Origin of the sequence: Actinoplanes sp. NPDC026670, from assembly GCF_040638175.1 — a bacterium.
Classification (GTDB): domain Bacteria; phylum Actinomycetota; class Actinomycetes; order Mycobacteriales; family Micromonosporaceae; genus Actinoplanes.
On the sequence record NZ_JBEZXU010000058.1, the window covers coordinates 1 to 57,332 of the forward strand.

Genomic DNA, 57,332 nt, shown 5'->3' on the forward strand with positions numbered 1-57,332 from the left:
CCTGGCCCGGCCTCCAACCCCCGCCGCCCCCGCCCGCCCCGCGGCGGGGGGCGTGCCACGCGACGCTGGCCCGGCGTCACGCGGTGCCCCCCGCCCCCCCCCCCCGCCGGGTGGGGCAGAGGGGGTCAGATCTTTCCGGTGCCGGCGCCGGCCGTGACGGTGGCCTTCACCGAGCTGTTGGCCTCCGGGGTGTACGAGTAGGGGATCGCCGCGACGCTGGCGCCGTTGCGGACCTGCTCCGTACCCGAGTTGACCTTGTAGTTGTTGAGGACCTTCAGGTTGCCGGAGTCCGAGTCGCCGGTCTGGGTGACCGTCGGGGTGGCGACGTTCTCGAAGTAGTTGCGCTCGACGTAGACGCCGGCGTTCTCGGTCGAGGCGACGCCGTACGACCCGATGTTGCTGTAGTAGTTGTTCAGCACGTGCACCGGGTTCGCGAACCGGACCCGCGGGTGACGCTGCCCGGTGCCCTCGAACCAGTTGTGCACGTAGGTCACCCGCAGGTGGCCGGTGTCCTCGGACGCGTTGTCGTCGCTGTGGCCCAGCAGCATCGACTTGTCGTGGTTGTGCAGCCGGTTCCACGACACGGTGATGAAGTCCGAGCCGCGCTTGATGTCGATCAGGCCGTCGTAGCCGCTGGCCAGGTCGTTGTGGTCGATCCACACGTTGGTGGTGGAAGACTGGACGTTGATCGAGTCGTCACTGGCGTTGCGGAACACCATGTTGCGGATGATCACGTTGCGTACGCCGGACAGGTTGAGCCCGCCGCCGGTGATGCCGGAGCCGGAGCCGACGCCGATGACCGTCTTGTTCGAGGCGACGCTGTACATGCCGGAGATCGTGATCAGGCCGGAGACCCGGACGGTCTGTGACGTGCTGGAGCTCAGCGCCGACTTGAGGGCCGACGCGGTGGTCACGGTGACCACGGTGGACGACGAGCCGCCACTGGTTCCGCCGTTCATGCTGGCGAACCCGACCGGACTGGACTCGGCGGCCCACACCGGCGCCTGGGTGGCGACGGCGAGTCCGCCGGCGGCGAGGACGCCGGCGGACAGGGCGGAGAGGACGGTTCTCCGTGTGGACATGGGGGATCCTCCGTTGGGGGACGGATGCCGCCCGGGGTGGCGGCAATGGGGGTGGACGGCGCCGACCCTCGCCCTGGGGAATGGCGACCGGCGCGCGGCCAGATCGGTGGGTCTGGCCGTACGCTGCGGGTAAGCGCTTTCCTCGGGTGACGGTAAGCGCTGCAATCGAGCTCTGTCAATGAGTGTTGGGAACGTTCCCGGTCCCGAATTTCGCCGGGCTGTTTCCTGCGCCCACCTGCGCGGTTGATCGTCCGGACGGCGTATCCGCATCGTCCGTGCTGAATGCCCGGGTGCCGCCGCCGACCGCTTCCGGTCAAGATCGATCGGCAGGGCGCCGTCGGGGAACGGTTCAGTTCCGCCCGCGCCGGCCGATGAAGTCCCCACCAAGAGCCGGTCTGGCCGGAGAGAGGAGCCGTCGTGACATTCGGTCATTCCCGGGCCGCGTTCGGAATCCTCGCGTCCGCGGCTCTGGCGGTCGTTCTGGCGGGCGCGCCGGCACCGGCGGCTCCCCGGTCCGTGACCGGAAACGACACGGCCACCGCGGCTTTCCAGGACCGTCTCGACACCTCGCTGCAGGGGATGCTGGACACGCTTGTCGGCCCCGGCCGGGCCGTCGTGACCACCACCGCCGAACTGGACTTCAGCCGGGTCGAGTCGGTCAGCACCACCTACACCCGGGATCCGTCCGTCGGCGCCAAGTCGGAACGCCTCACCAACCGCATCTACACCAGCGGCGGCACCCGCTACGAGAGCAGCAGCACGGAACGCGCCAACGCGCTGAACTCGGTGCGGGAGTCCCGCCGCAACGCCCCCGGGACCGTCAAGAAGCTGAACATCGCCGTGCTGATCGACACCGCCGCCAGCCAGAACATCGATCTGGCGCAACTGCGGAACCTGGTGAGCACGGCGGCCGGCGCCGACCCTGGCCGCGGCGACATGGTCGCGGTGTCCGCCCTGCCGTTCCAGCCGGCCGAAGCGCCGGCCGCCATCGCCGACGGCGCGACGCCGCCCAGCCGCTACGCGTTGCCGATCGCCGGACTGAGTGGGCTGCTCCTGCTGATCCTGGCACTGGCGATCCGGCGGCGCCGCAGTCACCGCGCTCAGATGTCGTTGGCGAACGACCGCCTGCGGCAGGCGCGCGCCCAGTTGGAACGCCGGCCCCCGATCGCAGCCGAGGCCGTCGCCACCCCAGCCACGGAATCACGGCCGGACGCCCTCAACCGGCAGCACACCATCCAGCAGTTGACCAGCGCAGACCCGGACCGGGCCGCAGCAGTGCTCCGCGGCTGGACCGCCGGCCGTCGCTGAGCGGCGGAACGCGGACGGCAGAATGGCATCATGGCGAAAGCGATGACGACGGCCGAGGTCCGCGATTTTCTCTCGGCCGGCACCCGGACCGGAAAACTTGCGACGGTACGGGCGGACGGCTCCCCGCACGTCGTGCCGATCTGGTTCGTGCTCGACGGCGACGACCTGGTCTTCAACACCGGCGCGGACAGTGTGAAGGGCCGTGCCCTGGCCCGCGACGGCCGGGCCGTCCTGTGTGTCGACGAGGAGGCCGCGCCGTACGCCTATGTGACGGTCCGCGGCCCGGTGGCCATCACCACGGACCTGGACGACATGCGGATCTGGGCGACCCGGATCGCCGAGCGTTACATGGGCCCGGACCTGGCCGTCAGCTACGGCGCCCGCAACGCCGTCAAGGGTGAGCTGCTGGTGCGCCTGCGCCTGGAGAAGGTGAGCGGCTTCACCGGCGTGGCCGACTGAGAAGACCGGCTGCCGACCGCAGGGTGGGCGCCTCCGGGGCGTCCGGCCCGCTGAGGGTGCGGCGGCCCATCCGCTCCCAGAACCGGTCCGGGCAGCGGCCGCGCACGCTGCGGAAACCGGTGTACGGCACGGCGGTGATCTGCAACGACAGCCAGGCGTCGGCGGTGAGCACCCGATGCCATTCGGCCAGGGGCAGCCGCATGTGCTCGCGCGGGCCGTCCACCGGGTCGACCGGCAGCACGTACGCGCAATGCCGCTTGAGCTCCCACACCACGACCGGCCGGTCCTCCCGGTCGACCGTGGCGTTCCACACCTGGCCGGGCTGGGGTGGCCAGGTGGCGAGACCGGGTGGCCGCGGCCACGACGGCGGGCCGTGCCGCAGCCAGCGGATCAGGCGCCACAGCCCGGCCAGCAGCGCTGACACGCCTACTGCGGCGACCGCCCCGACCAGCAGCGTGGTGGCCGGGCCGCGCAGGTCGTACTGGCGCTGCCACCAGGCGCCGGCGCCCGCGACGACCAGCAGGAACGCCGCGTCACGGATCAGCAGCAGCGGCCAGTAGCCGGTGTCGGCCACCCGCCAGCAGGCCAGATATCCGGCGGTCACGATCAGCGACACGATCCAGATCCGGGCGGCCTGTTCGGTGGCCGGCACAGTTCGGCTGACCACCGTCAGCTCCACGCCCGCGACCAGGAACGACAGCAGCGCCGCCCGGCCCACGAGCCAGCCGTGCCAGCGTTTCCACCAGGGCGGGCTGACCCGGCGGGCCATCGCGTAGGCGGCGAACGGCGTGGCCACGGCCGGCGCCCACTGCCACGGCTGCGCTCCGGCCAGCAGCGGCACGATCGGCAGTGGCATCACCAGCGAACCGGCCAGCACCGCGAACGGCGCGCCGAATCCGGCCCACGGGTACCGCCGTCCGGCCCGGTTGGCGGGACCGGGCGTGACCAGCGCCACCAGCAGCACCGATCCCAGCACCGCGCTCAGCAGCAGCATGTGACTCCTCGCGATCAGCTGACCGTCGATGTTGCGAGCGTCGATCCGTTGCCTGTCGCACAGCAGGTCCGCCGGGTTGACCAACCCCCGGATCGGGGGACCCGGCCGGATGGGCGGCAGCCGGGCCCGCCCGCCGTCCGGTACCGGTAGAGGGGTGACCCGGATTCCCGCCCCGCGTACCGACGCCGTCCTGCCCGAACTACGCCCCAGCTGGTGGGAGACCGGCGTCCGGGCCCGTGCCGAATCCGGCATGCTGGGCCTGTTCACCGAGCTCCCGGGCCTGATCGCGAAGGCGGTCCGGGTGGCCTGGCGGGCCGATCCGGTCCGCACGCTGCTGGTCACGGTCTCCACGGCGGGCGCCGGCGCGATGGCGGCCTTCGGCCTGATCGCGACCCAGCGCGTCCTCATCGAACTGTTCGCCGGTGGTCCGACACCCGATCGGGTACGGGCCGCGATGCCGGCGCTTATCTGGCTGGCTGCCGCGGCGGCGGTCCGCGGTGGGCTGGGCATGCTCACCGGGTACGCGCTGAACGGCCTCACCCCGCGGGTGCACCTGCTGGTGGAACGTGAGTTGTTCGAGCACACCACGGCGGTGGACCTGAAGGCCTTCGACGACGACACGTTCGCTGAGGGGATGGAACGCGCCACCCGGGGCACCGAGGCGGCGATCGAACTCGTGCAGAACACCATGAACCTGTTCGCCGGCCTGGTCAGCCTGCTCGCCGTCACGGTCGCGGTGGTCACCGTGCATCCGATGCTGCTGCTGGCGCTGCTGGTGGCCACGGTGCCGACCGGATATGCGGCGCTGCGGGCGGGTCATGTCCGCTTCCAGAGCTATCTGGCCAGCTCGACCCGGCGGCGCCGGCAGTGGGTGCTCCAGCGGCTGATGGCGGAACGGGATGCGGCTGCGGAGCTTCGCACGTACGGCCTCAGGGGCTTTCTTCTCGGTCTCTACGACCGGGTGATGGGTGCGCAGATCGCGGCGGAACTGCGGGTCGCGCAGCGGGTCACCACCACGACCAGCATCGGCGCGGCGATCGGCGGCATCGCCCTGACCGGGGTGTACGTGCTGCTCGGCGCCCTGCTGCTGAACGGCCGGATCCCGCTCGCGGCCGCCGCGACGTGTGTGATCGCGGTGCAGGCGGCCCAGCGGTCGCTGGCGCAGGTGACGTTCCAGATCGACCGGGTGTACGCCAGCGGGCAGTTCTTCAACGAGTACGTCAGGTTCCTCGGTGCGGCGGCCGGGCACCTGCCGGCGGCCCGGATCGCGCCGTCACCAGAGGAGCTGCGGGTCCTGGAGGTCGACGGCGTGTCGCTGTCCTATCCGGACCGGGACCGGCCGGCGCTCGACGGGGTCACGCTCAGTATCCGGGCGGGGGAGACGATCGCGCTGGTCGGGGAGAACGGTTCGGGCAAGTCGACCCTCGCCGCCATCGTCGCCGGGCTGCGTGCTCCGAGCTCCGGGGTCGTTTCGTGGAACGGGCGGCCGTACGCCGAGTGGGACAGCGCGGGGCTGCTCGCGCACATCGCGGTCGCGCTTCAGGATCACAATCGGTGGCCGTTCAGTGCGGCGACCAACATTGCGATGGGTGACGTCGACGCGCCGGCCGATCCGGTGCGGATCGAGGCGGCCGCGTTGCGGGCCGCGGCCCATCAGATGATCGAAGACCTTCCCCATGGGTACGACACACTGCTCGACCGGACATTCAAAGACGGTCAAGACCTGTCGGGTGGGCAGTGGCAGCGGATCACCGCGGCTCGTGCCTTCCTCCGTGACGCGCCCCTGCTGATCATGGACGAGCCGTCGTCGGCGCTGGATCCGCGGGCCGAGGAGGCGCTGTTCCGGGCGTTGCGTGACCGCCAGGGCAAGCGCACCACGATCCTGATCACGCATCGGCTGGCCAACATCACCCACGCCGATCAGATCTTCGTGCTGGATCGTGGTGCGCTCGTGGAGGCCGGCACCCATCACGCCCTGATGGCGGCCGCCGGCCTCTACGCCCAGTTGTTCACCATGCAGGCAGCCGGCTACCAGGCCACCCACCCCTGACCGCGGGTCAGGCGTAGGCGCCGGCGGCCAGGTCCTCGAGCAGGGTGGGGCCGGCCGGGTGCCAGTCGAACGTCGAGCGGGTCACCGCGCTGGACGCGGACATGTCCAGGGCGAAGAACCGGCCGATGAACCCGAAGTGGTCGACCGCCTCGTCCGCGGCGATCGGCTTGACCGGCAGGTCCAGGTGGCGGCCGATGGCCTCGGCGATATCCCGGGCGGTCACCGCCTCCTCGGCCACCACGTGCAGGCGGGCGCCGGCCGGGGCCTTCTCCAGACCGAGCCGGACCAGCCGGGCCGCGTCGACGACGTGCACCGCCGACCACGCCGACGCGCCGTCGCCGACGTAGCCGGAGACGCCTGTCCGGCGGGCGGCCGCGACCAGCAGGGCGATGAAACCGTGGTCGCCGGTGCCGTGCACGGTGGGGGAGAAGCGCGCTGCGATGGCACGGACGCCGCGGTCCACGTACTCGAAAGCTCGATTCTCGGCGCCGCCCCGGGGTGCGTCCGGTCCGCTGAACGGTGAGGGATCATTTTCGGTCGACGGGCGGCCGAGCGCCAGCGAGGCGAGGCCGGAGGCGAAGACGAACGGCCGGTCCGATCCGGTGAGCGCCTCGGCGAGGGTCTCGACGGCGGCGCGCTCGGCCCGGTTGGACTCCGCCGGATTCGCCCAGTCGTGTTTGTTGGCGAGGTGGACGACCGCGTCGGCGTCCTCGGCGCCGCGGCGCAGCGCGGCCAGGTCGTCGAGGTCGCCGCGCAACGTCTGCGCGCCCTTGGCCTGCAGCGACGCCTCGCCGGAGTCGGTGCGGGCGAGGCCGAGGACCTGGTGGCCGGCGGCGAGCAACTCGTCGACGGTGTGCGAGCCGATCCAGCCGGTGGCTCCGGTGACGAACACGCGCATGGCGTGCCTCCTCAGAAAAGCAGGTGATGTCAGTGACTGACATGACGCTACACCGTGATGTCAGCTTCTGACATCACTATGATGGGCATCATGGGGAGATGGCAGGGCGGCGCCTCCGAGCGCCTCAGGGATGCGGCACTCGGCCTTTTCCTCACCCAGGGTTATGACGGGACGACAGTCGCCGAGATCGCGGCGGCCGCCGGACTCACCGAACGGACCTTCTTCCGCCACTTCGCCGACAAGCGTGAAGTGCTCTTCGTCGACCAGGACGAGTTCGAGCGGGTGTTCCTCAGCGCCCTGCCGGACGACACCGGCGAGCCGATGGCGATGATCGTCGGCGTCCTCGACGGCGCGGCCACGCTCTTCCCCGAGGAGCGCCGCCCCTGGTCCCGCGCCCGCCGGTCGGTGATCGCGGCGAACGTCGCTCTTCAGGAGCGCGAGCTGCTCAAGATGTCCTCGCTGGCGGTCGCGCTGACCCGCGCGCTGACCGCCCGCGGTGTCGACGCGGCGAGCGCCGCCCTGGCCGCCGAAGCAGGCGTGACCGTGTTCCGCACATCGTTCGCCCTGTGGGTGGCCGAGGGCGAGCGGCGAACCTTCAAGGAGATCCAGAACGCGGTGCTCGCCCGCCTGCAGGCCCTGCTCGTTCAGTGACTCGTGGCCGCGCGCCGCAACGCCGTCGCGCCGAGGACGTCGTCGTGCCGGGCTATCTCCGCACCGTCGCGGTAGACGGTCACACCGCCGATCCAGGCACAGTAGGTGACCTCCTCGTACCGGCTGATGCGATCGTCGTGGTGGCGGATCTCCAGCAGGTCCGCCCGTGTTGCGGCCATCCGACACTCCCTTCGAGGGTTCAGCTTCCAGAGGTCGCCGGGCACCCGGCTGATACGCACTGTCAGTGATCGGACGGCGACCCGGCCACCACCCAGCGGCCGCGGCCCTGCTTCTTCGCCTCGTACATGGCCAGGTCGGCGGTGCGCAGCACGTCACGGTCCGGTGCGTCCTCGGCGATGCCGACGCTCGCGCCGATGTCCAGCACCGTGCCGCGGAACTCGATCGGCCGGGCCACGTCGCCCAGCACACGTTCGGCCAGGTGGATGGCCTCGGCCTGCGGCAGGTCGGGGCAGAGCAGCACGAACTCGTCGCCGCCGAGACGGACGACCAGATCGGTGGTACGGACGGCCGCCGACAACCGGGTCGCCACGGTCGACAGCACCAGATCGCCCGCCTCGTGCCCGTAGGTGTCGTTGACCTCCTTGAACCCGTCCAGGTCCAGGTAGAGGACGGCGACCGGGCCGGGGCGCTCCAGCCGGTCGGTGAGCACGCTGCGGTTGGCGAGCCCGGTCAACGGGTCGTGCCGGGCCTGATGGGCGAGCTGCGCCTGGGCCCGCTCCTGCTCGCGGACCGCGATGGTGAACCTGGCCAGCACGAACGCCGTGCTCAGCGCCGTGGCGACCAGCGCGATCACCGCGTTGTGGTCGACACCCGACTTGACCACGCTCAGCGTCGGCGCGGTCAGGAACGCCAGCCCGAGGAAAAGCACCCGGGACGGATGCAGCACGTTCACCCGGCGGCCGGGGCTGGTCAGCTCGGCCCGCGCCGGGTGCAGCGACGCCGCGATGATCAGCGCATTGCCCAGCATGATCAGCGGGCCGATCCGCGCGACGATGCCGTAGTCGAGGAACAACGGCAGCACGTTGTAGGCGACGTCGATCGCCAGGTACAACCCGACCGCGCCGAGCAGCAGCCGGGTCGGCGTGCCCCGGCCGCCCGGTGACAGCGCGATGAACAGCACACCGGCGAGCAGCGCCACGTCGGCGATCGGATACAGCGGTGGCACGACCGACTCGGCCACGGTCAGCCCGGCGCCGAGCATCGGCGAGATCAGGAACTGCCAGCTCGCCAGCCCGGCGGCCACGGTCAGGGTGAGGCCGTCGAGCACCGCCCCGCGCAGGTGACCGGGCGCCCGGCGGCGGGCCATCATGATCAGGCCCACCGCCAGCAGCAGGTACCCGGACAGCCAGAACACGTCGGCCGGCCCCACCGGCGGGGCGCCCGCCGAGGACAGGTAGCTGTAGGCGAGCTCGATCGAGTCGCCGAGCAGCCACAGCGTCTGCGCGGTGGCGGCCAGCATCCACGGGCGGCGGTCCGGGCCGGCCTCGATGCGGGCGACGGCCATCCACGCCATCACACACATCGTCACGAAGGTGATGAGATACAGCACGTTGCCGAAAGTCGTGTTGTACGTCAGCACCAGGCCGGTGACGGCGGAGGTCGCCCCGCCGAGAAACACCCAGATCCTGCCGGTCGTCATGTGCACACAGTCGGCAGACCGGCGCGGGATCTGTGGACGACGATCAGTGAGCCCGGCCTCAGTCGCCCGTCGTGGCCGCCCGCTGCGCCTCGAAGTGCTCCCGCTGGGCCGGGAAGTACTCGCTGAAGTCCGGCAGCGGCCGGCCCTCCCGGGAGGCGACCAGCGTGTCCAGGTAATACTCCCAGCCCGGGCCGACCTCGCCGACGTTCTCAGTGCCGGTCAGGTGCTGGGTGAACCGCAGCTCGGTCACCCCGTCGGCCTCGGTCAGCTCCAGCTCCAGATGCCACGCTCCGTAGTCGTCGACGGCCGACAGGCCCAGCCTGCGTGGTGCCTCGCACGCGTCGATGGTCATGTCCATCCAGGGCGCGCCCTCCTCCAGCGCCATCTGCACCTGGATCGAGTTGCCCGGCGCGGCGTCACCCTTCCACGGGCCGAACCAGCGGGCGGTGCGCTCGGATTCGGTCACGCTAGCCCATACGTCGTCGATCGGGGCACGGAAGGTACGGGTCAGGACCAGGTCGTCACCGAACAGGCGTCCGGTCGGGGTCGGGCTCACGCGATCTCCTTGTCGGTATTTTCGGGCGCGGTGGTGCGCCGCTCCCGGCGGGTGCGGTGGACCTCGGTCTCCAGCGCGTCGAACCGCTGCTGCCAGCCGGACGGCCGGGTCAGCCGGCCCAGCCAGCCGGCCAGATCGTCGAGCGGCCCGGTGACCAGCGTGTACACGCGTCGGCGGCCGTCGGCGGCGTCGCGCACCACCCCGGCGTCGCGGAGCACCCGCAGGTGCCGGCTGACCGCGGGCCGGCTGATCGCGAACCGGGCGGCGATCTGCCCGGCCGACAGCGGCTCGTCACGCAGCATGAGCAGGATCTCCCGCCGCACCGGATCTGCGATCGCGCCCGCCACCTCGTCCACCCGGGAAGCGTAACCTATTGGTTACGCTTCCCGCGACGCTATCGTGTGGCATGCCTGTCGCCCGGCTCGTCCCCACATCGGAACCGGCCTGATGTCGCGGCGGCGCACGATCGCCGAGGTGGCCGGGCTGCTGGCCTGGTTCGTGGCGTTCACCTGGCTGCACAGCCTCGTCGGGCGTGACCACGTGACGGCGACCGCGAACGCGTCGACCCTTCAGTCGATCGAGCGGACCCTGCACCTCGACATCGTGCTGCCGGTCAACCAGTGGCTGGCCGGGCATGTCGGGTTCGCCCATGCGGCGGCCTGGTTCTACCGCGCCTACTACCTGGTGGTGGCGGGCGTGCTGGTCTGGCTCTTCCGGCGCGACGTCGCCGTCTACCGCCGGGTCCGCCGGACCATGATCGTGATGATGGTGCTGGTGCTGCCGGTCTACTGGGCGGTGCCGATGTCGCCGCCCCGGTTCGCGCTGCCCGGGACGGTCGACATCGTCGCGCTCTACGGCATCTTCGGCCACGCCTCCCGCGCGGGCGGCTGGACGGCGATGCCGAGCATGCACGTGGGCTGGTCACTGTGGTGCGCGTTCGCAGTGTGGACCGCGCTCCGGATCACCCGCCCACGTCTGGCCCGGCTGGCGTGGATCTTCCCGGCGCTCATGGTGACCGTCGTGATCGCCACCGCGAACCACTACGTCCTCGACATCGTCGGAAGCATCCTGCTGGTATCGGCCGCGGCCGGCCTCACCGCGCTGCTGCCACCGCCCGGCTCGTCTCGCCCGCCGGCGGCCGGTCGACCTGGCTCCTTTCGCCCGTCTGCGGTCGGTCGGCCCGGTTCGTCTCGCCCGTCTGAGGCCGATCGGCCCAGCTCATTTCACCCGCCGGCGGCCGGTCGACCTGGCTCGTCTCGTCCGCCGGCGGCCGGTCGACCTGGCTCGTCTCGTCCGCCGGCGGACGGTCGGCCCGGCTCGTCGAGTCCGCCGGTCAGGCGGCCTGGCTCGAATGGGACGAATCTCGGCTCTCCGCCGGGGTAGCCGGCGCCGAACGAGGCCGGATCACGTGGCCATCGCCCGTGATCGAGGCGGTGTTCCAGCACATGCAACGCAGCGAGGTTCTCGCTGGCCCGGAACGTGCAGTGGCCGGTCCCGTCCACATACAGGCTGCGCAGCAGGTCACCGTGGCGCCTCGTGTGCTCGGTGTACCAGTCGACCTGCTCGACCGGCACCAGCTCGTCGACCAGGGTGTGGATCGTCAGGAGCGGTACCCGCAACGGGCCGTTCGGCATCGACGACCGGCCCAGGTCGGCGACCGCCCACGGGTCGGCGGTGATGTCGGCGGTCGCGGTCAGCCGGTTCAGGTCGGCCCGCAGGTCCAGGCCGGCCTCCCGGTACAGCGCCCGCACCTGCCCCGCCCGGCTGCTGCCGGCCAGCAGCGCACGGTAGTCGACGCCACGGTTCCAGGCGCTGTTGCCGCCCGCGGACAGCTCGATCTGCTGCCGCCCGGTCACATACCGGTTCAGGGCGCCACCGGCCACCAGCTGCTGGAACTGCCGCTCCTGCTGGGCGGCAGGCGTGCCGGCTCCGCCGGACACGTTGAACAACGCGGCCGCCAGCGCGATCCGGGCCCGTCCGGGCGGCGTCGCCTGGGCGTCGGTCACAGCGGCGATGACGTCGGTCGCGGCCTGAGCGGCCTGTTCCGGTGAGTCATAACGGACAAGAGGGATGGTACGGCCAGAGGCTAGCAATTCAGTGACCGCGTGCAGGCCGTCCAGTTGGTAGTTGTTCAGGTTGAGGCCGCCCGCGACGATGCCGCAGGTCGTGAGCACCCCGTCGATCTCGCCGCGCGGCCGGTGGCCCTGCCTGGTGCTGACCAGGCCACCCATCGACCGCCCGATCGCGATCGTGCGCCGTGGCTCGGCGCCCAGCACGCCGGTGAACGCGTCGAGGGCCGCGAACTGGTCGTCCTCCGCGGTCTCCAGGGCCCACATGGTCGGCCCCGAGTAGGAGGAGCCGAGGGTGGCGTACCCCTCGGAAAGAAGGATCTGCCGGGTTTGATCGTCGGGCGCGTCCTGCGGGCGCAGCGGGCCGAAGCCGTGGGCGAAGAGCAGGACCGTGCCGTTCCAGTCGTCGGGGATGTGGCCGAGCCAGTTCGCGCCGCCGGCGAGGGTGCCGCGGTATTCGCCGGGTGGTGCGGCGGATGCGGCGGACGGTGGGCCGGCCAGCGTGGCGACGGTCACGATCAGTGTCAGGAGCAGGCGTTTCATCGCGTTCTCCCTACTGGTGGGGATCGGTCTGGTGGGGGTCGGTCTGATGGGTCAGTGGGTGACGGTGGTCAGGTCGTGGCGGCGGCCTTCGCGGATCAGCAGGACGGCGATCGCGCTGACGGTGGCCGCGGCGATCAGGTAGGTGGCGACCGGGGTGATCCGGGTGCCGCCGGTGCCGGCATACAGCGAGGCGAGGATGGCCGGGGTGAAGCCGCCGCCGATCAGGGTGGCCAACTGGTATCCGAGAGAGGCGCCGGTGTAGCGGGCGCCGGTGCCGAACTGCTCGGAGATGAAAGCGCCCAGTGGCCCGTACATCAGCGATTGCAGGCCGAGACCCAGCGCGAAGCCGGTGAAGACCAGCAACCCGTTGCCGGAGCCCCAGAGCCCGAACAGCGGGAAGGCCAGCAGGCCCCAGCCGACCGCCCCGGTGAGCAGGACCGGGCGGCGGCCGAAGCGGTCGGAGAGCCAGCCGGCGCCGATCACCGCGAAGATCGCCAGGAACGAGGCGACCGAGAAGCCGAGCAGCACCGTCGGGCGGCTGGTGCCGTGCGAGACGGCGTAGGTCTGCGCGAACGTGGCCATGCCGACCTGGAACGCGAACGCCGCGCCCGCGCCGAACGTGGTCAGGATCAGCGCCCGTGGGCGGCGCAGCACCGACAGCAGGGGCAGGCCCGTTGGCTTGCGGGTGGCGCCGGTCTCGACGCCTGCGTTCGCCCGGGTTTCGTTGTCAGCCATTGCCCGGGTTTCGTTGTCTGCGTTCGCCCGGACTTCGATGTCAGCCATCGCCCGGGTTTCGATGTCAGCCTTCGCGCGGGCTTCGATTTCGGCCATCGCCTGGAGGAAGACCGGGCTCTCGGTGACGGAGCTGCGCACCCACAGGCCGATGACCAGCAGGATCGCCGATATCAGGAACGGAATCCGCCAGCCCCAGGACAGGAACTGGTCCGGTGGCAGCAGTGCGAACAGGCCCATCATCAGGCTGCCGAGCACCGCGCCGCTGGGCGCGCCGGCGTTCACGAACGACGCTGCCAGGCCGCGCCGGGCGCCGCCGGAATGCTCCAGGGCCATCAGGGCCGCGCCGCCCCACTCGCCGCCGACCGCGATGCCCTGCACCACGCGCAGCGTGATCAGCAGGACCGCGGACCAGCCGCCGATCACCGCGGCGCTGGGGATCAGGCCGATCAGGAACGACGCGACGCCCATCAGGAACATCGTGACCACAAGCATGCGCTTGCGGCCGATCCGGTCACCGAAGTGGCCGAACAGGACACCGCCGACCGGCCGGGCCAGGTAGCCGGCGGCGAACGTGCCGAACGAGAACAGCACCGAGGTCAGCGGATCCAGGCCGGAGAAGAAGACGGCCGGGAAGACCAGGGCGGCTGCGGTGCCGTAGAGGAGGAAGTCGTAGAACTCGATGGTGCTTCCGAGGTAGCTGGAGAAGACGACCCGGCGTACCTCACTGGTTTGTTTCGTTGCGAGAACCATATTGGCCTGCCTCGATGGGAGGGATCTCGGGCCATCGTGGACCCAGATAGTTGAGAAAGTCAATGATTGGTCTCCTCAACTTCTCTGCGTGATTCGGCTAGGCTCCGAACCATGACCGACCCCCTTCATCGACTGCTCGGTTCGGACCTCGCCGCCGACCCGGCGTTCCTGCTGGCCCGGGCGCGGGCGGTGACCAGCGGGGCGGCCAACGCGCGGCTCGCGGGGTTTCAGCTGAAGGTCCGGTCGCTGTCCGTGCTGTGGCTCGCCAGCCAGGGATTCGGGCCCTCGCAGCGGGAGCTCAGCGAATTCCTCGGGCTCGACCCCAGCCAGGTGGTCGCGCTCGTCGACGACCTCCAAGGGCGTGGCCTCGTCGAGCGCCGGCCCGACGAACGTGACCGCCGCTCCCGCATCATCGTGGCCACCGAAGCCGGGCTGGACCTGCTCGAACAGGCGCTCGTCGAGACACGCGCCGCGGGGGACGCCACCTTCGCCGGGCTCACCGACGACGAACGCAAGACCCTCACCGGACTTCTCACGAAAGTGGCGTTCGGCGGGCGCGCGGCCGGGGACTGACGCCGGTAACCTGCTCGGGTGTCGCGGGGGTTCCGGTGGTTGTGGGCGTCGTACGCGGTCAGCGCCTACGGGTCGGGGTTCGCCTTCGGGGCGCTGCCGCTGATCGCGGTGCTCGTCCTCGAGGCGGGGCCGGGTCAGGTGTCGGCGCTCGCGGCGATCGGGCCGGCCGTGGGCGCGCTGCTCGCCCTGCCGCTCGGGCCGTGGATGGAGTTCCGCCGCAAACGGCCCGTCATGATCCTGATGGACCTCGCCCGGTTCGCGGTGCTGCTGACCATTCCTCTCGCCTACGCCTTCGAAGTGCTCACCTTCGGTCAGTTGCTCCTGGTGTCGGCAGTCGCGGCGGCCGGCCGGATCGCCTTCAACGCCGCGGCCGGGGCACACCTCAAGGGACTCGTGCCGCCGGGTGAGCTGCTGGTGGCCAACTCCCGGTTCGAGTCGACGAACTGGAGCTCCATCGCGGTCGGACCGCCGCTCGGCGGGGCCGCGATCGGACTGTTCGGGCCGGTCGTCACGGTGATCGCGGACGCGGTCAGCTATCTGCTGTCCGCGCTGTGCCTTCTGGGCATCCGCGAGCGCGAGGCGCCACCTGCCCCCGGGCCCTCCCGCCTCCACGCCCGGGAGCTCGTCGACGGGTGGCGGCATCTGCTGGGTCATCCCGGGTTGCGGGCGCTCTTCCTCAACCACCTGCTCGTCAGTGGACTGATCATGGCGACCGAGCCGCTGCTGGCCGTGCTCATGCTCGGTGAGCTCGGGTTTCCGCCCTGGCAGTACGGGCTCGCGTTCGCCGTCCCCTGCCTCGGGGGCCTGATCGGCTCCCGCCTCGCCCGCCGGGTCGTGGCCACCCGGGGCCGGCCGTGGGTGCTGCGGGTCGTCGGCACACTGCGTGCCGTGTGGCTGATCGGGCTCGCCTTCGTGCAACCGGGCGCCGCCGGCCTGCTGACCGTGATCGCCATCGAACTCCTGATCATCATCTGCATGAGCCTGCACAACCCGGTGCTCGCCACCTACCGGCTCGAACACACCCCGGCCCCGCTGCTGGCACGCACCCTCACCGCCTGGGCGATCAGCAGCGGTCTGGCCATCGCCGCGCTCAGCGCACTCGCCGGAGTCCTCGCCGATCTGACCAGCGCTCGCACCGGTCTCGTCGTCGCCGGGGCATTGATCCTGGTCAGCCCGCTTCTGCTGATCCGGGTACCACCTGAGGTATATGCCGGGATCCAGCCACAGCAAGATCCGCCGAAGGCCGCCGCCTAGCAGAATTTCCGGCATGACAACCGAGAACAAGGTGACCTGGAAAGACTGGACCGTCGAGATCAGCTGGCTGGTCGTCCTGGCCGTCCTCAACGTGGTGTTCCGCCTCGAACGCTTCGAGGGCACCCTGGTCAGCCGCTGGTACGTGGCACTCGGGATCTCTGTCGCGGTGATCGCCGTCTTCGAGTTCGCCCGCTCCCTCGTCCGTCGCGGAAATAAATCCGCGGACTGATGTCGAGAACGCGTGTGCGGCTCCGTCCCCGGGACGAAGCGCGACCACAATGGGTCGCACACCGAACCAGGGAGACACCCATCATGGCGAAGTACCTGCTGCTCAAGCACTACCGCGGCGCCCCGGCTGCGGTCAACGACGTGCCGATGGAGAAGTGGACGCCGGAGGAGATCTCCGCACACATCAAGTACATGAACGACTTCGCGGCCCGGCTCGAGGAGAGCGGCGAGTTCGTCAGCGGTGACGCGCTGGCCCCCGAGGGCGCGTGGGTCCGCTACGACGGCGAGGGCCGCCCGCCGGTCACCGACGGGCCTTTCGCGGAGACCAAGGACCTGATCGCCGGCTGGATGATCATCGACGTGGACAGCCACGAGCGGGCCGTCGAACTCGCCGGCGAACTGTCCGCGGCGCCGGGCGCCGACGGCAAGCCGATCCACGAGTGGCTCGAACTGCGCCCGTTCCTGCACATGCCGCCCACCGTCACGGAGTGATGGCATCGCCCTTTTCCGCGCCTTCCGTCCACCGTCACGGAGTGATGCCGTCCCATGACTGAGTCGCCCATCCCGCTGGACCAGGCGGGGCTCCGGGAGCTCACACCCGGTGTCCTCGCGATCCTCGTCCGCCGTGGAGCCGACTTCGCGGCGGCTGAGGACGCCGTGCAGGACGCCCTGGTCGAGGCCTTGCGGGCCTGGCCGGACGACCCGCCGCGGGACCCGAAGGGCTGGCTCGTCACCGTCGCCTGGCGGCGGTTCCTGGACGCGGCCCGCGCCGACGCCGCCCGGCGCCGGCGCGAGGACCTCGTCGACCAGGAACCGCCGGCCGGGCCGGCCGCCGCCACCGACGACACGCTCCAGCTCTACTTCCTGTGCGCCCACCCGTCGCTGACCCCAGCGTCGGCTGTCGCGCTCACCCTGCGTGCCGTCGGCGGGCTCACCACCAGGCAGATCGCTGACGCCTACCTCGTCCCCGAGGCGACCATGGCACAGCGGATCAGCCGGGCCAAACGAACCGTCTCCGGCGCGCGCCTCGACCAGCCGGGCGACGTCGCCACCGTGCTGCGCGTGCTCTACCTCGTCTTCAACGAGGGCTACACCGGCGACGTCGACCTGGCCACCGAGGCGATCCGGCTCACCCGTCGCCTCGCCGGCGCCATCGACCATCCGGAAGTCGCCGGGCTGCTCGCGCTCATGCTGCTCCACCACGCGCGGCGTGCCGCCCGGACCGCCCCGGACGGCAGGCTCGTGTCCCTCGCCGAACAGGATCGGACCCTCTGGGACACCACGATGATCACGGAGGGTGTGGCGATCCTCCAGACGGCGCTCTCCCGGGATCGGCTCGGCGAATTCCAGGCGCAGGCGGCCGTCGCGGCGTTGCACGCCGACGCGCCGACTGCCGGCGAGACCGACTGGGTACAGATCGTCGAGTGGTACGACGAACTCGTCCAGCTCACCGGCAATCCGGTGGCGCGCCTCAACCGGGCGGTCGCCGTCGGCGAGGCCGACGGCGCACAGGCGGGCCTTGCGGCCCTCGCCGAACTCGATGCGACCCTTCCGCGCCACACGGCGGCGGCGGCCTATCTGCACGAGAAGGCCGGCGCCAAGGACAAAGCAGCCCAGCTGTACGCGGAAGCGGCGCACCAGGCCGGCAACCTGGCCGAGCGCGACCACCTGACCCGGCAGGCGGCCCGGCTCAACGCTCTCGACCACCGGCCGCACTCGCCCGGGTCGCTTTCGCCAGGGTCGCCCACTTCTGGGCCGTCCGCTTCCGAGTCGTCCTCTTCCGGGCCGCCATCCTCCGGGTCGTCCTCTTCCGGGTCGCCCGCTCGCGGGCCGGTCTCTCCCAGGTCGCTCGGTGACCGCCCGCCCGATCACCGGAAGTGAGCGACCATCGTCCGGCCAGGCCGCCTCGTGCCGGTCGTTGTCCTCGGCAGTGCCTGCGGCTGGTGTCTGTTGCTGTTCAGCGTTCTCGAGGAGGAGACAGTGGCCACCTTCGTGCTGATCCACGGGGCCGGTGACGTCGGCTGGTACTGGCACCTCGTCCAGGCCGAACTGCGTGCTCGCGGGCACCGCAGCATCGCACCGGACCTGCCCTGCGACGACGACTCGGCGGGGCTTGCCGAATACGCCGACACCGTGGTCACGGCGATCGGGGACCGCACCGACCTTGTGATCGTCGGGCAGTCGCTCGGCGGTTTCACCGCACCACTCGTCTGCGAACGGGTTTCGGCGCGGCTGATGGTCCTGGTCGCGCCGATGATCCCGGCGCCGGGCGAGGCCGTCACCGACTACTGGGCCGGCACCGGCTGGGACCGGGAGCCGCGCGAGCCCCACGACGACGTCTTCTACCAGGACGTCACGCCGGAACTGGCGGCCGAAGCCCGTGCGCGGGGCCGGGCACAGTCCGAGGCGCGCCTGGGGGAGCCGACACCGATGCGCGCCTGGCCGGCCGTACCCACAAACGTCCTGATCTGTCGTGACGACCGCCTGCTGCCGGTCGCCTATCTGCGTCGCGTCGCCCGGGAGCGGCTCGGAGTCGTCCCCGACGAGATCGACGGCGGGCACACACCGGCCCTGAGCCGGCCCGGCACGCTCACCGACCACCTCGTCGGGTACCTCTAGGATCCCCGAATGAATCTTGAGGAGCTGCTGGCGGACGGGTCCTGGCGACTGGAGACACCGGAAGCAGCGGAGTTCCGCCTTGCCCCGGACACCGCGGGCCGCCGGGGCGCGCTGGTCGAGCGGATCCTCGGCGCTCCCGAGCCCGACCCGGAACTCTGGGAATCGGCCCTCATCGAGGCGTTCCTCAGCCACCCGGCGGCCGCCGGCCTGCGCATGCTGCGGCTGGAGATGACCGACTTCCATCACTCGGCCCGGCGGGCGGCGTCGATTCTCGGCAGCCGGCCCCTCCCGGCGCTGACCGATCTCTGGTTCGGGCATCGGTTCACCTACCTGTACGAGAACGCGAACACCTCGACCGGCCGGACGTTCGACCCGCTCGACCACTACGACGAGGGATTCGCCGGGCACGCCGAGTGGCAGAACCTGACCGCCCTGCGGAACCTGACCGTCGAGGGCGCGTTGCTCTTCCACTCGGTGTCCGCCCCGGCCGTCACGAACCTGCGGAGCCATGGGGTCTTCGGCTCGGACGGCTCGGTGTTCCCCAGCCCGCAGCCCAGCCTGACCCACCTGGAACTCGAGATCGCCACCGATGTCTTCGGGACGCCCTGCCCGGTCGAGCAACTGGAGCAGCTCACCGTGGAGAGCTTCCCGGCGCTGCGCTCCCTCGACCTGGGGCGCGCCGAGTTCGACGCCTCGAACCACGAGGTCCTGGCTACGCTCGCCGAGCTCCCGATCCTGGCCCAGTTGCAATCCCTGCGCGTCGCCGGGCTGGACCCCGACGACGACGAGTGGACGCCGATCGCTCCCCGTTTCGGTCACCTGACCCTCACCTCCGCAGACTGACCTGCCGCTGCCATGGGCTGCCCCGTTGCGCCCTCTACCGGCCGCACTGCGCCGCTGCGTCCTCCGCCTGTCCCCGCAGTCCGCCTGTCCCCGCAGTCCCTGTCCCGGCTCGCGCGGTGAGCCGGAACATTTCGGGCGGAAAGCTTCAGGTCCCGGGAAGCCCTGCCGATGCACGCCGACGCGTCATGGGAGGAAGGGAGCGGATGGTGGAGACCAGACGGTGGGTCCGGCGAACCGGAATGGGTGTGGTGGCGGCGTTGCTGGCCACGACCCCGTTCGGCGCCGCCCCGGCGCAGGCGGCCGAACCAGCGATGGAGCTGGCCGGCGACGCCTGGCTGGATGTGGGCGGGATCAACTCCGCCATCACGACGGTGAAGAAGGCCGCCGGCGGCAAGGTGAAGAACGGAACCGTTGACACGGCGTCGCTGACCGGCGCCGGTATCGGCGTGGCGTTGATCGACTCGGGGATCGCCCCGGTCGCCGGTCTGAACCAGCCCGGAAAGGTGATCAACGGCCCGGACCTGTCGTTCGAATCGCAGACGCCGGGCCTGCAACACCTGGACACCTACGGACACGGCACTCACATGGCCGGCATCATCGCCGGATCCGACCCGAGCACCGGCTTCGAAGGCGTAGCCCCGGGCGCGCACCTGATCAGCCTGAAAACGGCCGCCTACGATGGCGCCGTCGACGTCTCCCAGGTCATCGCGGCCATCGACTGGGTGGTCGCACACCGCAGCGACCCGGGACTCAACATCCGGGTCCTGAACCTGTCGTTCGGCACCGACTCGATCCAGCCCGCCCTGATCGACCCGCTGTCCTACGCGGTGGAGACGGCCTGGAAGAACGGCATCGTCGTGGTCGCCAGCACCGGCAACGACGGCGCCGCCCGGGTGACGATGCCGGCCGCCAACCCCTACGTCCTGGCGATCGGCGCCGCCGACCCGAACGGCACCGAGGCTCGCGCCGACGACACGATCGCCACCTTCAGCAACCGTGGCAACGCAGTGCGGCACCCCGACCTGATCGCTGCAGGCCGGTCGCTGGTGTCGCTGCGGGCACCCGGCTCGTACATCGACACCCAGTACCCCGCCGCGCGTGTCGGCGACAAACTGTTCCGCGGCAGCGGCACCTCGCAGGCGGCGGCAGTCGTGTCCGGATCGGTGGCTCTCCTCCTGCAACAACGGCCGGGCCTCACTCCGGACCAGGTCAAGCAGCTGCTGATCAACACGGCGGACCCGCTGGCCAAGCCGGACCCGATCGGCTCGGGCGCCGGACAGCTCGACATCGCCGAAGCCGCGTCGGTGAACGCGCCGAGCAACGCCAAACAGAAGTGGCCGGACGCGACCGGGCTCGGCTCGCTGGAAGCCGCCCGCGGCGGCAGCCACGTCGCAGACGGTGCGACAGGCGCCGAACTGGTCGGCGAACGGGACATCTTCGGCATGCCGTGGGTGTCTGCCACCTGGGTGGCGGCGGCAGCCAAGGGCAAGGCGTGGACGGGCGGCACCTGGAACGGCTCGGTGTGGTCCGGTTCGGCCTACAACGGGACGTCTTGGGCTTCGATCACCTGGGCCGTCGTCACCTGGACCGGCAGATCGTGGAACGGGCGTTCCTGGGCGGGCGACAGCTGGGCCGGTCGCTCCTGGAACGGCGGCACCTGGACCGGCCGCTCCTGGGCCTCCGGCACGTGGGCCGGACGGTCGTGGGCGGGTCGCTCCTGGGCCTGATCCGGGCGCTGCTGAGCACGTTCGCTCAACCTCGGCGGAACACAGCCGACATGGAGGACGAACGGCCGGGAGGGGAGGAGCATGGCAAGCGAGGGAGTTCGTACACCCCGCGCACGTGTCCTCGCCCTCTCGGCGGCGCTGGCTGTCGTGGTCGTTCTAGTGCAGGCGGCGATGTGGCGGCTTATCGGGCCGCCACCGCCGAACGGCGCCGGCCCGCTGCTGCTCGGCGTCCTGGCGCTGCTGTTCGCCCTGGCTGAACGGTTCACCGTCAAGTTCCCGGTCCGCCGGGGCGCCCACACGATGAGCCTCAGCGAGATCCCGCTGGTCCTCGGCCTCCTCATGATCCATCCGGCGCTGCTCGTGCTGGTCCGCCTTGTCGGTGGGCTCGCCGGGTTGACCGTCCTCCGGGGCCAGCGGGGCAGCAAACTCGTCTTCAACACGGCCCTTTACCTCACCCAGGCCTCCATGGCCGCCGCGGTATTTCATGTGCTCGGCGGCACCACGGACCCCTACGGGCCACTCGGATGGGCGGCCGCGTTCGCCGCGACGTTCGTCGCCGACCTGGTTTCGATCGTGCTGATCAGCGCGGTCATCGCGTTGCACGACGACAGCCAGGAATGGCGGCGGTTGCTGAGCGCCGACGTCAAAGAGCTCCTCCAGATGCCGCTGGTCGCGGTCTCCACCACGCTCGCGCTCGTGACCGCGCTGCTGGTGCGCCAGCAGATCTGGGCCGGGCTGCTGCTCGGGGTGCTGGTCTTCGCCGCCTACCGGGTCTTCGACCGGTACGCCCAGCAGACCCGCACCCACCAGCAGGTAGAGGACCTCTACCGGTTCACCAGCTCGCTCGACGGTCTCACCGACGCCCGCGAGGTGGCCCGCACCGTACTCGATCAGGCTCGCGACGTGGTCCGTGCCGAGGAGGCCGCCCTGATCATCCCGCAGGACGGCCGGCTGGTCCGGATGCGCCTGCACGGCCGTGAACAGTTCGACATCACCCCGATCAGCGATCTCCCCGGCGCCGCGCCGGCCGCCGGTGGATCCGGCGTTGAACCGGGCTCCGACGATTCCAGCCCGGGTTCCGGGCCAGGTGCCCCGGGTTCCGGCCCAGGTGCCAGTGCGGAGCCCGCATCGAGAGGTTCGAACGCGGATCCGGTCTTGGCGGGATCCGCTGCCCGGCCCGGCGCCGCCGACGACTGGTGGCAGCCGGCCCGCACCGGCACGCCAGTGCTCCAGCCCGACTCGATCGCGGTGCCGCTGCGCCTCGGTGAGCTGACCGGCGTTCTCTACCTCGTCGAGTGCATGGCCGACACCCCCGAGTTCACCGACGACCACCTGCGCCTCCTCCAGGCGATGGCCTCGCACGCCGGTGGCGCGCTGTCCGAGGCACGGCTGCTGGAACGACTGCGCCACACCGCCGCGCACGACCCGCTCACCGGGCTGCCCAACCGGCAGAGTTACCTGGCCGACCTCCAGCAGGCCACCGACACCGCCGTCGCCGGCGGCGGAACGGTCGGAATCCTGCTGCTCGACCTGGACCGCTTCAAGGACGTCAACGACGGCCTCGGCCACGACACCGGCGACGACCTGCTGCGCCAGATCGGCCGTCGTCTGCACGACCGTTACGGCCACCTCGGCACGGTCTCCCGTTTCGGCGGTGACGAGTTCGCGCTGATCATCCGGGACGGCGGCAGCGCGGAGACGATCGTCGCGCTCGCCGAGGAGGTCCGCCGGACCGTCGAACTGCCCGCACCCGTCCGTGACCTCGACCTGGACGTGCAGGTCAGCATCGGAGTCTGCGTCGCCCCGGAACACGGCGCCGACGCCGACCTCCTGCTGCGCCGCGCCGACCTGGCCATGTACGCCGCCAAGGACACCCGGTGCGGTGTACGCGTCTACCGCCCGGAGGACGACCACGACACGGCCCGCCGTCTCGCCCTGATGGCCGGACTGCGCGTCGCCGTCGACGCCGGCACGCTGACCGTCGTCTACCAGCCGAAGGTCGACCCGACAACCGGCCGGGTCCTCGGCGCCGAAGCGCTCGTCCGCTGGCAGCACGACGGCCGTCCGGTCCCGCCGGACGAGTTCATCCCCCTCGCCGAGCAGGCCCGCCTGATCGAACCGCTGACCCGCCACGTCCTCGACACCGCGCTCGCCGACTGTGCGACCTGGCGGGGCCTGGGCCACGAACTGTCGGTCGCGGTCAACCTGTCGCCGGACATGCTCACCGACGCGGCGCTGACCGGCCGGGTCGAGCAGGCCCTGCACCGGCACGGATTGCCGGCGGCCGCGCTGACGTTGGAGATCACCGAGAACGCCCTGATGGCCGACCCGGCCAACGCCCGGCGGACCCTCGACGCACTGCACGGTCTGGGCGTGAAGCTCTCCATCGACGATTTCGGCACCGGCCACTCGTCGCTGGGGCGGCTCGCTCACCTGCCCATCCACGAGGTGAAGATCGACAAGAGTTTCATCCGGCACATCGTCACCGACCGCTCCCGGCGTGCTGTCACCGACGCCGCTCTGCAACTGGCCCGGGCCCTGGACCTCACCGTCGTCGCCGAAGGTGTCGAGGAACAGGACGAGCTCGACTACCTGCGCCGGCACGGCTGCCACGCCATCCAGGGATACCTGATCTCCAAGCCGATCCCTCCCGTCGAGTTCCTCACCTGGCTGACCACCACCCGAGCCGGCGGTCGGCTCCCGGTGTGAGACGTGCCGGCCGGCCCCATCGCGGCACCGGCTGACTCGGGCCGCACGCTGCCGGACGACTGGTCAGCGGGATCGGTAGTGCTGCACTGCCAGGGCCGCCGCGCAGGCGAGCGTCGCCAGACCGAATCCGGAGGCGACGAGAACGTCGACGCCCAGACTGGACGCGATGCCGTTGGCGGCGAGGCTGATGATCAGCAACGCCCAGAGTGCCGGCCGTAGCCAGGTGCGGGTCTCTTCCATGCCGGCCACGTTATGAGCCGCCGGTATGCGCCGACCATCCCGCCAGAGTTACTCTCCGAGGTATAGCCTGCGCTACTGTCGCGGCCGTTCCGGCGGCCTATCGTTCGTCGCATGCCGCAGGAGAACTGGCGCCGACTACGCGCCGCCGTCGATGCCCTCGAGCGCATCGTCGGTGGTCTGGGCACCGCATTGCTCGCCCTCGCCGCCCTCGTCTGGGCGGTCGTGGTGGCGGCGCTGAGCCTGGTCGGCATCGGCCTGCCGTTGATTCCGACGGTGTTCCAGGTCGCCCGAGCCGTCGCCGACCGTGAGCGTGCCCGGTTGACCAGGTGGGGCCCCGCGGTGGTCAGCCCGCCACCGCTGCCCACCGGTGTGCGTGAGGCGCTGCGCGATCCAGAGGTCCGACGTGAGCTGTCCTGGCTGACCTGGCACGGCACCGCCGGGTTCATGCTCGGCGCCGTCGGCATCAGCCTGCCGGTCTACGCGGTCGAGGACGGCACCTTCCCGCTGTGGTTCTGGGCGATCGACCCCGAGCTGGGCGCACCCGGCATGGTCTGGTGGCGGGTCGACGGGCTCGCCGGCGCGTTCGGCGTCGCCCTGGTCGGTGTCGGGTTCGCCGTCCTGGCCGTCCTGCTCGGGCCGGGGATCGCCCGCCTTCAGGCGCTCCCCGGCCGCCGGCTCCTGCCACCGGCCGGTGACGTCGACCTGTCCCGGCGGGTGGCCGAGCTGACCGTCACCCGAGCGGCGGCCCTCGACGCGCACGCCGCCGAGCTGCGCCGCATCGAGCGCTCCCTGCACGACGGCACACAGAACCGGCTGGTCGCTCTCAACGTGCTGATCGGCGCCGCCCGCCGCGCCCAGACCCGCAACCCGGACGCCGTCGCCGACATCCTCGACCGCGCGCAGGAGGCCACCGAGCAGGCACTCGCCGAGTTGCGGAGCGTGGTGCGCGGCATCCTGCCCCCGGTGCTCGACGACCGTGGCCTGACCGGGGCGCTCGCCGGGCTGGCCGGCACCTGCGCGGTGCCGTGCGAGGTCGATGTGGACGTGCCCGGCCGGTGTGCCGTGTCGGTCGAGGCGACCGCCTACTTCGTGGTCGCCGAGGCACTCACCAACGTGGTCAAACACAGCTCCGCCACCGCAGTCACGGTCACCGTGCGGCGTGTCGGCGACCGGCTGACCGTGCGGGTCACCGACGACGGCAAGGGCGGGGCCGACGAGACCGGTGGTTCCGGTCTGGGCGGAATCCGCAGACGTGTCGAGGCCTACGATGGCCGCTTCCTGATCTCCAGCCCATCCGGTGGGCCGACGACGTTGGACGTGGAGTTGCCGTGCGGATCGTGATCGCTGAAGATGATGCCCTGCTGCGTGAGGGCCTAGCCCTGCTGCTGCGAGCCGAAGGGCTGGACGTCGTCGCCACCACCGACTCGCCAAGCCCCTTCCTGGCCGCAGTCGGCGAGCATCGGCCCGATGTGGCGATCGTCGACGTCCGGATGCCACCGACACACACCGACGAGGGCATCGTCGCCGCTGTCGAGGCCCGGCGCCGGCAACCGGGCCTGGCCGTGCTCGTGCTCTCCGCCTACGTGGAGCAGGCGTTCGCCACCGATCTGCTGGCAGGCGGCTCGGCTGGTCTCGGCTACATGCTCAAGGAGCGTGTCGGCCGGGTCGAGGAGTTCCTCGACGCGCTGTACCGGGTGGCCGGCGGAGGCACCGCCGTCGACCCGGAGGTGGTCGGCCAACTGCTGGCCCGCTCCCGGCCCGACGACACGCTCGCCTCCCTCAGCGCCCGTGAGCGTGAGGTGCTCGCCCTGATGGCCGAGGGCCTGGGCAACTCGGCCATCGCCGGACGGCTCTTCGTCACCGACGGCGCTGTCCACAAACACATCCGCAGCATCTTCGCCAAACTCGGGCTCGCTCCCGACGACCGTGCCGATCGGAGGGTGACCGCCGTGCTGCGCTACCTCGAGAAGTAGCGCCTGCTGTACCCGTGTTGGGCAGTTCGCTTCATTTTGTGTGACTGCCTGAGACAACAGACTTCTCCGCGACCCGAAAACACACGGAGAGGCCAGCGAATGACCGTCCACACCGAGCCCGCGGTGCGCGTCACCGGGCTCACCCGCACCTATCACGCCGACGGCGAGCCGGTGCACGCGCTCGCCGGAGTCGAGGCGGCGTTCCACCGCGGCACCTTCACCGCGATCATGGGACCGTCCGGGTCCGGGAAGAGCACGCTGCTACAGGCGGCGGCCGGCCTGGACCGGCCCACCGAGGGCAGCGTGTGGATCGGCGGGACCGAGCTGTCGCAGCTTTCCGAGACCCGGCTGACCGAGCTGCGCCGGAGCCGGATCGGGTTCGTGTTCCAGGCGTTCAACCTGATCGGCGCGCTCACTGTCGAGGAGAACATTCTGCTGCCGTTGCGCCTGTCCGGCGTCCGCCCCGACCGGGCGTGGATCGCTCAGGTCGTCGAACGGGTCGGCCTCGGCCACCGGCTGCGGCACCGCCCGTCGGCCCTCTCCGGCGGCCAGCAGCAGCGCGTCGCGATCGCCCGTGCCCTCGCTTCCCGGCCTGAGGTGATCTTCTGCGACGAGCCGACCGGAGCGCTGGACACGAACACGGCCGCCGAGGTGCTGACCCTGCTGCGGGGCATCGTCGACGAGCACGGCCAGACCGTCGTCATGGTCACCCATGACCCGGTAGCGGCCTCCTACGCTGACCGGGTTCTGGTGCTGGCCGACGGGCGGATCGTGCACGACATGCCACAGCCCGGCGCCGACCGGATCGCTGAGCACCTGGCCGCCCTCGGCCGGAGCCGGGCGGTGACCCGATGATCTCGCTGGCCGCGCGGATGCTGCGCCACCGTCTCGGTTCCTCGGTCGCCACGCTGCTGGCGCTGGCTCTGGGCGCCCTGATCCTCACCGCGATGGGCACGCTCGTCGAGTCCGGGCTGCGGTATCACCCGGCTCCTTCTCGCTATGCGGCCGCCGATCTCGTGGTGGCCCGGCCCGATACCACGTTCACCAGCCGGGAGTTCGACGGGGAGATCTATCGCAGCACTGTCGCGCTGCCCGAGGGCGGCACCGTGCCAGCCGACCTGGCGGCGAAGATCCGGACCATCGAGGGCGTCGCGACGGTCGCGGTCGACGAGAACATTCCGGTCCACACCATCACCGGAACATCCCTGTCGGGCCGCGGCTGGGCAAGCGCGGTGCTGACCCCGTTCGCGCTGGCCGACGGCCGGGCGCCGACCCGCGACGACGAGGTGGTCCTCGCTGGCGGGCAGCCCGCGGCCGAAGGCGATCAGAGCGCGGCCGGCGGCAGGCGGGTCGGTGAGCAGGTGCGACTGGTCGTCGGGGGAGTGGTCCGGACGTACCGGATCAGTGGTTTGGCTCGGGGGAGCGGGAGTGCCGCGGTGTTCTTCACCGATGCGCACGCTGCGGAGCTCGCGCCCCACCGCGGAGCGGTCAGCGCCATCGGGGTGATCGCCGTTCCCGGTACCGACCTTGGCCGGCTCGGCGAGCGGGTCAGCCAGGTTGCCGGCCAGGCGGGAGCGCCGGGTGGCACGGCGTCCGAGGACGTGCGGGTGCTGAGCCGCGCGGACAGCGGGCGGGCCGAACGGTCGGCGGATCAGGCTGCTGCGGGGCTGCTGATCCAGGTCGGGGCGTCGTTCGGTGGCTACGTGATCCTGCTGATCGTGTTCGTGGTCGCGGCGACCATCGGCCTCAGCGTGCGGCATCGGCGTCGTGATCTGGCACTGGTCCGGGCCGTCGCTGCCACGCCGGGTCAGGTGCGCCGCATGATCATGACGGAGTCCGCGCTGATCGCGCTGGTGGCGTCGGCGATCGGTGTCCCAGCTGGTCTGGTGGCCGCTCGCCGGCTTACCGCCGAACTCACCGGGCGGGGCTTCGTCCCTGGCGGCTTCCCGATGTCACCGGGTGTGATCGCGGGGGCGGCCGCCGCAGCGGTCATCCTGGTCTCCGCCGTGCTCGCCGGGCTGCTGGCCGCGCGCCGGATCAGCGGCATCAAACCGGCCGAAGCCCTCGGTGAGGTGGCGGCCGAGCCCGCGCCCGCCGGACGGGTTCGATGGATCAGCGGGCTGTCGGCGCTGGTGGCAGCCGGATCGTCGGCGTTCGCGGCGGTCGCCGCTAGTGGGCAGACCGCTCTTGGCGCCGCCCTGGGCATGCTGTACCTGTTCGTCCTCGCGGTTGCGCTTCTGGCGCCGTGGATCAACGCTGCGGCCGCGCGGATCCTGGCCCCGGTGCTGCGGGTGACCTTCGGAACCAGCGGCTATCTGGCGGCGGCCAACCTGCGCGCCAACGCCCGCGGCGCGGCGACCGTCCTGACATCGTTGGTGCTGGCGGTCGGTTTCGGCGGGTCGGTGTGGTTCCTTCAGAACAATCTGGAGCGCCAGGCGGTCTCGCAGAACCGGTCCGGGCTGCTCGCCACGCGAGCGCTGGTCGCCGACGCAGGGCTGTCCGACTCCGCGGTGGCCGAGGTCCGCGCGATTCCGGGGGTACGGGCGGCGACTCCTGTCCGGCACACCAGCGTCGTCGTCTCCCTGATGGGCGACGGCGAGACGATCGGCGCCCGGGCGGTGGACCCGGCCGGACTGGCGGTGACGCTCGACCTCGGCGTGGCCGAGGGAAGCCTCGACGACCTGCGTGACGGGACCGCGGCAGTCTCGCAGACGCACGCGTCGACCTTCGGCTGGGAGCTGGGGGAGAAGGTCTCGTTGCGGCTCGGCGACGGCACACCGGCCGAGGTCCGGATCGTTGCGATCTACGAGCGTGGGCTCGGCTTCGGCGACGTGCTCCTGCCACGATCCAGCATGGTGGGGCACACCGCGACGAATCTCGACGATCAGATCCTGATCAGCGCCGCACCGTCCGCTGATGCCGCGTTGCGCGAGGTGGCGGCCGCCCATCCCGGAAGTGCCGTGGTCGATACCGCCACCCTGACCGGCGGTCTCGCGAGAGATCTGGCGCTCAGTGCCTGGCTCAACCGGCTGCTGATCGCCGTGATGGTCGGGTACACGGTGGTCACCGCCGCCAACACGATGGTCATGGCCGCCCTGGCCCGGCGGAGGGAGATCGCCGTGCTGAGGCTCACCGGAGTGACCCGCCGCCAGGTGAAACGCATGATCAACGCGGAACAGGCCGGACTGCTCGGTGTCGCGGTTGTGCTCGGCGGCGCGATCGCCGCGCTCACTCTCAGCAGTGTGGTGCGCGCGCTCACCGGCAACCTCGTGCCCTACGTGCCGCCACTGGGCCTGGTCGCGGTCCTCGGTGGCACGACGTTCCTGGCGCTCGCGACCACGATTCTTCCGATCGGCCGCCTGTTGCGGGTGCCCCCGGTCGAGCACATCGGGATGAAGGAGTAGCAATGGCTGTCGTCTCCGCCCTTCGGGCCGATGGCGGTGCTGCCGCTGTTCGTCCAGGGGTGCGCGGCGATCCGGCGTCCCTGATCAAGACCGTTCCGTGCGGCGCGATGAAAGTCGGGGACCTGCCGTTTCACCTGCCATCCGTGGCGCAGGAGGAGGAAGCGAGCGGTCCCGGCGGCGGAGATCGTCGAGACGCCGCTGAAAGCGCAGGCCTACAAGGCGGGTGTTCGGCGGTGGCGTGGGTGGGGTCAGGCGTTGAGGACTCGTTTGTGCAGGGCGGTCACCGCCGCACGGGCGGAGAGGAAAGCCCCGTGTTGCCAGGCGACCGCCTGGGACAGCCAGTCGCCGGCGAAATAGACGCGGCCGGCCGGCTTCAGAAGCAGGCGGAAGGCGGTGCTGTCGTCCCAGGGGGCGTAGTTCCAGGCGGCCTCCAGGTGAGGCGTGCGGTCCCAGGCGACCGAGAAGGAGGAGGCCAGTTCGGTGCGGTACTTCGAGCCGTGGATCTTCATGCCCTGGGTGACGGCTCGGGCTGCTCGTTCGGCCGGAGGCAGGGCGCCGTAGGCCTCGGCCGCCTCACCGAAGTTGTAGTAGCCGACCAGCACGCCGCGCTGGGCGTGGAAGTCGTACGACGGGTACCAGATCTGGCCGATGTCGAGGTCGGTCTGGGTGCCGCCGCCGTAGATGCGCAGGTCCTTCTCCCACCAGCGGCTCCGGTACTCCAGGCCGATCTTGCCGGCGGCGAACGGCAGGAAAGCGCCGAGAGCCGCGGTGATGTCCGCACCCAGGTTGTGCGGGATGCGGGCCATCACGTTCGGCGGCAGGGCGGCGATACAGAAGTCCGCGGTGATCGACTGGTCCCGGCCGCCCTGACGGAAGGTGACTGTCACGTCGGAGGCCCGGGTGGTGACGTTCCGGACCTGGGCGCCGAGGCGCACCCGCTGTTGTCCGACCTTCGTGGTGAGGGCGGCGGCGACCCGGTCCATGCCACCCACCGGCTGGAACATCATCATCGCCTGGTCGTAGCCGAACTCGAAGCTGAGATATCGGCCGACCTCGCTGGCGAACACGTCGGACAGCGACGCCGGGCCGGGCAGTGGCGTGCCGTGGTCCTCGCCGGCGCCGGGGTACGACGCGAAGCCACGCCGAGTGGACCCGACGTAATGGTGCTCGCCCCCGATGTCACCGAAGTCCTCCAGGAAGGACAACAATCGGGCTTTGTCCTCGCCGGTCAGCACACTGTCGAGCGCGCCCTGGTCGGTGGCCTTGGCGAGCAGCTCCGACACGTACCCATAGAGGTCGGCCTTTGCAGTCCGGAACCGGACCGGTGCCCCGGCCGCCTCGTTGTAGATCAGCGTGTCGGCGTTGGCGTTGACGAACGGCTCGATCGGCACGCCGAGCTCGCGGCAGTAGTCGAGGGTGACCATCCACTGCGCGATCCGGGCCGGGCCGGCGTTGAGATAGGTGCCGGACGCGAAGTCGGCCCGCTGGGTGTGGCCGTCGAGGTCGGTCTCGGTGCGGCCGCCGCGGATCGTCAGGTTGCGGCCGCCGGTCACGTCGCGGGCTTCCAGGATGGTGCAGTCGTAGCCGGCTTTGCCCAGCTCATAGGCGGCGGTGAGCCCGGCGATGCCACCGCCCAGGATGACGACCCGCCGTGCACCGCGGCCGGTCAGGTGGAAGTCGGCCAGCTGCGGCGCCTGAAAGTCGGGGGTTGGAGCGCGGGTTGGGGCGTGCCCGAGCGCTCCCATCGTGGCGAAGAGGGCGCCGGCGCCGCCGGTGACACCGACCGATGTGAGAAAGCGGCGGCGTGTGAGCTCCCCGTTACTCATGGCCCGAGCCTTTCGCTGCCGAGTAACACAGACGTCTATCAATTGTTGCGGCTTGGTAACCGGTGGACCCGGAAGCGGCGAGCACCGGAACGAGACGGGACGGGGGTGGGCGGGGTAGCGAGAGTGATGCCCGGTATGTCAAGTTAAAGCCCCGCTGAACGTTTCGAGGAGCTTCCATGCCGCCCGGCGATCTCCAGACCGATCGACCACATTCCGCACGGATCTACGACTACCTGCTCGGTGGCAAGGACAACTTCGAGGCCGACCGGCGGGTGGCCGAGGAGATCCTGAAACACACACCGGCGCTGCCGATCTCGATGCGGGCCAACCGCAGGTTCATGGCGAAGGTCGTCGGGTTCCTGGCCGATCGTGGGATCCGGCAGTTCCTGGACGTCGGCACCGGGCTGCCCACCTCGCCCAATCTGCATGAGGTCGTCCAGCGGATCGTTCCGGAAGCGACAGTCGTCTACGTGGACAACGACCCGCTCGTCCTCACGCACGCCCGGGCACTGCTCACCCCGGTCGGCACCGGTGCGGTCTCCTACCTGGACGCTGATCTGCGCCAGCCGGAGACGATCCTCCGGGACGACGCCGTGGCCAAGGGTTTCGACCTGTCCCAGCCGGTCGGGCTCACGATCATCGCGGTGCTTCAGCACGTGATCGATGACGATCAGGCGCTGGACATCATCGGGCAGTTGATGGCGCCGCTTCCGGCCGGGAGTGCGCTGGCGCTGTCCGCGGTCACAGTCGAGAACGATCCGGCGGGTGCGGGCACGGTCCGGACCTACAACCAGAACGGTGTGCCGGTCATCGCCCGGACCCGGGCGGGGGTCGAGGCGCTGTTCGGCGGGTTCGACCTGGTGGAGCCGGGCGTGGTTCCGGTGCACCACTGGAAACCGGTCGACGCCGACAAGGGCGTCGACGACGCGGCCGTCTACATGTACGGGGGAGTGGCCTTCAAATAGGGAGCGAACATCAAATGAGACGCGGGTCGATCATCGTCATGCCCGCGACGCTGGCTCGCTCGAAGACCGGCAGCAGGGCGGCCGCCTCGGTCAGGCCGATGGTCCGTTCGATCAGTCGCTGCGGCTCCAGACGGCCCTCGGCGATGAGCGCCATCATCTCCGGATAGTCGACCGCCGCCATGCCGTGGCTGCCGAGGACGTCGAGTTCCCAGCCGATCACCCGGGCCATCGGCACGCGGGGATGCCCGCCGACCGGCGGCAGCAGCCCGACCTGCACATGCCGGCCCTGCCGGCGCAGGCTGAGGATGGCATCGGCGCAGGTCTGCTCCCCACCGACCGCATCGACCGAGACGTGACTTCCGCCGCCGGTGAGTTCCGCGACAGCATCCGGCACGCTGACAACGGGCTCCGAGAGGCCGACGGCGGGCGGGCCGGAGGGGGACACGGAGAGCAAGGCGCCAGCGGCGGAAAGGGGTACGGCGGGCGAGGCGCCGACGGCGGGCGGGCCGGAAGAGGACGCGGAGGGCGAGGCGCCGGTGGCGGAAAGGGCCGCGGAGGGCGAGGCGCCGGTGGGAACCGGTGAACTGAGCAGCGTGTGCTCCGCCCCGAGGGCCGCTGCGACCGCGAGCGCCGCCGGGTTGCGGTCCACGGCGATCACCCGGCCACCCAGGGCGCGGGCGATCATCACCGCGCTCAACCCCACCCCGCCGGCGCCGATGACGGTCACCCATTCGCCTTCGGTGACCTTCGCGCGGCCGGCCAGCGCCCGGAAAGCCGTGGCGAACCGGCACCCCAGCCCCGCCGCCGCCTCGAACCCCACCTGATCCGGAACGGCCACGAGGTTGACGTCGGCCGCGTGCAGAAGGACGTACTCCGCGAACGACCCCCAATGCGTGAACCCGGGTTGCTGCTGGTCAGGACACACCTGCGCCTGTCCGCTACGGCACCACGAGCAGCGCCCGCACCCGCACACGAACGGCACCGTGACCCGGTCCCCGACCGCCCACCGGGAGACGCCCGCACCGGCCGCCGACACCACCCCGGCCAGCTCATGCCCGGGCACGTGCGGCAACGTGATCTCGTCATGGCCGGCCCACGCGTGCCAGTCGCTGCGGCACAGCCCGGTCGCCATCACCCGGACCACCACCCCACCCGGCGGCGGCGCCGGATCCGGCACCTCCCGAACCTCGGGCTGACCCTCGATCTCATCGAACACCACGGCACGCATCGACACATCTTCCCAGCCGCCACAGCCGCCGCATGCCGATTCCCTGCCGGGACCTGACCGAAGACGATCACCAGCCGATCGCCGACGGCGACCCCGCGCATCCACACGATGGGGTGCCGAGGACGGCTGGATTCGACGGCCAGTGCGGCCGCGACCGGCAGTTCCTCCGGCCATCACCGCGGCATCCGGTCATCCTGCCCACCAGCAAAGGCATTTTCAGCTGTACGGCTACCCGATCGCATTCCACGCGCGGCGAGGTGGACGGCCGACGAGAGCACGCAGAAGTTCGGCTGAGGTGCTAATTCGCTGGTGCCGGGCGACCTGAGTGGGCGAGGATCCGCCGGTGACGAACGCTCCCGAGGGATTCACCTACCGGATACGCAAGAACGGCGACGTGGAGATGCTGCATCACGGCCGCCCAGCCGGAGTGCTGCGCGGCGCGAAAGCGGCACGTTTCCTGGCCGACGTCGACAACGAGGACCCGCAGGAGCTTATGGCCCGCCTGACCGGCAACTACCGGCACGGCAACGAGCGCGCCGCCAAGAACCACCCACGCAACCGCCGCTGAACGATCAACCCCCGGCGCCCGGCGACTCTGGCGGGGCGGGCGCCGCCGACCGCTCCGGCGGGCTCGGGTAGTAGTTGTTGGTCATCGTGGCCGTCGTACCGTCGCCGATCTGAAGGTTTCCGCTGCTGTGGACGTCGTTGACGGTGATCCGGCTGCCGCTGGCGGGCGGGGTCTCGTCCGCGGCCCGGCGGCGCAGCGCCATCACCGCGGTCGCCCCGAGCGTGACCAGGGCGAGCAGGAAGCTGCCGATGCTCGCGAACTGATCGGCGTCGCCGAGCGAATCCCGGGTACCGAAGAAGACCCCGGCCAGCACGAACGCCACCGCGAACCCACCCGCGGTCAGCCACATTCTCAAGCCCACCACCCCCTGTCGATCTCATTCTCCAAGCCCACGTCGGGTGGGCGCGGGAACGGTTGTGGAGGCGCGGCCATATCGTCGGGGGCCAGGCTGCGTGGGTGCGGCCGTGGCTGTGGAGGCGCGGTTGCATCGACGGGGGTCACGATGGGTGGGCGGCGGCGCGGGCGCGGCCGGGGTTGAGCCGGTGGAACGGGTTCGGGGGAGGCGGCCTCCAGGTCCTCGCGATGCCGGCTGAGCCGGTCGGTGAGCGAGTCGGCGAGGTTCAGCCGCGCCGTGGTCAGGTCGAGTTCGGCGTGCAGCTGGTTGCCGGTGCCGATCATGATGCTGGTCATGCCGTCGACCTCGGACATCCCGAAGAGCCCGAGCAGGGTCGCCGGTTGATGGGGCAGCCCGTCGGCGTACCCGAGAATGTTGTCGTCCTCAGCGTTCGAAGCGGCCCCGACCAGGTCGCAGAGGAACCCGGCGAGCGCGCCCGGATCCGGGTCCGTCCCCGCGATGACCTCGACGTACCGGGCGGCCAGCTCCGCGCTGTCGGCGAGCAGCGCCCCGGCCGGGATCACCGTGCGCTCGACGACGTAGTGCGAGTCGAGCCGGGTCATCGCATCGTCGCCGAGCTGCACCGACTCGCAGTCGTAGATCTCCGCGGTGCAGTCCGCCCGAAGCCGTTGCGAAGCCTGCACCGGCCCCTTCTCCTCCGGCCGCTCGGCCAGCCGTGCCAGTGCGGCCCGCAGCGCACGAACCACCCGCCTGTTGTCCTTCCCGGGTTCGGCCTTCTCGAGAATCCTGGCGACCTGCCGGGACCGCAGCGCGTCGTCGTCGGCGATCACCGCCTGCCGGATGTGTACGTGGTCGACCTGGGTGAGTTCGCAGTTGTTCCCGACGACCACCGCCGTCGAGTTGCGCGCGTGCACGGTGTGCGCGGGGAACATCAGCCCGAGCCCCGAGGTGTTGATCCCGCCGTGTGCGTGGGTGGCGACCTGGAGTCTCCCGACCCCGTGGTAGTCGGGCCGCACCTCGTCGGCGCGTGCCGCTCCGGGCCATCGCCGCTGGTAGACGCGGTCCGGACGGCTCTCCACCTCCAGCCCGTGCGCGTCGACGACCCGGTCCAGCGGGAAGCGGGGCGAAGGCGACGACGAGGAGGCCGTCGACGGCGACGGGTCTCGGGGCCGCAGCAGCCACGCGGCCAGGGAGCTGCCGAGCCCGGTCGCCCGGGGCGCCGGCTGGTTCCGCAGCAGGTAACCGCCGAGCGAGTCGGCCGGCACCTGTTCGTTGAGGCTGGTCAGGGGTGGTGACGGAGGGCTCGACACCGGTCGTGACTCGCGTTGCCGTCGATGCTCTCGGTACACCGGACACCCCCAGACTCCGTGTGCTGCATCGAGACTGGCATTCCGGGACCGGCGCGGACAGGGGATGACCGGACCGTGCCAGTTCGGGCAGCCATTACAGTGCGTCTGTGCGGGTTGTGGTCACGGGGGCGGCGGGCTTCATCGGCAGTCACCTCGCCCAGGCGCTGGCCGCCGCCGGGCACGAGGTGCTGGCGGTCGACGCCCGGTCGCGGGGCGCCTCGCCGGCCAACCTCGCCGAGCTCGCCCGGACCGGCATCACCGTGACCGATTGTGATCTGGTCACAGGTGATCTGGCGCCGCTGGCCGACGCGGACGCCGTCCTGCATCTGGCCGGTCGCCCCGGGGTGCGCACCTCGTTCGGGTCCGGGGCGGCCGACACCGAGCGTGACAACGTCACCGCCACGGCACGTCTGCTCGACGCGTGCGCGGCCACCCGGCCCCGCTTCGTGCTGGCGTCCAGTTCCTCGGTCTACGGCGACGCCGACCGGCCCTGCACCGAGGACGACCCGATCGACCCGCGTAGCCCGTACGCGCGATCGAAATCGGACGCCGAGAATCTTGCGCGGCGAGTTGCCGGAGACGTCGTCATCCTGCGGTATTTCTCGGTCTACGGCCCGCGGCAGCGGCCGGACATGGCGTTTCACAGGTTCATCGAGGCCGGGCTGGCCGGCTCGCCGGCGCCGCTCTACGGCGACGGCGGCCAGAGCCGGTCCTTCACGTTCGTCGGCGACGTCGTCTACGCGACCATCCGCGCGGCGACCACGCCGCTGCCGAACGGCACGATCCTCAACGTCGGCCATCCGGTCACCGTCCGCCTGCGAGACGCCCTCGATCGCATCGGTACGCTGCTCGGCGCCCCGCCGCCGCTGGTGCCGAAGGATCCCGCCCCGGGCGACGTGACCCGCACCTGGGCCGGCACCGTCCGAGCCACCGACCTGCTCGGCTGGACCGCGACGACGGACCTGGACGAGGGCCTGACCGAACAGATCGCCTGGCACCGCCGAAAGCGCAGCCGGTGACGGCGTCTGAGCCGGGCGACCGAAAGCGCAGCTGGTGAAAGCGCCCGAGCCGGACGGCGCGGAAAGCCCCGAAAGCGGAAAGGCCCGAAGAGCGGAAGGCCCGAATAGCGGAAGGCCCGAAAAGCCGGAAAAGGGGGAAAGGTCATGAGCGACGGGCATCGCGCGGCGTATCTGGCGTTCGACAGGTTCCCGTCGGCCAAGGGCTCGGCAGTGCACATCAGGCACATGGCGGCCGAGCTGTTCGAACGCCACGGCGGCGGCCTGCTGTGTGTGCTGGGCGGTGGTGACCTGCCCGCCTACCAGCGGGAGAACGGCGTGGAGATCGTCCGGTTCACCGAGGCCGTGCCGAACCTGCTGGACCGGGCGCAGGCGTTCTCCACCTGGGCCGCCGACCGGCTCGCCGCGCACCTGGACACCCTGGAGATCTGTCACGTCCGTGACCCGTGGGGCGCGCTGCCGGCCCTGACCACGAACGCGAAACTGGTGTACGAGGCGAACGGGCTGCCGTCGATCGAGCTGCCCTACGCGTGGCCGATGGCCGCCCCGTCGACGCTGGCGAAGATTCGTGGGCTCGAGGAGCACTGTCTGCGTCATGCCGAGGCGGTGGTCGTTCCGTCGTACCAGATCAGGAATGCCGTGACCGAACGCGGTGTGCCGCCGGACCGGGTGCATCTGATCCCGAACGGCGCCGATCCGGTGGCGGCCGACGTGCCGCGCCCACCCGATGCGCCGGGCCGGTATGTGGTCTATGTCGGCGCGCTGCAACCGTGGCAGGGCGTCGACGTGCTGCTGCGGGCGTTCGCCCGGCTGGCCGACCTGACCGATCTGTCGCTCGTGGTGTGCTCGTCGGTGGCGGCGTCCCGGGCCCGGCCGCTGGTCCGCCTGGCCGAGAATCTCAAGATCCCGGTGACCTGGCGTTTCCAGCTCCCGCACGACGAGGTGGCCGGCTGGCTGGCGCACGCCGAGCTGTCGGTGGCGCCGCTGACCGCCACCCCGCGCAACCTGGAGCAGGGTTGCAGCCCGATCAAGGTGTGGGAGTCGATGGCGGCCGGCACCGCGGTCGTCGCCTCCGACCTGCCGGTGATCCGCGAGGTTCTGGGTGATCTGGGCCGTTTCGTGCCGCCGGATCGTCCGGCCGAGCTGTCGCGCGCCATCCGGGTGCTCCTGGAATATCCGGAAATCTGCCGTGACCTCGGCGAACGCTCCCGGCAGAAGATCATCGACGGGTACACCTGGAAACACGCGCGATCCCGCCTGTCCGGTGTCTATGACCTGGTAGCAGGGCACTGATAGGTTCCGGTCATGTTCTTCTGGCGCAAGCAGAAGGCCGCGATCGCCGGATTCCATCCGCTGCACCAGGCGCTCATCCACGAGCGCGGGTTCACCGCGACGCAGCCCGCCGACGGTTGGGCGGCGCTGACCGCCAGCCTGCACCGGCACGCCGGTCTGGTCAGCCGCTCGAAATGGGCGCTGCCGCCGCGGATGCTCGACGTGATCGTGCCGCTGATCGCCGAGATCAGCACCGACCTGGGCCGCAAGGGCACCCTCACGGTCACCGCCGACCTGCGCGGCCACGAGGCGCCGGGCAAAAGCCATCCGCCACGTGAGCTGCCGGTTCGCCCGCCGGTCAAGTCGGCCACCGACACCTGGAGCATCGATCCGTGGCTGCGGCTGCGCGCCGACCTGCGGGACGGCAGCGTCCTGGAGGTGCTGGTCGTCGACCGCGTCCGGACCCGCAAGGTCACCAAACGCAACCCGCGCGGCAAGACCAAGATCAAACGCAAGACCAAACAGGTGCAGATCATTAAAGTACGGCGGAAGCTGCCCCCGGGCACACCAGGACAACGCCCCGGCTCCCCGCCGCCACGCTGGATCCAGACGGTGGTCCGCGACGGCCCGCGCCGCAGCGTGACCGCCGCCGCCAAGGTGACCCGCAAACCGCAGAGCCCCCACGAGCAGGTCGACTGGATCCTGACCGTGGCCACCGAACCGTTCCGCTGGAGTGCAGCATGACACCGTGCGCGGTCACCACCGGCTTCTTCACCCTCGGCAAGTGCGGGCGGATGGCCGTCGCCGGCTGCCCCGCGTGCGGGCGGGCGATCTGCGCCGACCACATCGCCGAGGGCGGCCAGTGCCCGGAGTGTGCGGCGGCCCGCAACCAGCTCAGCCACCCGGCCGCGGTCGCCGCCCGGCGTCGCCGGTCCTACCGCCAGCGGTCGTCCGAGCAGTACTCCGACGCCGTCTGGTACACCAGCTTCGACACCTACGACCGGGCCGCGTTCGACCCGAACGCGGGCGCCTCCCAGGACTACCTCGACGACGGTGACGACGCCCTGGTGGACAGCTGATGCGCCTGCTCTGGGTGACCGAGAACCATCCACCCAGCCCCGGCGGCATGGCCAACTCCTGCGATCGGATCGTCCGCGGCCTGCGTGCCGCCGGCGTCCCCGTCGACGTCGTGCACCTGAGCCGGCGCACCTCCCATCACCGGGAGGCCGGGCTGCGGACGGTGCCGCTCACCGACGACCCGGAACACGCGCTGCGCCACCTCTGGACCGTCCTCGAACCGGAGATCGGCGACTACACGCACGTCGTCGCGTTCGGTGGCACCTACCCGATGCTGGCCGCCCCGGTCTACGCCCGGTGGGGTGGCCTGCCCCTGGTCACGCTGCTGCGCGGCAACGACTTCGACACCGGTGTGTTCTCGCTGCGCCGGCAGCCGGTCGTCCTGGAGGCGCTGCGCTCGTCGGCGCACGTGTGTGTCGTCGCCGCGTCCACGGCGCCTCAGGTCACCGCCCTCGCCCCGGAGGTCCCGGTCACCTGGGTCGCCAACGGCATCGACACCGCCGAGTGGCGGATCCTGCCGTCCGAACAGCGCGCCGCCGATACCTGGCGGGCCGCTCACGTGGCCGCCCACCACCGCACGATCGGGGTGATCGGGCAGCTCAAGAACAAGAAGGGCGTACGGCTGCTGCTCGATGCTCTGCCCGACGACCGTTTCCACCTGATCCTGGCCGGTGACCTGGAGCCCGGCATCGGTGAATGGCTGGCCGCGCATCCCGCGGTCGCGCACACCGTCCTGCCGTTCCAGGACCGCTACCAGCTGCTCTCCGTCTACGCGTCATGCGACCTGGTGGCCCTGCCGTCGTTCTACGACGGCCTGCCGAACGTCGCCCTGGAAGCCGCCGCCCTCGGCATCCCGCTGCTCACCTCGGACGCCGGCGGCCTCGCCGACCTGGTCGACGACGAGATCGGTTTCCGGTTCCCGGCCGGCGACCCGCATGCCTGCCGGGCCGCCGTCCACCGGGCCGCGACCGCCACCGACGCCGCCCTGGCCGCCCTGGGCGCGGCGGGCGCACGGCGGGTCCGGGACCGGTTCGGCGTCACCGGCGAAACCGACGGCTACCTGAAGGTCCTGGAATCCGTGAAGTGATCGCCTGCTATGTGCAGGGCGGCGGGCTCGGGCATCTCACCCGCATCCGCGCCTACCTGCACACCTGCCATCCCGGCGAGACGGCGACGATCCTGACCGCGTCGGCGTTCACCGCCGACTCGCGGGTCCGCGGCCCGCACCGGCTGCTGCCGGCCGCCGCTCTGCCGTCGCTGCGCCCGTCGACCCTGGTGGTCGACGCCTTCCCGGCCGGGCTAGACGGCGAGCTCTCGGCGGCGTCGGTCCCGTCCGGCGCCCGGACCGTCCACCTGGCCCGCCTGTTGCGCTGGGACGCCTACCAGCGGATCCTGCCCGCCGAACCGATCGTCTTCGACGAGACCTGGCTGCTGGAGGACCTGACCCCGGCCCACCGCGCGCACCTCACCGGCCGGTGCGCGCCGCTCACCCTGACCGACCCACCGTGCCCGCCTTCGCGCGACGCCCTTGAGGGCGCCTGGTTGATCGTGCACTCCGGGCCGCTGCCGGAGATTCAAGAGCTCATCGGGTACGCACGAGACTGCGCTGCCGCCGAAGACGCCCACCCCCGGCTGGTCCTGGTGTCCCCGTCCCGCCCGGCCGGACTGCCGGTGGACGTCGAGCACGTCTCGCTGTACCCGGCGTGGCCGCTGTTCCCGGCCGCGGACCGGGTGATCACCGCGGCCGGATTCAACGCCGTCCGGCAGCTGGCCCCCTGGCGGGCGAAGCACCTGATGCTCCCGTTCCCACGCCGTTTCGACGACCAGTTCACCCGAGCCGCCACCGCCCGAGCCGCAACTCCTGGCTGACCGGTCAGCGGCCGGACGGGCGGGGGATCGAGGCTCGGCGCCCCCAGGCGATGAAGCAGCACATCGCGAAGATGATCACGGGGGTCAGCGCCTGAGCGCCGTTGTGCAGGATGAACAGCTGGGTGATGGTGGCGCCGACCATCAGCAACGCCAGCCCGATCGCGGCGAGCCCGGCGAGCCGGGGGATGAGCAGCCCGACGCCGCCGGCGAGTTCGACGACGCCGATGAAGTAGCGGAACCAGGTCGCGGCACCCATGTCCTCGAACGTCTGCACGGCGTAGGCCTCGCCGACGAGCTTGGGCGCCGCAGACGCGACGATGAGGAACACTCCGAGCAGCCCCTGGAACGCCCAGAGGGTCCGGTGGAAACGCACGGCGGGAGCGCCTTCTACAACGGTCATGATCAGATCCTTCGTTTCAGTCGGTACCGGTGCAGACCGGCGAGCCCACCCGAACTGATCGGTCGCGCGCGAGATTTTCCGAAGCTGTCCGCCGTACCACCCGTTCATAGATTCTTTTAAATGCATTGGTACGTTTCCCCCGATCGGAAACCTTCCGTGAAGGGAGACACCCTTGCTCCGCAGAACAGTCACCGTGACGGCGGCCGCCCTGGCCGTCGTCCTCGGTGTTCCGTCCGCGTCCCAGGCCGTACCCGCGCCCGGGAGCGCCGGCGCCGGCGACGTCTACTACCCCGAATACGGCAACGGGGGATACGACGTCGCACACTACGACATACGGCTGCGCTACTACCCCGACACCGACCGGCTGACCGGCACCACCACCATCCTGGCGTCGGCCACCCAGGACCTGTCCCGGTTCAACCTCGACTTCGCCCTGGCCACCAAGTCGGTGCGGGTCAACAACCGGGCCGCTGCCTTCGCGAAGCAGAGCGATCACGAACTGGTCGTCACCCCGGCCCGCACGATCGCCAAGGGCGCCCCGCTGACGATCGTCGTCGAGTACGACGACATCCCGTCGAACGTCGTCGCCGCCGGCTTCACCTCGTGGAACCGGACCCCGGACGGCGCCCTGGCCGTCAACGAGCCGGAGATCGCCTGGTGGTGGTACCCGAGCAACGACCACCCGACCGACAAGGCCAGCTTCGACGTGTCGGTGCTCGTGCCGGACGGCGTGGAGGCGATCTCCAACGGCACCCCGACCAGGTGGGCGGCGCCCGCCTTCGACGGCTGGAGCCGCTGGTCGTGGCGGCAGGACAAACCGCAGGCCACCTACCTGACGTTCCTGGCGATCGGTGACTTCGACACCTACCAGGACACGTCCGCCGACGGCAGCCCGATCGTCACGGCGTACAACACGCGGCTGGACGCGGCCACCGCCGCCGCGGCGAAGACCAGCGTCGAGCGCTCCGACGAGATCACCGACTGGCTGGCCGGGCTCTTCGGGCCCTATCCGTTCGGCGCGCGCGGCGGCGTGGTCACCGGCGCCGGAGATCAGGGCTTCGCCCTGGAGACCCAGACCCGGCCGGTGTACGACGGGCGCAGCTTCATCCGCGGCTCGAACAACTCGCTGGTCGTGCACGAACTGGCGCATCAGTGGTTCGGCGACTCGGTCTCCGTCGGCCAGTGGAAGGACATCTGGCTCAACGAGGGCTTCGCGACGTACGCCCAATGGCTCTGGTCCGAGGATCAGGGTGAGGGGACCGCCGAGGAGATCGCCGACTACGTCTACGGGACGGTGTATCCGGCTGACAGTGCGTTCTGGCAGGTGCTGCCGGGCGACCCGGGCGCGGGTGACCTGTTCGACGGCGCCGTCTACGACCGTGGTGCGCTGACCCTGCACCACCTGCGCAGACTCGTCGGCGACGAGGACTTCTCCGCGATCCTGCGGGCCTGGACCGACGCCAAGGAGTTCAGTGCCGGCACCACGCCCGAGTTCCAGGCGCTGGCCGAGCGGATCTCCGGTGTCGACCTGGACGCGTTCCTCCAGACGTGGCTGTACACGCCGGGCCGTCCCGACCTCGGGGTGAGCGCTCTGGCCGTGCCCGCGCAGCCGAAGTCCTGGCCGCAGATCGCGGCCGCCCGTCACTGACCGGCTGAGACGGACGGTGGCCCTCCGTGGAGAGGGCCACCACCCGGGTCAGCTGTGCTCGACCGCGGCCTGCTCGACCGGGAGCGCCGCCACGTACCGCTGCATGAACGCGTTGAAACCGGCGACGTCCTCCGCCTCCGGCGCTGCCGTGTCCAGCTGCGCGCCGGCGAAGACCGACGTGTTCAGGAAGTCGGCCAGGCTCTGCCCCGGCTGCCGCGCGGTCACGAAGCCGGCCAGCACCGCGATGCCCCACGCGCCACCCTCGGCGGCCAGGTTGCCGACCGACACCGGCGTGTTGATCGCGGCCGCCAGCAGTTTCTGCGCCACACCCTCGGTCTTGAACAGGCCGCCGTGCGCGAACATGCTGTCCAGCTGCACCGACTCGGCCTTCTGCAGCACGTCCATGCCGATCCGCAGAGTGGCCAGCGCCGAGAAGAGCTGGGTCCGCATGAAACTGCCGAGGGTGAGCGAGCTGCCCGGCTCCCGCAGGAAGAGCGGCCGTCCCTCGTGCAGCTTGGTGATCGGCTCCCCGGACAGGTAGTTGAACGCCATCAGCCCGCCGCCGTCGGGTGCGCCGGTCAGCGCCGACTTGAACAGCGTCTCGAAGACCTGCCCACTGGAAGCGGGAGCACCGAGCGCCGCCGCGAACTCGGCGAACAGGCCGGCCCACGAGTTCAGCTCGCTGGCGCCGTTGTTGCAGTGCACCATCGCCACCAGGTCACCGGCGGGCGTGGTGACCAGGTCGATCTCCGGGTGCATCCGGCTCAGCGGACCGTCCAGCACGATCATCGCGAAGATGCTGGTCCCGGCGCTGATGTTGCCGGTGCGGCGGGCGATCGAGTTGGTCGCCACCATGCCGGTGCCGGCGTCGCCCTCCGGCGGGCACAGCGTGGCGCCCGGCTGGAGCGTGCCGCTCGGGTCGAGCAGCCGCGCGCCGGCCTCGGTCAGCGTGCCGGCCGCCTCGCCCGCGGGCAGCACCTCCGGCAGCAGGTCGGCCAGCTTCAGCGGCACCCGCCCGGCGGCCAGCTCGTCGAACTGGGCCAGCATCCGCGCGTCGTAGCCGCCGGTGGTCACGTCGATCGGGAACACGCCGCTCGCGTCGCCGACCCCCAGCACCTGCCGGCCGCTGAGCTTCCAGTGCACGTAGCCGGCCAGCGTCGTCAGGTGGGCGAGCCGGCCCAGGTGCTCCTCACCGTTCAGGACGGCCTGGAACAGGTGCGCGATGCTCCAGCGGTGCGGGATGTTGTACCCGAACAGCTCGCTGAGCTGCTCGGACGCGTCGCCGGTGTTGGTGTTGCGCCAGGTGCGGAACGGCGTGAGCAGCTCACCCTCGGCGTCGAACGCGAGGTAGCCGTGCATCATCGCCGAGACGCCGAGCGCGCCGACCGAACGCAGCTCGGTGCCGTACCGGTTCCGGACGTCGGCGGCCAGCGCGGCGAAACAGCCCTGGAGACCCGCCCACACCGCTTCGAGGGAATACGTCCAGGTCCGGTCGACGAACTGGTTCTCCCAGTCGTGACTGCCGACCGCGATCGCCTCATGATCCGGTCCGGTCAGCACGGCCTTGATCCGCGTCGACCCCAACTCGATCCCGAGAGCGGTCTGGCCCTCGTCGATCGCTTCGCGCAAGCCGGCCGGCGGCCGTGCATCCGTATCAGTCATGGAGATGTCATACCGCACGCCAACAGGTGGAACGTGACCGGCCCGGCACATACCTGAAATCCGTTTGGACTTTTTTGCAGCGCTGCAAGGTCAAACCCGTCTTCTGGTACGGCCACCCGCCCCCACCATCACGTCCACGGCAGGCGCGACCGGGCCGCCCAGTAGTCCCCGGCCGGCTCCGGCGCCGGCGGGCTGTCCCGCTCGGTGGCGGCCGCCCGCAGGTTCGACGCCAGCTGCTCGCCGGTCACCGCCCCGGACAGCACGATCGTCGCCCACGGCTGCCGCAGCGCGGTGGCCAGCGCTGCCTCGTCCCGGTCGGCGAGACGGCCGTTGGCCAGCGCCTCCTTGACGATCACCGCCCGGCCCGACGCGTGCGCCTCGGCCAGGGCCAGGCCGGCGCTCGTTTCCAGGAGATTCCAGGTGGCCTGCACACTGCGGAACAGCGGCACCCCGTCGACCTCGATCGCGCACGCGGCCCGGATCGCGTCGGCCTGCCGCGGCCCACTCGTCGACAACCCGACCACCGCGCCCTGCCCGGCCAGCCGCCGGTGCAGCTCACGATCGGTGAGCACGGGACTGTCCGGGGTGACCGAATGAACCTGGTAGAGCCCGAGCCGGTCACCGAACAGCGCCCTGGTTTCGCCGAGTTGCCGCTCGAACGTCGCGACGGTGTGGTCCTTGACCTCGTGCGTCTCGGCGGTGACCTGCCAATCCGCGGTGTACGTGTAACCCCACTTGCTGCCCACGATCGCGTCGTCGTGCCCCGGCAGCCAGCCGGCCAGGAACTCCTCGGCCCGCCCGTACGACCTGGCCACGTCGAAATAGCGCACGCCTGCGGCGTACGCCTGATCGAGAAGTTGATGTGCTCTCTCCCGCATCGCCTCGACCGTGCGGGACGGCAGATCACGGTCCCGGCCGAGAGTGATGTAACCGGGACGGCCCACCGCGGCCAGACCCAGCCCGATCCGTGCCACACCGCTGATGCCGTCGAACAGTTCCACGATCACGACCATAGTGGATCTAGCGCGAGGTTCACTGTGCGTGTTGAATAGCGGCGTGGATGACAGGACCGCCGCCGCCCGGGGCATCGACCCCACCCAGCCGCACCCGGCCCGGCGTTACAACTACTGGCTCGGCGGCAAGGACAACTTCGCCGCCGACCGGGCCTCCGGCGACGAGCTTCAAAAACATTTTCCTAAGGTACGGGACGGCGCCCTCGCCAATCGTGCCCTGCTTCAGCGGGCCACCCGGTACCTCGCGGAGGAAGCCGGAATCCGGCAGTTCCTCGACATCGGAACCGGGCTGCCGACCGCCGACAACACCCACCAGGTGGCGCAGCGGCACGCACCCGAGAGCCGGATCGTCTACGTCGACAACGATCCGCTGGTCATGGTGCACGCGCGTGCCCTGCTCAACAGCAGCCCGGAAGGGCGGACGGCCTACATCGAAGCCGATCTGAACGAACCGGCGGCGATCCTCGCCAATCCGGTCCTGCACGAGACCCTCGACCTGAAGCAGCCGGTCGGGCTGATGCTGATCGCGGTCCTGCACTTCATCCACGGCCACGGGGCCGCCCAGCCCATCGTCCGGCAGCTGCTGGACGCCCTGCCGTCCGGCAGCTTCCTCGTCGCCACGCACGCCACCTCCGACTTCGGCACGCCCGAGCAGCAGGCCCTCTACCAGCAGCTGGTCGAGACCGGGCGGTCCGACGTGTGGACGCGGCCGCGGGACGAGTTCGCCGCCCTCTTCGACACCCTGGAACTGGTGGAACCCGGAGTGGTCCCGGCGAGCGAGTGGCGCCCCGAACCCGGCGCGGTGATCCCGGACCGCTCCGACATCAACGTCTGGACAGCCGTAGGCCGCAAACGCTGACCCCGTCCCCCGCGCCCTGCTGCCTGCCGCTCGGCCGCGACGGCCCGCCGTCCGTCGCCCGTCGTCCGTTGCCCGGCGTCCGCCGTTTCGTCGCCCGCCGTCCGCCGTCCGCCGTTTCGTCGCCCGCCGTCCGTCGCCCGTCGCCCGTCGTCCGCCGTTTCGTCGCCCGCCGTCCGTTGCCCGGCGTCCGCCGTTTCGTCGCCCGCCGTCCGCCGTCCGTCGCCCGCCGCCTGTCGCCCCTTGCTCGTTGCTCGTTGCCCCTCGTCCGTGGATCTTGCACGAATGTTCACCCTCGCGCCGATCTTGCAGTCCTTTCCGCGTCCCAGCGTGTAGAAAGCTGCAAGGTCTCCCCGGCGCAGTGGATCTTGCACGATAAATCACACCCAGACGTGAAGAATCGTGCAAGATCGCCGCAAGCATGGAGAACCGTGCAAGATCTGCGAGGTCGGGCGCGGGGACGAATCTGAGCGAATACGACATTTTGCGGTCCGGTGTCTCACCGCGCCTGGACAATCGTGCAAGATCGGGCGCAGTGTGCCGGCGGGGTTAGCGGCTCAAGGCCTTCTCCCAGATCAAGCGGACTGCGGGGAGCACCTCGGAGACCGCGGGGATGCTTGGGCCCGGCTCTCGGACGCCTACCGAGAGGGCCGGGGCTGAGCGTTCCAGGGAGCCGGCCATCCGGTCGATGTCGGTGATGATCGAGCCGGTCAGGACCAGGACTCCGGTGTCGTCGACTTCGGTTCGGACCGTGCGGAGGGTTCGGCGGCGTTCCTCGCGGAGGCCGTTCAGGAGTTCGTGCAGGTTGCCGGTGCCGCGGCCGGCGTCGGCGTTACGGTCGGCGACCAGGGTGGCGTGTGCCGTGAACGCGTCGGCGGCGGTGGCCAGGACCTGGCCGATCTGCGCGGGGACGCCCGGGGCGCCGGGGGTGGCGGCCGCGTCGAACATCGAGCGGGCCACCGAGTTGACCTGGTGCACGCCGTGTTCGAGGGCGCGCAGGGTCTGGTCGAGTGGGGTCACCCGGGCCACCGGGGTGGTCAGTGACCAGCGGGCCTGCCGGGTCAGCTCGTCGACGGCGGTGACCGCGTCGGCCAGGTCCTCGTCGAGTTCGCGGGAACGGGCCAGCCATGCGGCGGCCTCGTCGCGGTCGTAGCCCTCGCGGACGCCCTGGCCGAGACGGCCCAGCAGGGCGGCGATCTCGGTGGACAGGTGCGCGAGCCGGCCGCGTGCGCGTTCCAGCGGGGTCATGCCGCTGACCAGCGGTGACACGATCATGCCGACGACGATGCCGAGGACCGTGGCGGCGACCCGCTGCCAGACGAACGCCTCGGTGACCGCGGTGCCGCCGACCAGGATGCCCAGCGACGTCAGCGGAACGGTGGCCGAACTGTCGCCGAGCCGCAGCAGCCGGCCCAGGGCCAGGCCGCAGCCGGCGATCACCGCGATGCCCCACTCGTCGATGCCGAACATGCTCCACACGACGACCGCGACCGCGATCCCGGCGAGGGTGCCGACCAGTCGTTGTGCCCCTTCGCGGACCGAGGCGTGCGAGCTCAGCTGCACCGACAGGGTCGCCGAGATCGCCGCGGTGACCGGGCCGACCAGGTTGAGCGTGTCCGCCGCGGTCCAGGCGATGCCGGCGGCCGCCGCGGTGACCAGCACCGAGCGGACGGTCTCCATCGGCGCGGCCCCGAACCGGTCACGGCATCGTCGCGCCACTCGTCGCACCGGTCCGGGCAGGTGCGGAAGCACCCGCGCGAGCAGCGCACGGCAGGTGAGCTCGACGGCCGGTTTGACCTTGCGCCGCAGCAGCGTCGCGACGACCGCGCAGAGCGTGAGGCCGACAGCGACGATCGTGATCGGTTCGGTGGACTGGAGGAGCGACTGAAACAACGAAACAGCTTTCTTTCCGCGTACGGGTATCCGACTTGAAAACTATCGGCGCGTTCGTCGGCCAATCGCTCAAAAAGGGCAAATGTGATCACCGTCGCCCTCGTCGGAGTGCCCCAGATCGAGCGCGCAGCCGGTCGTCGTGCCGACGGGGTGTGGGGGAGCGGTTTCGCGGGCAGTGATCGAGGATGCAGAGCAGATCGATGTGGTTCGCGGCAAGTGTCGGGCTTCTGGGCGTCTCGTTGACGGCGTGCACCTCGGCCGCCGATCCGGTCGTGACGACGAGTCCGGCCGCGGAGACGAGTGTCCAGGTCGAGCCGGGCGCGAGTGCGGCGGCGACCGGGATCCCGGCAGCGGCGCTGCTGCAGCCGGAGGATGTCGGCGGGGTGTCGGCGGAGCCACTGGAACAGGGGCAGTTCTCGCACGTGCGGCCGCTGCGGCCGTGTGGCGAGGAGCGCTATCCGAGTGACGGTTCCCGGACGGACGCGGTGGCGGTGCGGTACGCGGTTCCGGGTCGGCAGGAGGCCAGCACCCCGAGTGTGGTGGTGGAGTTCGTCGGGCGGCACCGGCCCGGGGGAGCGGCCGAGCAGTTCAAGGACGTCGGCGCCGCGTTGCAGAAGTGCCCCGGTGGGCTCGGCGAGGGGCAGCACAGGTGGGAGGTGATCGAGTCCAGCGGGGATTCGATGCTGGTCCGGATCGGTCAGCGGTTCTCCTATGCCGATGAGGAACCGGCGACCGTCAATCACTACGCGGCGCTGTCCCGGGTCAACGACGCGATCGTGGTGGTCGCCGACCTCGGGTGGGAGAACTCCGACGGCTCGGAGACGCTGGTGCGGGAGCTGATCCGGAAGGCCGAGCAGCGCGCCGCGACCCTGACCTGACCGGTCTGCGATGATCACCGCGTGCAGAACTCGCGACCGGTTCTCCTGACGGCTGCGGCGTCCGGTTCGGTCGCGATCGTGGCGGCGCTGTTCGGGGCGGACCAGTTCGCGGCTCAGGCCGGGGTGCTGGCGCTGGGCGCGCTCGGTGTCCTCGTCGCCGCGAGGCACGAGGCGGTCCGCCGGGTCCGGTGGTCGCTGCTCGCCGGCATCGCGGTTCTCGCGGTCGCCGTCGCTGTCCCGGACATGCTGACCTCGCCCGTCGTCGGCCCGCAGCTGCTCAAACCGGCGGCCGGCGGCGCGGGCTCGTTCGTGCGGGACGCGGTCGCCGACGAATGGCTGACCACCGTCGCGGTCCTGCTGGCCTCCGCCGCGTTCCTGTGGGCGCTGACCGCGGGAACCGCGTCCGAGCCAGCCCCGGCGGAACAGGCGCCGGCGGAGTCCCGGCGGCGTGATCCGGTGGTCGTGGCTGCCGCGGTCGGTTCGCTGCTGATCATCGTCGCGGGCGCCGACCTGGCGTTGGCCGTCGCCGCCCAGAAACGGGACGGGGCGGCGGGCGGCCTGCTCGTGGCCGTCGGATTCCCGCTGGCGGTGGCGGTGCTCGCGATCGGGTCGGCGGTGTTCGGCGCCTATCGTGCGACCGTCGGCGGAGACGGGACAAACCGATCAGAAGGTGTGAAAAGGGCGGATGTGGCGGGCAGTGCGGTCGCCGCCGGTGGGCTGCTGCTCGCGGTGGCCGCACTGGCCGTCGTCTACCTGGGGATACTGTCCGCCCCGCTCCCATACGGCGATGCGGGCGACCTGATCTTCGACGCGGCGGTCATCCGTACCGGATGGGGAGATCTTGATCTGATCGCCGCATTGCGGCTGACCGGAATGCTGGCCGGCGCCGGAGGCATCGTCTACGGCACCGCCCGCGCCTCCGAAGAGGCGCGGGCGGGCGAGGAAAAGGCGGGCGAGGACGTCAGTCCGGACGGGTCGCCAGCGTAGCGAGCACCTCGCGGGCCAGCGGCGTCGCCAGCAGCTCCTCGACGGGTGCCGGAAGGCCGATCCGCCAGTTCGGGTATTCGTCGACGGTTCCCGGCATGTTGGGCCGCTCGCTGACCCCGGCCGCGTCGTCGAGAGTGGCGACCACGACCCGGGACGGGCTGGCCGCGAGCTCCCGGTATTCGGCCAGGATCGCCGCGTGCACCTGCTCCGGCCCGAACGGCCCGGCCGGGTCGAGCCCGGCCTGTTCGCACAGGTCACGGCGGGTCCCGGCGACGAACGACGGATCGTACGCCTTCCCGATCCGTTCCATGTCGGTCTCGTCGGAGCCGGTCAGGATGCCGGCGATGGTGGCCTGGTCGTGGGTGCTCGCGGCGCCCATCGAGTTCGCCGGGTTGAACCGGGACAACCGGCCCATCTCGGTGCGGTAGCCGAGCATCCCGATCGACGCCATCGTCTCCCGGACCTCGGCGGCGACCGTGCCGATGTCCTCGCCGACGATCCACGCGCCGGCCCGGCAGGCCTCGATGCGCAGCACGGCGAGCAGCGCGTCGACCGGATACCTGACGTAGGCGCCCTCGTCGACGCCGCCGTCGACGGGCACCCAGAACAGCTGCCAGAGTTGCATCACGTGGTCGATGCGCAGCGCCCCGGCGTGCCGCAGCCCGGCCCGGACCAGTGCGGTGAACGGCGCGAACCCGGCCGCGGCGAGGCGGGACGGGTCGAACGGCGGCAGCGACCAGCGCTGGCCCTCCCGGTTCCACGGGTCGGCCGGGCAGCCCACCTCGAAGTCGAAGGCGAGCAGGTCCTGGTGCTGCCAGGCGTCGGCTGACCCGAAGTCGAACCCGACCGCCACGTCGACGCAGACGGTGACACCGCTGCGGCAGGCGACCGCGAACTGCCGGTCGGCCACCCACTGGCACCACATGTGGAAGCGGATCCGGTCGGCGTGCGCGGCGGTGAACACGGTGACCGCCTGGCTCTGCGGGTGCCGGTAGCGGTCGGGCCATTTGCGCCAGTCGCCGCCGTACAGTTCGGCCAGCACCGACCAGGTGGCGAAGGCGATCAGGTCGGCGCCGCGCTCGTCGGCCCACGCCTGGAACTCGGCCGGCTCGTCGCGGCGGGTGATCGTCCAGACCCGTTCCAGGGCGGCGGTCTTGATCTTCCAGACGGCGTCGCGGTCGATGTGCCGCTGGGCGTTCAGGGCCCGGCCGGCGAGGGCCAGGTCGGACAGGTCGATGCGTTCCGCGCCCGGCGCGTCACCGGGCGCGATGTGCAGGACGTTGAGCCACTGGCGGCTGGCCGGGCTGTAGGGCGAGTTCATCGCCGGGGCGACCGGGGCCATCGCGTGCACCGGGCTGACCATCAGCACCCCCGCCTTGCGGGCGGCGGCCGACCGGGCGATCAGGGCGAGGTCGCGGAAGTCGCCGATGCCCCACGAGTCGCGGCTGCGCGCGGCGTAGAGCTGCACCGCGAGCCCACCGGTCCGCGGCGGCTGCGGGAGCTGCTCGGGCGCGGCCAGGACCAGGTGGGTGGACCCGTCGTCGGTGGTCAGACGGTGGTAGCCGGGCCGGTCGACGAATCCGTCGGCGCGGATCACGCCGCCGTCCTCGAGTTCGACCTTGCCGTACAGCCGGGGATGCCATCGGCCCGGCGTCGCGATGACGACGTCGGCGCCGGGGGTGTCGCGCCGGAAACGCGCGGCGAGGGTCTCCCCGGTCCGGTCCGCGACTCCGCGGACGATGCCGAAGGCATCGGTCCAGCGCGGGACGACCCCCAGCGCGGCGTAGTCGCTGTCGGTGCAGGCGTGCGGCGTCACGGTCATGAGAAGACGGTCCCGGCCGGGCGGTGCGGGACGTTTCCGGCGGCGTTGCGGCCGCGTTGCGAATCATTCGGTACGGCTACCCGCTCACGGCCGGAGCCGACAGGGTCAGCCCGCGCTGACCCTGTCCCGGCCCGCGTGCTTAGCGGCGTAGAGACTGCGGTCGGCCCGGTCGAGCAGCAGATCCGGGGTGACCGGCCCTTCGGTGTGGGTGGCCACGCCGATGCTCACGGTCACCGGCAGTGTGCCGGCCAGCCCGGTCCAGTCGGTCGTCCGTACCATCGCGGCCAGGGTTTCGCACCGATGCTGGGCCGCGGTCGCGCCGACGCCCGGCAGGAGCAGCAGGAACTCCTCCCCACCGAGCCGGGCGGCGATCTCGGAGCCGGTGACGAACCCGCGGAGCAGCGCCCCCAGCTCCCGCAGCACGGCGTCCCCGGCGGCGTGGGTGAGCTGGTCGTTGATCCGTTTGAAGTGGTCGGCGTCGACGACCGCCACGGACAGTGGCTCGCCGTTGCGGCGGGCGGCGGCGACCGCGGCGGCCAGGCGCTCGTCGGCGTAGCGCCGGTTGTAGAGGCCGGTCAGCGCATCCTGGTAGGCCAGCGCCTCGAACCGCTCGGACGACCGGCGTGCCTCCTCGGCCTCGAAGACCGCCTGCATGGCGTAGGCGCGGGCCTCGCGTTCGGCGGAGTGCAGCGCCTCGGACCGGGCGTGGTAGAGCCGGTACTCCTCGTACGCCTGCTGGAACCGCCCGGCGCCGGCGTGCCACTCGGCCCGGGCCCGGTGCACGCGGGCCGCGATCGCGGCGAGCCCGCGCTGGTCGCAGACCTCGCCGGCCCAGTCGAGGGTCTGCCCGGCGAGGTCGGGGCGCCCGGTGCCCTGGTAGATCTCGACCAGGGTGAGCAGGCACTCGGGCAGGCTGTCGCCCTCGCTGAGCAGCGGGCCCTCCGGGTCGTCGAGGACCGGCTGGAGAGTGGCCTCGGCGTCGTCGTAGCGCTCCTGCATGATCGAGATCCGGGCGAGGGTGTCCAGGTAGAGCCCGTCCAGCCGGATGCCGTGGTCGGTGGCGATGGTGTGCATCTGCCGGGCCAGGTCGTTGGCGGTGTCGAAGTCCTCGTTCTCGTACGCGGTGAACGCCATGTTGTTGATGACGGTGAGCGCCTGATCCGGGTCGTCGTTCTTCTCGGCGATCAGCAGCGCCTCACCGAACCGGCGTTCCGCCTCCTGGTACTGCCCGTTCAGGTCGAGCAGCAGGCCCAGCGTGATCAGCTGGCTGCAGCGGAGCCGCTCGGGCAGGTGCTCGGCGTGCTGGAGCCCGGTGACGGCGTGCGCGAGGGCCTGCGCGCTGTCACCGAGCCGGCGGTAGAAGATCGCCTGCAACCGGTGGCCGCGGGCCAGCAGGACGTCGTCGTCGTGCTGCTCGGCCCAGAGTGTGACCGCCTTGGCGACCCGGCCCTGCTCGGCGATGTCGCCCCGGCGCCCGGCCACGTCGGCGAGGATCAGCTGCGCCCGCTGGACCAGGTCGTCGTACCCGTGGTGGCGGGCCTGCAACTCGACGACCGCGGCCGGGGCCGACACTCCCTCGAAGTTCTTCGGGGTGAGCAGCTCCAGCTCCTGGAGGCGCGTGATCAGCTGGTCACGTACCGAGGGCTGATCCGGCGGGGTGGCGATCACCGCTGATGTTTCGGCCGCCGGCCCCGGCATCTGAGATGTCTCCCGGCCGGTCACGAGGTCCATTATCGAAGGCCCGCCCCGAAACGGTGAGGGCATATCAGCCGATCATTCCTGACCGAGTGGGTTGATCGGCTCTGACCTGGTGATTCTTCCGGCCGCGCCGGTATCTGAGAAACGCGGAACCGGTCCTTTGGAGGGAAGCCGGGATTTGCTCGGCTCTTTTCTCGACCTTGCTGTCGACTGTTCGGAAAGGCTGCCTTCCGTGACCAGTGCCGCAAACATCGAACGTCTCGAACGCGAGGGCCGGCACCTCGAGCCCGCGCGTACCGGCGACCCGGATCTCGGGCCGTTCCGGCTGCTGCCGGGCACCTGGGCGAACAAGCCGGGCCTGCCGGGGCGGGGCTGGAACATGATCGCTCTGCCGTTCACGCCACCCGACGGGGCCGGCGGGCCACCGTTCCGGCTGCTCGTCAACCAGTACAACGAGGAACTGAAGTTCCAGCTCGTCGACAAGGCGGTGCCCAACCGTGGCATCGAGATCGGCGCGATCAAGGGCGACCAGACGCTGGTGGCCATCGACTACGAGCAGGCCATCGCCCAGGCCGTCGCCGACGACTTCCCGCAGAGCGGGCTGGCCGGCCGTCCCGACCTGCCGATCCACCACGAGCCGGGGCTGCTGCTCAACCTGCTCGACGGCGTGGAACAGGGCGGTCCGCGGATCGCCCGGCTCGCCACCATCCCGCACGGGGACGCGGTGCTCGCGCTCGGCGACTTCCAGATCACCCCGGGCGCGCCCGCCATCCCGGCGGTCAACTCCCTGCCGATCGGGGTCAGCCAGGACCTGAACAGCCCGTACCTGGCGGCCTACAAGCACTTCCACGACAACCCGTTCCTGAACCTGTTCGACCCGACCGACCCGACCGCGCTGCTCACGGCGGCCAACCAGGGGGTGAACATCATTCAGACCACGGTTCTGGAGTTCGACTCCACTGTTGAGCGGGCCGGGATCAGCAACATCCCGTTCATCGTGAAGCAGGCCAACGCCTCGGAGATGAAGGCGACGTTCTTCCTCCAGGAGATCGGCGAGCCGGACGGCAGCACCCGGCTGCGTCTCCAGTACGTCCAGGTGGTCCAGCTGGACTTCTTCCCGCGCCGGGACGGCGGGCCCGGCCGGATCAAGTGGCCGCACGTCAGCATCAACACCATGGAGAAGGTGTCGGACGACGTGGACACCGGCTCGTACGCCAAGATGCCCGGCTGAGCCGTCGACCGTGGGAGCCCGCTCCGGGCTCCCACGTGAGATCCTGTGGCGATCATGGCCGCACCCGCCGCCCGGGTCTCCCGGGTGTTCCCGTGGATCGTCTTCACGCTCACCTTCGGGCTCCTGCTGTCGGACTACATGTCGCGGCAGGTGCTGTCGGCGGTGTTCCCGTTCCTGAAACAGCAGTGGGGGCTCACCGACACCCAGCTGGGCAGTCTGACCAGCGTCGTCGCCCTCGCCGTGGGACTGCTCGCGGCTCCGTTGTCGCTGGCCGGCGACCGGTGGGGGCGGGTCCGGGCGATCGTCGTGATGGCCACCGTGTGGAGTCTCGCCACCGTGGGCTGCGCGCTCGCCGCCGGATACGGGCACCTGCTGGTGGCCCGGCTGCTCCTCGGGGTCGGCGAGGCCGCGTACGGCAGCGTCGGTCTGGCCGTCGTCCTCGCGGTCTTCCCGGCGCGGCGGCGGGCCTCGCTCACCGGCGCGTTCATGGCCGCCGGATCGTTCGGCTCGGTCCTCGGCGTCGCGCTCGGCGGTGTCCTGGCCGTCCAATTCGGCTGGCGGTGGGCGTTCGCCGCGATGGGCGTCTTCGGTCTCGTGCTGGCCGGCCTCTACCGGCTCACGATCAGCGAGCGCAGTCTGGCCGCCCACCGGAGCGACGCCGGCGCCGGGCCGTCGCCGGCCGCCGGTGAGCAGCGCGCCCGTCTCGGCACGCTCTTCGCCACCCCGGCGGTGGTCCTCGCCTATCTCGGCGGCGGGCTCCAGCTGTTCATCGCCGGGTCCCTGTTCGGGTGGCTGCCCAGTTACTTCAACCGGGCGTACGCGATGGCCCCGGACCGGGCGGCGCCGGTCGCCGCCCTGTTCATCCTGGTCATGGGGGCCGGCATGGCGGTCTGCGGCCTGATCACCGATCGGGCCGGGCGAACCCGGCCGGCCGCCGAGTGGACCACGGCCGTCGTGTTCGCGGTGTTGACCCTGGTCTTTCTCGGCGCGGGGTTCGCGATCCGGCCGGGCGGACCGCAACTGCTGCTGCTCGCGGTCGGCTGCTTCTTCGCCGCCGGCACCGCCGGTCCCACCGGCGCGTTGGTGGCGCGGCTCACCCACGAGTCGATCCGGGCCACCGCGTTCGGTGTCCTCACCCTGTTCAACAACATGCTCGGGCTGGCGGCCGGCCCGATCGTGACCGGCGTCCTCGCCGACCGGCTCGGCCTGGAGACTGCGATGCGGTATGTGCCGCTGGCCGCCGTGGCCGCGACGATTCTGCTGGTCGCGGGCCGGCGGGCCCACTCGGCCGGGCTCCGGCGGCTGGAGCCGCCGGTCCGGGCCCGATGATCGTCAGCGGGCCCGGACCGGCGCAGGTCAGACGCGCAGGCTGGTCCGCTGCGGGAGCAGTCCGGTCTGGACGGTGCCGGCCGCGTCGATCGACACCCGCCAGGTGGCCTCGTCGGCCTTGACCACGACCGCCGACCACAGTCGGCCCGGGGCGTCCAGCAGCCCGTTGACGGTGACCAGCTCGTGCCCGCGCGGCGGGGTGGCGAGGAACAGCACCCCACCGCCGGGGTTGGTCTCGGCGATCCGGGTCACGTCGCCGACCGACTGCGCCTCGACGCCGGTGAACCGCTCGGCCGGGTCGAGCTCGAAGCCGACCCGGACCACCTTCAGGCCGGACGCCCACGGGCTGCGGGCCAGCCGGACCGACCAGGCGCGGGTCAGCTCGACGACCCGGTCGGCGTCGCCCTCGACGCTGATCACGCCGCCGGACTGGGCGAGGTTGAGCAGTACCTGACCGGTTCCGGTCAGGCCGATCGGCACCAGCTGGGCGAACGGCGCGGGCAGGCTGTTGTCGACGACGGCGCGCTGCACCTCGCCGACGGTGGACGACCAGACCCGGCCGGCGTCGCTGACCAGCCAGCCGGCCGGGGCCGCCTCGTCCGGGGTGGCCAGGCGCACGGTGATCGCCTCCGGGCCGAGGACCACCGCGATCGCGTCCGGAACCGGCCGGCCCTGCTGGGCGCAGGCGGTGGCCAGGGCACGGGCGGCCCGGTCGACGGCCCACGCGTCGGAGTCGCCCATCACGGCGAGCGCCACCGGCTTCGGCTTCTTCGCGCGCTGGCGCTTGACCAGGAACAGGCCCAGCCAGGCGAGCCCGGCGACCGCGAGGAGCGCGGCCAGCCCGATGAGGACCGGCGCGAGCCAGCCGCTGCCGGAGTCGGACGCCGGCGCCTGCGCGGCCGGAGTGGTCGGCGCGGGGGTGATGGTGGCGGGCGCCGGCTCGGCGGGGGCGGAGGCGGCGTCGGTCGGCGCACCGGCGCCGGCCGGCTCGTAGAACGGCAGGACACCGGTCTTCACGCCGTCGCCCTTGGCGTCGGGCGGCAGGCGCAGCACCCACTCCGGCTC

Annotated in this window: 51 protein-coding genes and 1 pseudogene (1 of these 52 running past the window's edge); 32 read left to right on the top strand and 20 right to left on the bottom strand. The window is 71.2% G+C overall.

Annotation, left to right across the window (positions count from 1 at the left end; all coding sequences use genetic code 11):
* Positions 1-125 precede the first annotated feature (125 nt).
* Complete coding sequence (locus tag AB0E94_RS39050; RefSeq protein ID WP_360336966.1) at positions 126-1,082, bottom strand: pectate lyase; 957 nt, start codon at positions 1,080-1,082, stop codon at positions 126-128.
* Positions 1,083-1,499: 417 nt separating this feature from the next.
* On the opposite strand from AB0E94_RS39050, the gene AB0E94_RS39055 reads away from it, so the two are divergent.
* Both AB0E94_RS39055 and AB0E94_RS39060 read left to right on the top strand, forming a co-directional pair.
* Positions 1,500-2,390, top strand: a complete 891-nt coding sequence (locus tag AB0E94_RS39055; RefSeq protein ID WP_360336968.1) for a flagellar M-ring protein FliF C-terminal domain-containing protein — start codon at positions 1,500-1,502, stop codon at positions 2,388-2,390.
* Positions 2,391-2,420: 30 nt separating this feature from the next.
* Positions 2,421-2,849 carry a PPOX class F420-dependent oxidoreductase gene (locus tag AB0E94_RS39060; protein ID WP_360336970.1) on the top strand — a complete coding sequence of 143 codons (429 nt, stop codon included), beginning with the start codon at positions 2,421-2,423 and terminating at the stop codon, positions 2,847-2,849.
* Here the strand turns inward: AB0E94_RS39060 and AB0E94_RS39065 are convergent.
* Entirely contained in the window at positions 2,830-3,927 is a 1,098-nt protein-coding gene (locus AB0E94_RS39065) for a hypothetical protein (RefSeq protein ID WP_360336972.1), read from the bottom strand. The two genes, AB0E94_RS39060 and AB0E94_RS39065, sit on opposite strands and share 20 nt — an antisense overlap.
* A gap of 166 nt (positions 3,928-4,093) precedes the next feature.
* On the opposite strand from AB0E94_RS39065, the gene AB0E94_RS39070 reads away from it, so the two are divergent.
* A complete protein-coding gene (locus AB0E94_RS39070) occupies positions 4,094-5,893 on the top strand; it encodes an ABC transporter ATP-binding protein (RefSeq protein WP_360337087.1) in 1,800 nt (599 codons plus the stop codon).
* 7 nt (positions 5,894-5,900) lie between these two features.
* Here the strand turns inward: AB0E94_RS39070 and AB0E94_RS39075 are convergent, their stop codons facing one another.
* Entirely contained in the window at positions 5,901-6,791 is an 891-nt protein-coding gene (locus AB0E94_RS39075) for an SDR family oxidoreductase (protein ID WP_360336974.1), read from the bottom strand.
* Between the two features lie 90 nt (positions 6,792-6,881).
* Between AB0E94_RS39075 and AB0E94_RS39080 the strand changes: the two genes are divergently transcribed.
* A complete protein-coding gene (locus AB0E94_RS39080; RefSeq protein ID WP_360336976.1) occupies positions 6,882-7,442 on the top strand; it encodes a helix-turn-helix domain-containing protein in 561 nt (186 codons plus the stop codon).
* On the opposite strand, the gene AB0E94_RS39085 is transcribed toward AB0E94_RS39080, so the two are convergent.
* The 4 genes from AB0E94_RS39085 to AB0E94_RS39100 all read right to left on the bottom strand — a co-directional run bounded on the left by AB0E94_RS39085 (position 7,436) and on the right by AB0E94_RS39100 (position 10,014).
* On the bottom strand, positions 7,436-7,621 hold the full coding sequence (locus tag AB0E94_RS39085) for a hypothetical protein (protein ID WP_360336978.1): 186 nt from the start codon (positions 7,619-7,621) through the stop codon (positions 7,436-7,438). The genes AB0E94_RS39080 and AB0E94_RS39085 overlap by 7 nt on opposite strands.
* Positions 7,622-7,683: 62 nt before the next feature.
* Positions 7,684-9,102, bottom strand: coding sequence for a GGDEF domain-containing protein (locus AB0E94_RS39090; protein ID WP_360336980.1), 1,419 nt, complete (start codon positions 9,100-9,102; stop codon positions 7,684-7,686).
* Positions 9,103-9,160: 58 nt separating this feature from the next.
* Complete coding sequence (locus AB0E94_RS39095; protein WP_360336982.1) at positions 9,161-9,658, bottom strand: SRPBCC family protein; 498 nt, start codon at positions 9,656-9,658, stop codon at positions 9,161-9,163.
* Complete coding sequence (locus tag AB0E94_RS39100) at positions 9,655-10,014, bottom strand: metalloregulator ArsR/SmtB family transcription factor (protein ID WP_360336984.1); 360 nt, start codon at positions 10,012-10,014, stop codon at positions 9,655-9,657. The genes AB0E94_RS39095 and AB0E94_RS39100 overlap by 4 nt, the downstream gene beginning before the upstream one ends.
* 91 nt (positions 10,015-10,105) lie before the next feature.
* Here AB0E94_RS39100 and AB0E94_RS39105 point away from each other — a divergent pair, with 91 nt between their 5' ends.
* A complete protein-coding gene (locus AB0E94_RS39105; protein ID WP_360336986.1) occupies positions 10,106-11,041 on the top strand; it encodes a phosphatase PAP2 family protein in 936 nt (311 codons plus the stop codon).
* Between the two features lie 1,280 nt (positions 11,042-12,321).
* Here AB0E94_RS39105 and AB0E94_RS39110 read toward each other — a convergent pair.
* Positions 12,322-13,755 carry an MFS transporter gene (locus AB0E94_RS39110; protein WP_360336988.1) on the bottom strand — a complete coding sequence of 478 codons (1,434 nt, stop codon included), beginning with the start codon at positions 13,753-13,755 and terminating at the stop codon, positions 12,322-12,324.
* 111 nt (positions 13,756-13,866) lie between these two features.
* Here AB0E94_RS39110 and AB0E94_RS39115 point away from each other — a divergent pair, with 111 nt between their 5' ends.
* The 9 genes and pseudogenes from AB0E94_RS39115 to AB0E94_RS39155 all read left to right on the top strand — a co-directional run bounded on the left by AB0E94_RS39115 (position 13,867) and on the right by AB0E94_RS39155 (position 23,708).
* Entirely contained in the window at positions 13,867-14,328 is a 462-nt protein-coding gene (locus AB0E94_RS39115; RefSeq protein ID WP_360336990.1) for a MarR family winged helix-turn-helix transcriptional regulator, read from the top strand.
* 18 nt (positions 14,329-14,346) lie between these two features.
* On the top strand, positions 14,347-15,582 hold the full coding sequence (locus AB0E94_RS39120) for an MFS transporter (RefSeq protein WP_360336992.1): 1,236 nt from the start codon (positions 14,347-14,349) through the stop codon (positions 15,580-15,582).
* Positions 15,583-15,595: 13 nt separating this feature from the next.
* The gene (locus AB0E94_RS39125) at positions 15,596-15,811 is read left to right on the top strand and encodes a hypothetical protein (protein WP_360336994.1); all 216 of its coding nucleotides are present in this window, start codon (positions 15,596-15,598) and stop codon (positions 15,809-15,811) included.
* An 83-nt stretch (positions 15,812-15,894) separates the two neighbouring features.
* Positions 15,895-16,302, top strand: coding sequence for a YciI family protein (locus AB0E94_RS39130; protein WP_360336996.1), 408 nt, complete (start codon positions 15,895-15,897; stop codon positions 16,300-16,302).
* A gap of 75 nt (positions 16,303-16,377) precedes the next feature.
* Positions 16,378-17,508, top strand: a pseudogene (locus AB0E94_RS39135) (DUF6596 domain-containing protein); the annotation flags it as partial.
* 282 nt (positions 17,509-17,790) lie between these two features.
* A complete protein-coding gene (locus AB0E94_RS39140; RefSeq protein WP_360336998.1) occupies positions 17,791-18,429 on the top strand; it encodes an alpha/beta hydrolase in 639 nt (212 codons plus the stop codon).
* 9 nt (positions 18,430-18,438) lie between these two features.
* Entirely contained in the window at positions 18,439-19,272 is an 834-nt protein-coding gene (locus AB0E94_RS39145; RefSeq protein ID WP_360337000.1) for a hypothetical protein, read from the top strand.
* A gap of 206 nt (positions 19,273-19,478) precedes the next feature.
* Positions 19,479-20,999 (top strand): S8 family serine peptidase, encoded by a 1,521-nt coding sequence (locus tag AB0E94_RS39150; protein WP_360337002.1) that lies wholly within the window; start codon positions 19,479-19,481, stop codon positions 20,997-20,999.
* A gap of 81 nt (positions 21,000-21,080) precedes the next feature.
* Positions 21,081-23,708 (top strand): EAL domain-containing protein, encoded by a 2,628-nt coding sequence (locus tag AB0E94_RS39155; protein ID WP_360337003.1) that lies wholly within the window; start codon positions 21,081-21,083, stop codon positions 23,706-23,708.
* Between the two features lie 63 nt (positions 23,709-23,771).
* Here AB0E94_RS39155 and AB0E94_RS39160 read toward each other — a convergent pair whose 3' ends face one another.
* Positions 23,772-23,948: a hypothetical protein gene (locus tag AB0E94_RS39160; RefSeq protein WP_360337005.1), complete on the bottom strand. Its 177-nt coding sequence runs from the start codon at positions 23,946-23,948 to the stop codon at positions 23,772-23,774.
* Positions 23,949-24,059: 111 nt separating this feature from the next.
* Between AB0E94_RS39160 and AB0E94_RS39165 the strand changes: the two genes are divergently transcribed.
* The 4 genes from AB0E94_RS39165 to AB0E94_RS39180 all read left to right on the top strand — a co-directional run bounded on the left by AB0E94_RS39165 (position 24,060) and on the right by AB0E94_RS39180 (position 29,325).
* Complete coding sequence (locus tag AB0E94_RS39165) at positions 24,060-25,289, top strand: sensor domain-containing protein (protein ID WP_360337007.1); 1,230 nt, start codon at positions 24,060-24,062, stop codon at positions 25,287-25,289.
* Positions 25,277-25,921: a response regulator transcription factor gene (locus AB0E94_RS39170; protein WP_360337009.1), complete on the top strand. Its 645-nt coding sequence runs from the start codon at positions 25,277-25,279 to the stop codon at positions 25,919-25,921. Before AB0E94_RS39165 ends, AB0E94_RS39170 begins: the two co-directional genes overlap by 13 nt.
* A gap of 99 nt (positions 25,922-26,020) precedes the next feature.
* Entirely contained in the window at positions 26,021-26,776 is a 756-nt protein-coding gene (locus AB0E94_RS39175) for an ABC transporter ATP-binding protein (RefSeq protein ID WP_360337011.1), read from the top strand.
* Entirely contained in the window at positions 26,773-29,325 is a 2,553-nt protein-coding gene (locus AB0E94_RS39180; protein ID WP_360337013.1) for an FtsX-like permease family protein, read from the top strand. Before AB0E94_RS39175 ends, AB0E94_RS39180 begins: the two co-directional genes overlap by 4 nt.
* 248 nt (positions 29,326-29,573) lie before the next feature.
* Here the strand turns inward: AB0E94_RS39180 and AB0E94_RS39185 are convergent, their stop codons facing one another.
* Positions 29,574-31,151 (bottom strand): FAD-dependent oxidoreductase, encoded by a 1,578-nt coding sequence (locus AB0E94_RS39185; RefSeq protein WP_360337015.1) that lies wholly within the window; start codon positions 31,149-31,151, stop codon positions 29,574-29,576.
* 176 nt (positions 31,152-31,327) lie between these two features.
* On the opposite strand from AB0E94_RS39185, the gene AB0E94_RS39190 reads away from it, so the two are divergent.
* On the top strand, positions 31,328-32,116 hold the full coding sequence (locus AB0E94_RS39190) for an SAM-dependent methyltransferase (protein WP_360337017.1): 789 nt from the start codon (positions 31,328-31,330) through the stop codon (positions 32,114-32,116).
* A 10-nt stretch (positions 32,117-32,126) separates the two neighbouring features.
* Here AB0E94_RS39190 and AB0E94_RS39195 read toward each other — a convergent pair whose 3' ends face one another.
* Entirely contained in the window at positions 32,127-33,344 is a 1,218-nt protein-coding gene (locus AB0E94_RS39195; RefSeq protein WP_360337019.1) for an alcohol dehydrogenase catalytic domain-containing protein, read from the bottom strand.
* 343 nt (positions 33,345-33,687) lie between these two features.
* Between AB0E94_RS39195 and AB0E94_RS39200 the strand changes: the two genes are divergently transcribed.
* On the top strand, positions 33,688-33,912 hold the full coding sequence (locus AB0E94_RS39200; protein WP_360337021.1) for a hypothetical protein: 225 nt from the start codon (positions 33,688-33,690) through the stop codon (positions 33,910-33,912).
* 4 nt (positions 33,913-33,916) lie between these two features.
* Here the strand turns inward: AB0E94_RS39200 and AB0E94_RS39205 are convergent, their stop codons facing one another.
* Entirely contained in the window at positions 33,917-34,267 is a 351-nt protein-coding gene (locus AB0E94_RS39205) for a hypothetical protein (protein WP_360337023.1), read from the bottom strand.
* Positions 34,264-35,577: a hypothetical protein gene (locus AB0E94_RS39210; RefSeq protein WP_360337025.1), complete on the bottom strand. Its 1,314-nt coding sequence runs from the start codon at positions 35,575-35,577 to the stop codon at positions 34,264-34,266. The genes AB0E94_RS39205 and AB0E94_RS39210 overlap by 4 nt, the downstream gene beginning before the upstream one ends.
* A gap of 146 nt (positions 35,578-35,723) precedes the next feature.
* Between AB0E94_RS39210 and AB0E94_RS39215 the strand changes: the two genes are divergently transcribed.
* From AB0E94_RS39215 to AB0E94_RS39240, 6 genes are all read left to right on the top strand, one after another.
* Complete coding sequence (locus tag AB0E94_RS39215; protein WP_360337027.1) at positions 35,724-36,635, top strand: NAD-dependent epimerase/dehydratase family protein; 912 nt, start codon at positions 35,724-35,726, stop codon at positions 36,633-36,635.
* 144 nt (positions 36,636-36,779) lie between these two features.
* Complete coding sequence (locus AB0E94_RS39220; protein ID WP_360337029.1) at positions 36,780-37,925, top strand: glycosyltransferase; 1,146 nt, start codon at positions 36,780-36,782, stop codon at positions 37,923-37,925.
* Positions 37,926-37,937: 12 nt separating this feature from the next.
* Positions 37,938-38,648 carry a hypothetical protein gene (locus tag AB0E94_RS39225; protein WP_360337031.1) on the top strand — a complete coding sequence of 237 codons (711 nt, stop codon included), beginning with the start codon at positions 37,938-37,940 and terminating at the stop codon, positions 38,646-38,648.
* The gene (locus tag AB0E94_RS39230; RefSeq protein WP_360337033.1) at positions 38,645-38,983 is read left to right on the top strand and encodes a hypothetical protein; all 339 of its coding nucleotides are present in this window, start codon (positions 38,645-38,647) and stop codon (positions 38,981-38,983) included. The genes AB0E94_RS39225 and AB0E94_RS39230 overlap by 4 nt, the downstream gene beginning before the upstream one ends.
* Positions 38,983-40,068 carry a glycosyltransferase family 4 protein gene (locus AB0E94_RS39235; RefSeq protein ID WP_360337035.1) on the top strand — a complete coding sequence of 362 codons (1,086 nt, stop codon included), beginning with the start codon at positions 38,983-38,985 and terminating at the stop codon, positions 40,066-40,068. Before AB0E94_RS39230 ends, AB0E94_RS39235 begins: the two co-directional genes overlap by 1 nt.
* Complete coding sequence (locus tag AB0E94_RS39240) at positions 40,065-40,850, top strand: hypothetical protein (RefSeq protein ID WP_360337037.1); 786 nt, start codon at positions 40,065-40,067, stop codon at positions 40,848-40,850. The genes AB0E94_RS39235 and AB0E94_RS39240 overlap by 4 nt, the downstream gene beginning before the upstream one ends.
* A 4-nt stretch (positions 40,851-40,854) precedes the next feature.
* On the opposite strand, the gene AB0E94_RS39245 is transcribed toward AB0E94_RS39240, so the two are convergent.
* The gene (locus AB0E94_RS39245; protein ID WP_360337039.1) at positions 40,855-41,250 is read right to left on the bottom strand and encodes a DoxX family protein; all 396 of its coding nucleotides are present in this window, start codon (positions 41,248-41,250) and stop codon (positions 40,855-40,857) included.
* Positions 41,251-41,422: 172 nt separating this feature from the next.
* On the opposite strand from AB0E94_RS39245, the gene AB0E94_RS39250 reads away from it, so the two are divergent.
* Positions 41,423-42,898, top strand: a complete 1,476-nt coding sequence (locus AB0E94_RS39250) for a M1 family metallopeptidase (RefSeq protein WP_360337041.1) — start codon at positions 41,423-41,425, stop codon at positions 42,896-42,898.
* 48 nt (positions 42,899-42,946) lie between these two features.
* On the opposite strand, the gene AB0E94_RS39255 is transcribed toward AB0E94_RS39250, so the two are convergent.
* Positions 42,947-44,560 carry an FGGY-family carbohydrate kinase gene (locus tag AB0E94_RS39255; RefSeq protein ID WP_360337043.1) on the bottom strand — a complete coding sequence of 538 codons (1,614 nt, stop codon included), beginning with the start codon at positions 44,558-44,560 and terminating at the stop codon, positions 42,947-42,949.
* Between the two features lie 128 nt (positions 44,561-44,688).
* Positions 44,689-45,561 carry an aldo/keto reductase gene (locus tag AB0E94_RS39260; RefSeq protein ID WP_360337045.1) on the bottom strand — a complete coding sequence of 291 codons (873 nt, stop codon included), beginning with the start codon at positions 45,559-45,561 and terminating at the stop codon, positions 44,689-44,691.
* Positions 45,562-45,616: 55 nt separating this feature from the next.
* On the opposite strand from AB0E94_RS39260, the gene AB0E94_RS39265 reads away from it, so the two are divergent.
* Positions 45,617-46,432: an SAM-dependent methyltransferase gene (locus tag AB0E94_RS39265; RefSeq protein ID WP_360337047.1), complete on the top strand. Its 816-nt coding sequence runs from the start codon at positions 45,617-45,619 to the stop codon at positions 46,430-46,432.
* Between the two features lie 546 nt (positions 46,433-46,978).
* On the opposite strand, the gene AB0E94_RS39270 is transcribed toward AB0E94_RS39265, so the two are convergent.
* Entirely contained in the window at positions 46,979-48,322 is a 1,344-nt protein-coding gene (locus AB0E94_RS39270; protein WP_360337049.1) for an FUSC family protein, read from the bottom strand.
* A gap of 185 nt (positions 48,323-48,507) precedes the next feature.
* Here AB0E94_RS39270 and AB0E94_RS39275 point away from each other — a divergent pair, with 185 nt between their 5' ends.
* Both AB0E94_RS39275 and AB0E94_RS39280 read left to right on the top strand, forming a co-directional pair.
* The gene (locus AB0E94_RS39275) at positions 48,508-49,200 is read left to right on the top strand and encodes a hypothetical protein (protein ID WP_360337051.1); all 693 of its coding nucleotides are present in this window, start codon (positions 48,508-48,510) and stop codon (positions 49,198-49,200) included.
* A gap of 21 nt (positions 49,201-49,221) precedes the next feature.
* Positions 49,222-50,187, top strand: a complete 966-nt coding sequence (locus AB0E94_RS39280; RefSeq protein WP_360337053.1) for a hypothetical protein — start codon at positions 49,222-49,224, stop codon at positions 50,185-50,187.
* On the opposite strand, the gene malQ is transcribed toward AB0E94_RS39280, so the two are convergent.
* The gene (gene malQ / locus AB0E94_RS39285) at positions 50,162-52,009 is read right to left on the bottom strand and encodes a 4-alpha-glucanotransferase (protein ID WP_360337055.1); all 1,848 of its coding nucleotides are present in this window, start codon (positions 52,007-52,009) and stop codon (positions 50,162-50,164) included. The two genes, AB0E94_RS39280 and malQ, sit on opposite strands and share 26 nt — an antisense overlap.
* Positions 52,010-52,114: 105 nt before the next feature.
* The gene (locus AB0E94_RS39290; RefSeq protein WP_360337057.1) at positions 52,115-53,731 is read right to left on the bottom strand and encodes a diguanylate cyclase; all 1,617 of its coding nucleotides are present in this window, start codon (positions 53,729-53,731) and stop codon (positions 52,115-52,117) included.
* A gap of 208 nt (positions 53,732-53,939) precedes the next feature.
* Here AB0E94_RS39290 and AB0E94_RS39295 point away from each other — a divergent pair, with 208 nt between their 5' ends.
* Positions 53,940-54,938 carry a heme-binding protein gene (locus tag AB0E94_RS39295; protein WP_360337059.1) on the top strand — a complete coding sequence of 333 codons (999 nt, stop codon included), beginning with the start codon at positions 53,940-53,942 and terminating at the stop codon, positions 54,936-54,938.
* Between the two features lie 54 nt (positions 54,939-54,992).
* Entirely contained in the window at positions 54,993-56,267 is a 1,275-nt protein-coding gene (locus AB0E94_RS39300; RefSeq protein ID WP_360337061.1) for an MFS transporter, read from the top strand.
* A 27-nt stretch (positions 56,268-56,294) separates the two neighbouring features.
* On the opposite strand, the gene AB0E94_RS39305 is transcribed toward AB0E94_RS39300, so the two are convergent.
* On the bottom strand, positions 56,295-57,332 hold the 3' portion of the coding sequence (locus AB0E94_RS39305; RefSeq protein ID WP_360337063.1) for a hypothetical protein. The gene runs 306 nt beyond the window's last position; 1,038 of the gene's 1,344 nt are visible here — the last part of the coding sequence; the start codon falls outside the window, past its right edge; the stop codon is at positions 56,295-56,297.

Bases quoted from the DNA above. Each gene is read 5' to 3' on its own strand.
- AB0E94_RS39050 (WP_360336966.1), bottom strand. From the start codon at position 1,082: ATGTCCACACGGAGAACCGTCCTCTCCGCCCTGTCCGCCGGCGTCCTC.
- AB0E94_RS39060 (WP_360336970.1), top strand. From the start codon at position 2,421: ATGGCGAAAGCGATGACGACGGCCGAGGTCCGCGATTTTCTCTCGGCC.
- AB0E94_RS39070 (WP_360337087.1), top strand. From the start codon at position 4,094: ATGCTGGGCCTGTTCACCGAGCTCCCGGGCCTGATCGCGAAGGCGGTC.
- AB0E94_RS39075 (WP_360336974.1), bottom strand. From the start codon at position 6,791: ATGCGCGTGTTCGTCACCGGAGCCACCGGCTGGATCGGCTCGCACACC.
- AB0E94_RS39080 (WP_360336976.1), top strand. From the start codon at position 6,882: ATGGGGAGATGGCAGGGCGGCGCCTCCGAGCGCCTCAGGGATGCGGCA.
- AB0E94_RS39085 (WP_360336978.1), bottom strand. From the start codon at position 7,621: ATGGCCGCAACACGGGCGGACCTGCTGGAGATCCGCCACCACGACGAT.
- AB0E94_RS39090 (WP_360336980.1), bottom strand. From the start codon at position 9,102: ATGACGACCGGCAGGATCTGGGTGTTTCTCGGCGGGGCGACCTCCGCC.
- AB0E94_RS39105 (WP_360336986.1), top strand. From the start codon at position 10,106: ATGTCGCGGCGGCGCACGATCGCCGAGGTGGCCGGGCTGCTGGCCTGG.
- AB0E94_RS39110 (WP_360336988.1), bottom strand. From the start codon at position 13,755: ATGGTTCTCGCAACGAAACAAACCAGTGAGGTACGCCGGGTCGTCTTC.
- AB0E94_RS39115 (WP_360336990.1), top strand. From the start codon at position 13,867: ATGACCGACCCCCTTCATCGACTGCTCGGTTCGGACCTCGCCGCCGAC.
- AB0E94_RS39125 (WP_360336994.1), top strand. From the start codon at position 15,596: ATGACAACCGAGAACAAGGTGACCTGGAAAGACTGGACCGTCGAGATC.
- AB0E94_RS39130 (WP_360336996.1), top strand. From the start codon at position 15,895: ATGGCGAAGTACCTGCTGCTCAAGCACTACCGCGGCGCCCCGGCTGCG.
- AB0E94_RS39145 (WP_360337000.1), top strand. From the start codon at position 18,439: ATGAATCTTGAGGAGCTGCTGGCGGACGGGTCCTGGCGACTGGAGACA.
- AB0E94_RS39155 (WP_360337003.1), top strand. From the start codon at position 21,081: ATGGCAAGCGAGGGAGTTCGTACACCCCGCGCACGTGTCCTCGCCCTC.
- AB0E94_RS39160 (WP_360337005.1), bottom strand. From the start codon at position 23,948: ATGGAAGAGACCCGCACCTGGCTACGGCCGGCACTCTGGGCGTTGCTG.
- AB0E94_RS39165 (WP_360337007.1), top strand. From the start codon at position 24,060: ATGCCGCAGGAGAACTGGCGCCGACTACGCGCCGCCGTCGATGCCCTC.
- AB0E94_RS39175 (WP_360337011.1), top strand. From the start codon at position 26,021: ATGACCGTCCACACCGAGCCCGCGGTGCGCGTCACCGGGCTCACCCGC.
- AB0E94_RS39180 (WP_360337013.1), top strand. From the start codon at position 26,773: ATGATCTCGCTGGCCGCGCGGATGCTGCGCCACCGTCTCGGTTCCTCG.
- AB0E94_RS39185 (WP_360337015.1), bottom strand. From the start codon at position 31,151: ATGAGTAACGGGGAGCTCACACGCCGCCGCTTTCTCACATCGGTCGGT.
- AB0E94_RS39190 (WP_360337017.1), top strand. From the start codon at position 31,328: ATGCCGCCCGGCGATCTCCAGACCGATCGACCACATTCCGCACGGATC.
- AB0E94_RS39195 (WP_360337019.1), bottom strand. From the start codon at position 33,344: ATGCGTGCCGTGGTGTTCGATGAGATCGAGGGTCAGCCCGAGGTTCGG.
- AB0E94_RS39220 (WP_360337029.1), top strand. From the start codon at position 36,780: ATGAGCGACGGGCATCGCGCGGCGTATCTGGCGTTCGACAGGTTCCCG.
- AB0E94_RS39225 (WP_360337031.1), top strand. From the start codon at position 37,938: ATGTTCTTCTGGCGCAAGCAGAAGGCCGCGATCGCCGGATTCCATCCG.
- AB0E94_RS39230 (WP_360337033.1), top strand. From the start codon at position 38,645: ATGACACCGTGCGCGGTCACCACCGGCTTCTTCACCCTCGGCAAGTGC.
- AB0E94_RS39235 (WP_360337035.1), top strand. From the start codon at position 38,983: ATGCGCCTGCTCTGGGTGACCGAGAACCATCCACCCAGCCCCGGCGGC.
- AB0E94_RS39245 (WP_360337039.1), bottom strand. From the start codon at position 41,250: ATGACCGTTGTAGAAGGCGCTCCCGCCGTGCGTTTCCACCGGACCCTC.
- AB0E94_RS39255 (WP_360337043.1), bottom strand. From the start codon at position 44,560: ATGACTGATACGGATGCACGGCCGCCGGCCGGCTTGCGCGAAGCGATC.
- AB0E94_RS39275 (WP_360337051.1), top strand. From the start codon at position 48,508: ATGCAGAGCAGATCGATGTGGTTCGCGGCAAGTGTCGGGCTTCTGGGC.
- malQ (WP_360337055.1), bottom strand. From the start codon at position 52,009: ATGACCGTGACGCCGCACGCCTGCACCGACAGCGACTACGCCGCGCTG.
- AB0E94_RS39300 (WP_360337061.1), top strand. From the start codon at position 54,993: ATGGCCGCACCCGCCGCCCGGGTCTCCCGGGTGTTCCCGTGGATCGTC.